Source organism: Streptomyces sp. NPDC090445, from assembly GCF_044769385.1.
GTDB lineage: Bacteria > Actinomycetota > Actinomycetes > Streptomycetales > Streptomycetaceae > Streptomyces.
Map to the genome: position 1 here is coordinate 1 of NZ_JBIVXV010000008.1, position 57,073 is coordinate 57,073.

At 72.9% G+C, this 57,073-nt stretch carries 45 protein-coding genes and 2 pseudogenes (1 of these 47 cut by a window edge); 24 read left to right on the plus strand and 23 right to left on the minus strand.

Translation table 11 applies throughout. The features are described from left to right. Nucleotides 1–94: 94 nt before the first annotated feature. Nucleotides 95–997, plus strand: a pseudogene (locus tag ACIQUT_RS18540) (IS110 family transposase); the annotation flags it as partial. An 8-nt stretch (nucleotides 998–1,005) separates the two neighbouring features. On the opposite strand, the gene ACIQUT_RS18545 reads toward ACIQUT_RS18540, so the two are convergent. Further along, complete coding sequence (locus ACIQUT_RS18545; protein ID WP_403563985.1) at nucleotides 1,006–1,485, minus strand: phospholipase; 480 nt, start codon at nucleotides 1,483–1,485, stop codon at nucleotides 1,006–1,008. A gap of 262 nt (nucleotides 1,486–1,747) precedes the next feature. Between ACIQUT_RS18545 and ACIQUT_RS18550 the strand changes: the two genes are divergently transcribed. After that, nucleotides 1,748–2,317 (plus strand): hypothetical protein, encoded by a 570-nt coding sequence (locus ACIQUT_RS18550; protein WP_403563986.1) that lies wholly within the window; start codon nucleotides 1,748–1,750, stop codon nucleotides 2,315–2,317. Nucleotides 2,318–2,321: 4 nt separating this feature from the next. Here the strand turns inward: ACIQUT_RS18550 and ACIQUT_RS18555 are convergent, their stop codons facing one another. Continuing rightward, nucleotides 2,322–3,089, minus strand: a complete 768-nt coding sequence (locus tag ACIQUT_RS18555; protein WP_403563987.1) for an alpha/beta fold hydrolase — start codon at nucleotides 3,087–3,089, stop codon at nucleotides 2,322–2,324. Nucleotides 3,090–3,159: 70 nt separating this feature from the next. On the opposite strand from ACIQUT_RS18555, the gene ACIQUT_RS18560 reads away from it, so the two are divergent. The 5 genes from ACIQUT_RS18560 (at nucleotide 3,160) to ACIQUT_RS18580 (ending at nucleotide 8,680) form a co-directional block, all read left to right on the plus strand. Next, nucleotides 3,160–3,876: a 4'-phosphopantetheinyl transferase family protein gene (locus tag ACIQUT_RS18560; protein WP_403563988.1), complete on the plus strand. Its 717-nt coding sequence runs from the start codon at nucleotides 3,160–3,162 to the stop codon at nucleotides 3,874–3,876. Nucleotides 3,877–4,230: 354 nt separating this feature from the next. After that, nucleotides 4,231–4,644: a GNAT family N-acetyltransferase gene (locus ACIQUT_RS18565; protein ID WP_403563989.1), complete on the plus strand. Its 414-nt coding sequence runs from the start codon at nucleotides 4,231–4,233 to the stop codon at nucleotides 4,642–4,644. Nucleotides 4,645–4,721: 77 nt separating this feature from the next. Then, on the plus strand, nucleotides 4,722–5,912 hold the full coding sequence (locus ACIQUT_RS18570; RefSeq protein WP_403563990.1) for a S8 family peptidase: 1,191 nt from the start codon (nucleotides 4,722–4,724) through the stop codon (nucleotides 5,910–5,912). 228 nt (nucleotides 5,913–6,140) lie between these two features. Continuing rightward, nucleotides 6,141–7,433 (plus strand): hypothetical protein, encoded by a 1,293-nt coding sequence (locus tag ACIQUT_RS18575; RefSeq protein ID WP_403563991.1) that lies wholly within the window; start codon nucleotides 6,141–6,143, stop codon nucleotides 7,431–7,433. Nucleotides 7,434–7,537: 104 nt separating this feature from the next. After that, a complete protein-coding gene (locus ACIQUT_RS18580; RefSeq protein ID WP_403563992.1) occupies nucleotides 7,538–8,680 on the plus strand; it encodes a WxL protein peptidoglycan domain-containing protein in 1,143 nt (380 codons plus the stop codon). A 94-nt stretch (nucleotides 8,681–8,774) separates the two neighbouring features. Here ACIQUT_RS18580 and ACIQUT_RS18585 read toward each other — a convergent pair whose 3' ends face one another. Genes ACIQUT_RS18585 through iolC form a run of 4 tightly spaced genes read right to left on the minus strand, consistent with a single transcriptional unit; the run spans nucleotide 8,775 to nucleotide 14,089 of the window. Next, on the minus strand, nucleotides 8,775–10,274 hold the full coding sequence (locus ACIQUT_RS18585) for a CoA-acylating methylmalonate-semialdehyde dehydrogenase (RefSeq protein WP_403563993.1): 1,500 nt from the start codon (nucleotides 10,272–10,274) through the stop codon (nucleotides 8,775–8,777). Between the two features lie 13 nt (nucleotides 10,275–10,287). Then, the gene (iolD, locus tag ACIQUT_RS18590) at nucleotides 10,288–12,156 is read right to left on the minus strand and encodes a 3D-(3,5/4)-trihydroxycyclohexane-1,2-dione acylhydrolase (decyclizing) (RefSeq protein ID WP_403563994.1); all 1,869 of its coding nucleotides are present in this window, start codon (nucleotides 12,154–12,156) and stop codon (nucleotides 10,288–10,290) included. Beyond that, nucleotides 12,153–13,145 (minus strand): 5-deoxy-glucuronate isomerase, encoded by a 993-nt coding sequence (gene iolB / locus ACIQUT_RS18595; protein ID WP_403563995.1) that lies wholly within the window; start codon nucleotides 13,143–13,145, stop codon nucleotides 12,153–12,155. Before iolB ends, iolD begins: the two co-directional genes overlap by 4 nt. Beyond that, nucleotides 13,142–14,089, minus strand: coding sequence for a 5-dehydro-2-deoxygluconokinase (gene iolC, locus ACIQUT_RS18600; protein WP_403563996.1), 948 nt, complete (start codon nucleotides 14,087–14,089; stop codon nucleotides 13,142–13,144). Before iolC ends, iolB begins: the two co-directional genes overlap by 4 nt. 42 nt (nucleotides 14,090–14,131) lie before the next feature. Here iolC and ACIQUT_RS18605 point away from each other — a divergent pair, with 42 nt between their 5' ends. From ACIQUT_RS18605 to ACIQUT_RS18625, 5 genes are all read left to right on the plus strand, one after another. Next, nucleotides 14,132–15,046 (plus strand): sugar phosphate isomerase/epimerase family protein, encoded by a 915-nt coding sequence (locus ACIQUT_RS18605; RefSeq protein WP_403563997.1) that lies wholly within the window; start codon nucleotides 14,132–14,134, stop codon nucleotides 15,044–15,046. Nucleotides 15,047–15,108: 62 nt separating this feature from the next. Beyond that, the gene (locus tag ACIQUT_RS18610) at nucleotides 15,109–16,119 is read left to right on the plus strand and encodes a Gfo/Idh/MocA family protein (protein WP_403563998.1); all 1,011 of its coding nucleotides are present in this window, start codon (nucleotides 15,109–15,111) and stop codon (nucleotides 16,117–16,119) included. Nucleotides 16,120–16,507: 388 nt separating this feature from the next. Continuing rightward, nucleotides 16,508–16,705, plus strand: coding sequence for a helix-turn-helix transcriptional regulator (locus ACIQUT_RS18615; protein WP_403563999.1), 198 nt, complete (start codon nucleotides 16,508–16,510; stop codon nucleotides 16,703–16,705). A gap of 236 nt (nucleotides 16,706–16,941) precedes the next feature. Then, nucleotides 16,942–17,175 (plus strand): heavy-metal-associated domain-containing protein, encoded by a 234-nt coding sequence (locus ACIQUT_RS18620; protein ID WP_403564000.1) that lies wholly within the window; start codon nucleotides 16,942–16,944, stop codon nucleotides 17,173–17,175. A 125-nt stretch (nucleotides 17,176–17,300) separates the two neighbouring features. Beyond that, the gene (locus tag ACIQUT_RS18625; RefSeq protein WP_403564001.1) at nucleotides 17,301–19,619 is read left to right on the plus strand and encodes a heavy metal translocating P-type ATPase; all 2,319 of its coding nucleotides are present in this window, start codon (nucleotides 17,301–17,303) and stop codon (nucleotides 19,617–19,619) included. 448 nt (nucleotides 19,620–20,067) lie between these two features. Here the strand turns inward: ACIQUT_RS18625 and ACIQUT_RS18630 are convergent, their stop codons facing one another. Both ACIQUT_RS18630 and ACIQUT_RS18635 read right to left on the minus strand, forming a co-directional pair. Next, complete coding sequence (locus tag ACIQUT_RS18630) at nucleotides 20,068–21,357, minus strand: citrate synthase (RefSeq protein ID WP_403564002.1); 1,290 nt, start codon at nucleotides 21,355–21,357, stop codon at nucleotides 20,068–20,070. 166 nt (nucleotides 21,358–21,523) lie between these two features. Then, complete coding sequence (locus ACIQUT_RS18635; protein ID WP_403564003.1) at nucleotides 21,524–23,767, minus strand: ATP-dependent RecD-like DNA helicase; 2,244 nt, start codon at nucleotides 23,765–23,767, stop codon at nucleotides 21,524–21,526. Nucleotides 23,768–24,122: 355 nt separating this feature from the next. Between ACIQUT_RS18635 and ACIQUT_RS18640 the strand changes: the two are divergent. Beyond that, a pseudogene (locus ACIQUT_RS18640) lies at nucleotides 24,123–24,626 on the plus strand (GNAT family N-acetyltransferase); the annotation flags it as partial. On the opposite strand, the gene ACIQUT_RS18645 reads toward ACIQUT_RS18640, so the two are convergent. Continuing rightward, nucleotides 24,577–25,494 (minus strand): EamA family transporter, encoded by a 918-nt coding sequence (locus tag ACIQUT_RS18645; protein WP_403564004.1) that lies wholly within the window; start codon nucleotides 25,492–25,494, stop codon nucleotides 24,577–24,579. The pseudogene ACIQUT_RS18640 and the gene ACIQUT_RS18645 overlap by 50 nt on opposite strands. Nucleotides 25,495–25,576: 82 nt before the next feature. On the opposite strand from ACIQUT_RS18645, the gene ACIQUT_RS18650 reads away from it, so the two are divergent. After that, entirely contained in the window at nucleotides 25,577–26,536 is a 960-nt protein-coding gene (locus ACIQUT_RS18650; protein WP_403564005.1) for a LysR substrate-binding domain-containing protein, read from the plus strand. A 10-nt stretch (nucleotides 26,537–26,546) separates the two neighbouring features. After that, nucleotides 26,547–28,424, plus strand: a complete 1,878-nt coding sequence (locus ACIQUT_RS18655) for a glycoside hydrolase family 3 protein (RefSeq protein ID WP_403564006.1) — start codon at nucleotides 26,547–26,549, stop codon at nucleotides 28,422–28,424. Nucleotides 28,425–28,526: 102 nt separating this feature from the next. Here ACIQUT_RS18655 and ACIQUT_RS18660 read toward each other — a convergent pair whose 3' ends face one another. The 3 genes from ACIQUT_RS18660 to ACIQUT_RS18670 form a co-directional block, all read right to left on the minus strand. After that, the gene (locus ACIQUT_RS18660; protein ID WP_403564007.1) at nucleotides 28,527–30,014 is read right to left on the minus strand and encodes an aminopeptidase; all 1,488 of its coding nucleotides are present in this window, start codon (nucleotides 30,012–30,014) and stop codon (nucleotides 28,527–28,529) included. An 85-nt stretch (nucleotides 30,015–30,099) separates the two neighbouring features. Then, nucleotides 30,100–30,441, minus strand: coding sequence for a hypothetical protein (locus tag ACIQUT_RS18665; RefSeq protein ID WP_403564008.1), 342 nt, complete (start codon nucleotides 30,439–30,441; stop codon nucleotides 30,100–30,102). A gap of 191 nt (nucleotides 30,442–30,632) precedes the next feature. Further along, on the minus strand, nucleotides 30,633–34,580 hold the full coding sequence (locus ACIQUT_RS18670) for an ABC transporter ATP-binding protein (RefSeq protein ID WP_403564009.1): 3,948 nt from the start codon (nucleotides 34,578–34,580) through the stop codon (nucleotides 30,633–30,635). A gap of 232 nt (nucleotides 34,581–34,812) precedes the next feature. On the opposite strand from ACIQUT_RS18670, the gene ACIQUT_RS18675 reads away from it, so the two are divergent. Beyond that, a complete protein-coding gene (locus tag ACIQUT_RS18675; RefSeq protein ID WP_403564010.1) occupies nucleotides 34,813–35,802 on the plus strand; it encodes a hypothetical protein in 990 nt (329 codons plus the stop codon). Here the strand turns inward: ACIQUT_RS18675 and ACIQUT_RS18680 are convergent. Both ACIQUT_RS18680 and ACIQUT_RS18685 read right to left on the minus strand, forming a co-directional pair. Continuing rightward, a complete protein-coding gene (locus ACIQUT_RS18680) occupies nucleotides 35,792–36,454 on the minus strand; it encodes a hypothetical protein (RefSeq protein WP_403564011.1) in 663 nt (220 codons plus the stop codon). The genes ACIQUT_RS18675 and ACIQUT_RS18680 overlap by 11 nt on opposite strands. A gap of 108 nt (nucleotides 36,455–36,562) precedes the next feature. Then, nucleotides 36,563–37,324: a GntR family transcriptional regulator gene (locus ACIQUT_RS18685; RefSeq protein ID WP_403564012.1), complete on the minus strand. Its 762-nt coding sequence runs from the start codon at nucleotides 37,322–37,324 to the stop codon at nucleotides 36,563–36,565. Between the two features lie 154 nt (nucleotides 37,325–37,478). Here ACIQUT_RS18685 and ACIQUT_RS18690 point away from each other — a divergent pair, with 154 nt between their 5' ends. Then, nucleotides 37,479–37,898 (plus strand): ATP-binding protein, encoded by a 420-nt coding sequence (locus ACIQUT_RS18690; protein WP_403564013.1) that lies wholly within the window; start codon nucleotides 37,479–37,481, stop codon nucleotides 37,896–37,898. Here the strand turns inward: ACIQUT_RS18690 and ACIQUT_RS18695 are convergent. From ACIQUT_RS18695 to speB, 5 genes are all read right to left on the minus strand, one after another. Then, nucleotides 37,888–38,565 (minus strand): hypothetical protein, encoded by a 678-nt coding sequence (locus ACIQUT_RS18695; protein WP_403564014.1) that lies wholly within the window; start codon nucleotides 38,563–38,565, stop codon nucleotides 37,888–37,890. The genes ACIQUT_RS18690 and ACIQUT_RS18695 overlap by 11 nt on opposite strands. After that, nucleotides 38,546–40,693 carry a hypothetical protein gene (locus tag ACIQUT_RS18700; protein WP_403564015.1) on the minus strand — a complete coding sequence of 716 codons (2,148 nt, stop codon included), beginning with the start codon at nucleotides 40,691–40,693 and terminating at the stop codon, nucleotides 38,546–38,548. The genes ACIQUT_RS18695 and ACIQUT_RS18700 overlap by 20 nt, the downstream gene beginning before the upstream one ends. A gap of 12 nt (nucleotides 40,694–40,705) precedes the next feature. Then, on the minus strand, nucleotides 40,706–41,149 hold the full coding sequence (locus ACIQUT_RS18705) for a hypothetical protein (protein ID WP_403564016.1): 444 nt from the start codon (nucleotides 41,147–41,149) through the stop codon (nucleotides 40,706–40,708). Between the two features lie 61 nt (nucleotides 41,150–41,210). Beyond that, on the minus strand, nucleotides 41,211–42,905 hold the full coding sequence (locus ACIQUT_RS18710; RefSeq protein WP_403564017.1) for a thiamine pyrophosphate-binding protein: 1,695 nt from the start codon (nucleotides 42,903–42,905) through the stop codon (nucleotides 41,211–41,213). 79 nt (nucleotides 42,906–42,984) lie between these two features. After that, entirely contained in the window at nucleotides 42,985–43,962 is a 978-nt protein-coding gene (gene speB, locus ACIQUT_RS18715) for an agmatinase (RefSeq protein WP_179176777.1), read from the minus strand. 258 nt (nucleotides 43,963–44,220) lie between these two features. On the opposite strand from speB, the gene ACIQUT_RS18720 reads away from it, so the two are divergent. Further along, nucleotides 44,221–45,687: a helix-turn-helix domain-containing protein gene (locus ACIQUT_RS18720; RefSeq protein ID WP_403564018.1), complete on the plus strand. Its 1,467-nt coding sequence runs from the start codon at nucleotides 44,221–44,223 to the stop codon at nucleotides 45,685–45,687. A 250-nt stretch (nucleotides 45,688–45,937) separates the two neighbouring features. On the opposite strand, the gene ACIQUT_RS18725 is transcribed toward ACIQUT_RS18720, so the two are convergent. After that, nucleotides 45,938–46,705, minus strand: a complete 768-nt coding sequence (locus ACIQUT_RS18725; RefSeq protein WP_403564019.1) for an alpha/beta fold hydrolase — start codon at nucleotides 46,703–46,705, stop codon at nucleotides 45,938–45,940. A 123-nt stretch (nucleotides 46,706–46,828) separates the two neighbouring features. Further along, entirely contained in the window at nucleotides 46,829–47,953 is a 1,125-nt protein-coding gene (locus tag ACIQUT_RS18730) for a serine hydrolase domain-containing protein (RefSeq protein ID WP_403564020.1), read from the minus strand. 284 nt (nucleotides 47,954–48,237) lie between these two features. On the opposite strand from ACIQUT_RS18730, the gene ACIQUT_RS18735 reads away from it, so the two are divergent. The 3 genes from ACIQUT_RS18735 (at nucleotide 48,238) to nadE (ending at nucleotide 51,194) form a co-directional block, all read left to right on the plus strand. Beyond that, a complete protein-coding gene (locus ACIQUT_RS18735; protein WP_031145399.1) occupies nucleotides 48,238–49,395 on the plus strand; it encodes an acyl-CoA dehydrogenase family protein in 1,158 nt (385 codons plus the stop codon). Between the two features lie 6 nt (nucleotides 49,396–49,401). Then, a complete protein-coding gene (locus ACIQUT_RS18740; protein ID WP_403564021.1) occupies nucleotides 49,402–50,280 on the plus strand; it encodes an acyl-CoA thioesterase in 879 nt (292 codons plus the stop codon). A gap of 83 nt (nucleotides 50,281–50,363) precedes the next feature. Further along, nucleotides 50,364–51,194, plus strand: coding sequence for an ammonia-dependent NAD(+) synthetase (gene nadE, locus ACIQUT_RS18745; protein ID WP_403564022.1), 831 nt, complete (start codon nucleotides 50,364–50,366; stop codon nucleotides 51,192–51,194). A gap of 110 nt (nucleotides 51,195–51,304) precedes the next feature. Here the strand turns inward: nadE and ACIQUT_RS18750 are convergent, their stop codons facing one another. Both ACIQUT_RS18750 and ACIQUT_RS18755 read right to left on the minus strand, forming a co-directional pair. Then, a complete protein-coding gene (locus ACIQUT_RS18750) occupies nucleotides 51,305–52,117 on the minus strand; it encodes a phosphatase (RefSeq protein ID WP_403564023.1) in 813 nt (270 codons plus the stop codon). Nucleotides 52,118–52,173: 56 nt separating this feature from the next. Continuing rightward, nucleotides 52,174–52,752: a TetR/AcrR family transcriptional regulator gene (locus ACIQUT_RS18755; RefSeq protein WP_403564024.1), complete on the minus strand. Its 579-nt coding sequence runs from the start codon at nucleotides 52,750–52,752 to the stop codon at nucleotides 52,174–52,176. A gap of 100 nt (nucleotides 52,753–52,852) precedes the next feature. Here ACIQUT_RS18755 and ACIQUT_RS18760 point away from each other — a divergent pair, with 100 nt between their 5' ends. The 3 genes in view from ACIQUT_RS18760 to ACIQUT_RS18770 are tightly spaced (at most 27 nt apart) and all read left to right on the plus strand, a layout consistent with a single transcriptional unit that may run on beyond the window. Beyond that, a complete protein-coding gene (locus tag ACIQUT_RS18760; protein WP_403564025.1) occupies nucleotides 52,853–54,484 on the plus strand; it encodes a carboxyl transferase domain-containing protein in 1,632 nt (543 codons plus the stop codon). A 27-nt stretch (nucleotides 54,485–54,511) separates the two neighbouring features. Next, nucleotides 54,512–56,638, plus strand: coding sequence for an acetyl/propionyl/methylcrotonyl-CoA carboxylase subunit alpha (locus ACIQUT_RS18765; RefSeq protein WP_403564026.1), 2,127 nt, complete (start codon nucleotides 54,512–54,514; stop codon nucleotides 56,636–56,638). Further along, nucleotides 56,635–57,073, plus strand: the beginning of a protein-coding gene (locus ACIQUT_RS18770) for a hydroxymethylglutaryl-CoA lyase (protein WP_403564027.1). Its footprint extends 503 nt past the window's final position; 439 of the gene's 942 nt are visible here — the first part of the coding sequence; it begins with the start codon at nucleotides 56,635–56,637; its stop codon lies beyond the right edge, outside the window. The genes ACIQUT_RS18765 and ACIQUT_RS18770 overlap by 4 nt, the downstream gene beginning before the upstream one ends.

Here is a 57,073-nt window from a genome sequence, read left to right on the forward strand (position 1 = left end):
GAACACCCCGATCCCCAACGCGGAGATCACCTTTACCATCACCACAGCCACCGACCGAACACGACGATGGCGAACCTAAACTTCCCGGTATTGGGGCAAGACCGACGCCCGCGACGCCTACGTGATCGCGGATCAGGCCAGGATGCGCCGCGACCTGCGACCCATCCGCCCCGGCGACGAAGCCGCCGTCGAGCTCAAACTGCTGACCGGACGTCGTGCCGACTTGGTCGAGGACCGGACCCGCGTCGTGAACCGCCTGCGGAGCACCCTGCTGGGCATGTTCCCGGCCCTGGAACGGGCCCTGGAGGTCACCAACACCGGCCCGCTCAAGCTGCTGACCGGTTATCAGACCCCGGCCGCAATCCGTCGGACGGGGGTCACGCGGCTGACGACGTGGCTGGCCAACCGCAAGGTCCGCGGCGCCAGAGCCCTGGCCGAAGCGGCGGTCGAGGCCGCCGGACGCCAGCACACCGCCGTCCCCGGGGAGAAGACCATCGCGAAGCTGGTCCACACCTTGGCCGAGGAGGTGATGGCCCTCAACGAGCAGATCTCCGAGATCGACAAGCTCATCGAGGGACGGTTTCGCGAGCACGAGCTCGCCGACATCATCCTGAGCGTCCCCGGCATCGGCGCGACCCTCGGAGCCGAGTTCCTCGCCGCCGTCGGCGGCGGCCTGAACGAGTTCGACTCCGCGGACGCTCTGGCGGCCTTCGCCGGCGTCGCCCCGGCACCGAGGGATTCGGGCAAGGTCAGCGGCAACCTTCACCGGCCGGCCGCCTACCACCGAAGACTCCAGCGCGTCTTCTACACCTCCGCGCTGGTCAGCGTCCGGTGCGATCCGAACTCGCGGAAGTTCTACGACCGCAAACGCGCCGAAGGCAAGAAGCATGTCCAGGCCGTGCTCGCTCTCGCCCGGCGACGCGTCAACGTCATCTGGGCCCTGATCCGTGACCGACGGTGCTACCAAGTCACACCTCCAGTGACTGCGGCCGCTTGACAACAGCATTAGGAAGCGGGGGCGTCCCGGGGAGAGGCGCCGAAGGCCTTGACGGCCTGGTAGTAGGTCCAGGCGGTGCCGTCGCAGGAGGTCTTCTCGGCGCCCGAGTACGCCGCGCACACCCGCTTCAGGTCCGCGTGGAAGGCGTCGTCGATGCGGGACTTGTTGGCCGGGAAGGCGCCGGCCGCCTTGTGGTTGCGGTAGCCGAAGTCGTGGCGGGCGCACGCCGTCCGGAAGGGGAAGCCGAAGGGGTTGTCGGGCGAGGACGAGCAGTGGTCCGTCGACCAGTCGAAGCCGTACGCCGCCCAGCCGCCCTGGTTCGCGCGCGCCGCGACCCAGGCGTTGTGGCTGGTGGCGCTGGTCTGGGTCCAGCTGCTCAGCACCTGCGGCTTGTCGGCCGGCGCGGCGGACGCGGGCACCGCGAAGACGAGGACGCCGGCCGTGGCCGCAGCCGTGGAGGCGAGGACGGGAGCGAGACGGCGGCGCATGGATTCCTCCAGGACGGGAGTCGGGGGGAACCGCCCCGGGCAACTCCCGCAGCGGCGACGGGATCCCGGTTCGGAGCGGAGCGGGCCATATCGCCGATCCCCACGAGGCCTATAACGGGGCGCGCCGCCAGGGGTGTCGGGCGGGCCGGGTGCGGTAGCCGGACCAGTCCTCAGGTACGACCCGGCATCAGACCTCAGACAGAGCGGATGTTCGTCCTGCGGAGGGACGCGCGCCTCGGGCATCCTGCCGACACTGGGTCACATGAAGCGCCGTCCCCTCGCCATCGCCGCCGCCACCGCGGGAGTCCTCGCCACGGCCGCCTTCGCGCTGCCGCACCTCCCGCCCAACCCCGTGACCGATTCGATCAACGACCAGGTGTTCCAGGAGAAGAGCAGGCGGTACGCGACCGCTGCCGACGCCCACACCCGCAATGCGCACGCACCCGCGCCCGCGCCCGCCGGGCAGGCGCATGCCGCCCCGGCGTCCGGGTCGGCTGCGGCGCTGCCGTCGTGGGTGCCCAAGGACGCCACGGACATACGCATACGCGCGCGCCGCACCGGCGAGGCCCGTCTGATCCGCTTCACGCTGGGGGCGACCCCGCTGAACGGGCCGCAGTGCACCACCGGCGTGCCGAAGCGGCTGCACGGGCGGGTGCTGGACGCGCGGTGGTGGCCGCGCGGCACCCGGGCCGAGGAGCGGCCGGAGTGCCGGGACGTGCACCAGTACCAGGTGGCGGTGCGCGGCAAGCGCGTCTACGCCTGGACCGACGGGACCCTCTCGCCCGGGGCGAAGGCGCCCGCCCCGGCCGCCGTCGGCGCGGCGGCCCGCTAGCGGGTCAGGGCGTCAGAGCGGCCGCGGTGGCGCGGGCGAAGCCTTCCGGGTTGTCGAGCATGATGTTGTGCCCGCAGTCCGGGACGGGGACCACGGCGACGCCGGCGGCCTCCAGGGCCTCGGTCCCGGCGAGGGGGCCGTCGGCCTCGGGCAGCAGGAAGGTGCGCGGGACCTTCAGCTCCAGCAGGAGCTCCCGCATGGTCGGGGTCGTGCCCGCCGCGAGGTGGACGGCGGAGCGGTGCAGGGCGGTGCGGCCGGCCAGCCGCATCGTGGACCACCAGTGGGCGCCAGCCCGGTCGCGCACCTCGGCCCAGCCGCCGGCCAGGAACTCCTCCTCGGTGTAGGAGGCGATGCCGCTGCTGCCGCCGGTCCGGGGGACGACCGGGACGGGGTCCAGGTTGGCGTCGACGAGCACCAGCCGGGAGACCAGGCGGGGGTGCCGGTGGGCCAGCACGATGGCCACGGCTCCGCCCATGCTGTGGGCGATCAGCTCGGCGCCGGCGACACCGGCCGCGTCGAGGGCGGCGGCGAGGGTGTCGGCGTGCGCTTCGAGGGTGTAAGGGAAGTGCTCGGGGCGGTCGCTGTGCCCGTGCCCGAGCAGGTCGACCAGGAGGGAGCGCCGCCCGGCCAGCAGCGGGTGGACGGCGCTCGCCGTGAAGTAGGCGGGCGAGGTCGCCCCGAGCCCGTGCACGTACACCCGGGCGGGCTCGGCGCCGGGCAGTTCGACCCAGCGGATCCGGTCATCTTCCGGTGTGACGGCGGCACTTCGCACCCTGCGCTCCTTGATCTTCGGAAGGGGCGACCTTAACCGGGGCGGGGCGTGCCTCGTCTACCCTCGCAGGGTGAGGACGAAAGTGAAACGGCTCGGTGGGGACGTGCCGCCCCTCGGCGAGCGGCCCGCGGGAGCGGCCGTGGCGGTCTGGTCCCTCGACACCGCCCTCGGGGTGGTCGGCGGGCACAGCGTCGAGGAGGCGCTGTCCGTCCTGGACGCGGGGGAACGGGACCGCAGCGCCCGGTTCGTGCGGCCCGACGACCGCCGCCGGTACCTCGCCTCGCACGTGGGGCTGCGGGTGCTGCTCGGCGGCTATCTGGGGCTGGCCCCGGACAAGGTGGCCCTGGTCCGGGAGGAGTGCCCGTGCTGCGGCGCCCCGCACGGGCGGCCGGCGGTGGCCGGCGGCGGCCTGCACTTCTCGCTCTCGCACAGCGACGACCTGGCCTACCTGGCCTTCGCCGCGGTGCCCGTCGGCGTCGACGTCGAGCGGTACCCGAGCGCCGGGGCGGTGGCCGACATCCTGGGCGCCCTGCACCCGGCGGAGACCGCGGAGCTGGCCGCCGCGCCCGAGGCGGACCGGCGGGGGCTGCTGGCCCGGCTGTGGGCCCGCAAGGAGGCCTGCCTCAAGGGCACGGGCGCCGGGCTGGCCCGCGGGGTGGCCGAGCCGTACGTGGGCAGCGGCCCCGACCCGGCGGAGGTCGCGGGCTGGCACCTGGCGGACCTCCCCGCCCCGGCCGCGTACGCGGCAGCCGTCGCCGTCGCCATCGCCGTCCACAAGCCCACCTGACACCCCCTGCCCCGGCAGCCCACCCGGCCGTACGGGCGGGGGCCACGCCCGGCCGCACGGGCGGGGGCCACGCCCGGCCGCACGGGCGGGGGCCACGCCCGGCCGCACGGGCGGGGGCCACGCCCGGCCGCACGGGCGGGGCCGCGCACAGCCGCACGGGCGGGGCCGCGCACAGCCGCACGATCCGGAGTGCCGCGCACGGCCTGTACCGGCGGGGCCGCGCATGGCCTGTGCGGGCCGAAGGGTCGGCGTCACTGCCGTGGGCGGGCGGCGTGTTCGCGTCCGGCAGGTGGTCGCCACGCCGCGGCGGCGTCAACGGCGCCGTTCCCCACGGCGGCCGTTATCGTGACCGCCATGGACATCCGCCCCGCGCGTACCGTCGCCGAACTCCAGGCCGCGGAGGGCCTCTTCGACGGCCCCGTCCGCCTGGACTGGTCCGAGCGCTTCCTCTCCTCGCCGGAACACCTGATGCTGATCGCGTACGTCGACGACGTGCCCGCCGGCATGGTCACCGGGGTCGAGATGAGCCATCCCGACAAGGGCACCGAGATGTGCCTGTACGAGCTGTCCGTCGACGAAGGCTACCGTCGGCGCGGCATCGGCCGGGCCCTGACCGAGGCGCTCGCCGACGAGGCCAAGGCGCGCGGCTGCTACGGCATGTGGGTGGGCGTCGACACCGGCAACGAGGCCGCCCTGGCCACCTACTCGGCCGCCGGGGGCCGCGACGAGGGCGTCTTCGCCATGCGCGGCTGGCCGCTGTCGGGCTGACTCCCCCGGCGGCGTGTCGTGCCGCCAGTCGGCGCACCCTCCGCGCGCCCGCACCCCGCCTGGCCGAGCATCGGCGCATGACCGCATTCACCGCCCTGCTCCCGGCCGCCGCCCTGCTGGCGGCGGCCACCGTCCTGCCCCCGCACCCCCCGGCCGCGGCCGCCTCCGCCCGCCCGGAAGCCGCCACCGCCGCCTACGTCGTGGCCCTCAAGGACAGCACCCCCCGCGCCCCGGCCGCCCGCGCCCTGGCCGCCGAGGCCGCGGACGCCGGCGACGAGGTCGGGGCCGTGTACGACACCGCGCTCAGCGGTTTCTCGGTGCGCACCACCGCCGCGCGGGCCGCCGCCCTGGCGGCCGATCCCCGGGTGGCCTCGGTGGAGCCGGATGCCGAGTTCCGGATCACCGGGACGCAGAGCCCGGCGCCCTGGACGCTGGACCGGATCGACCAGCCGGACCTGCCGCTGAACGGCTCGTACACGTACCGCGGCACGGGCCGGGGCGTCACGGCGTACGTCGTGGACAGCGGGATCAACACGCTCCACGAGGAGTTCGGCGGCCGGGCCCGCACCGGCTACAACGGGGTCTTCCTGGAGGGCTCGGCCGACTGCAACGGCCACGGCACGCATGTCGCGGGAACGCTGGGCGGGTCGGTGTACGGGGTCGCGAAGGAGGTCTCCCTGGTCGCGGTGAAGGTCGCCGACTGCCGCGGATCGGCGACCCTGTCGTCCATCCTCGGCGGTCTGGAGTGGCTGGTGAAGGACGCCGCGAAGGCCCCGTCGACCCCTGCCGTCGCCAACATGAGCATGGGCGGAACCCGCAGCTACGCCCTCGATGCGGCCGTCGCCCGGGCGGTGTCCGCCGGGATCACCTTCACCGCGGCCGCCGGGAACTCCGCCGCGAACGCCTGCGCCGGCTCCCCCTCGGGTGCCCGCGCCGCCCTGACCGTGGGGGCGACCGACTCCGCCGACCGCTGGGCCTCGTTCTCCGACTACGGCTCGTGCGTGGACCTCTCCGCGCCCGGCGTGTCCGTGGTCTCCGCCTGGAAGGGCTCCACCACCGCGCTCGCCAGCGCCTCCGGCACTTCCATGGCCGCCCCGCTCGTGGCCGGCGCCGCCGCGCTGCTCCTGGCGGAGGGGCTCGCGGGCGGCACGGTGAAGACCCCGGCCGCGGTGTCCGACGCGCTGCTGCGGGACGCCGTGCGCGGCCGGATCACGGGGGCTCCGGCCGCCACTTCCGACCGGCTGCTCCGCGTCCCGGCGGCCGGGTGAGCCGACGCGGACAACACGGCAGCACCGCAGCACCACAACACGGCAGCACGGCAGCACGGCAGCACGGCACCGAATCTGATGAGACATCAATTTCTGTGTGTTTCGGGCGAAAGCAAGTCATTGACTTCTCATGACCGCGACGCGTCAATGTCGGCCACCGCACCGGCTCGGCCTCCTCCCCACAGCGGGTGGGGGGAGGGGTTCGTCTGACGAAGGAGTCGCGACCCAGTGAGTACAACGTTCCGACGAAGAGTGCTGGCCGGGGTGGGCGCGCTGTCCCTGGCGCTGACGGGCGGCGTGGTGGGCCTGACCGGCACGGCGCAGGCGGCGACCACGACCACCCCCGTCTTCGAGAACTGCGACGCCCCGGCGCCGCAGCCGGACGGCTCGGGCACCCAGAACTACACGGTCACCCTGCCCGACACCGCCAAGGCGGGCGATGTCGTACCGATCACCATCGACCCGGGTGCGAGCCCGCTGATCCCGGGCTTCTCCGTGACGACGGTGAACACCACCAAGATCACTCTGAAGGTCGGGGCGACCACGCAGGTGGTCACCAGTCCGCCCGAGACCGTCAGCGTCGTGGCCGGCACCCCGCTCGACCCGAAGCCGTTCTCCGGCACCATCCGGATTCCCGACGGCACCGAGGGCACCTCGGTCGACGTCAGGCTCGACCTGGCCGTCACGGACGCGGACCTGAGCGGCTCGGTCTTCACCACGACCTGCACCCCGGCTCCCCGGCCGAGCGCCGCCCTCGGCTCGGTCGCCGTCGAGGCCCTGCCCAAGGACCCGGTCACCACCAGGCTGACGCCGAACAGCGGCAAGGCCGGCACCGCGGTCGTCGTGAACGGCGCCAACCTCCCGGCGGGCCCGGTCACCTGCTCCGCGCTGCTGGCGGGCGCGGCGACCGGTGACACCGGCACCGGTACGGCGGACGCGTCCGGCGCGGCGGCCTGCACCGTCACCGTCACCAAGAAGGCCGACGCCATCCGGATCGACGGCTCGGTCGCGCCGTACAAGGCCTTCGTGTTCCTGGAGGAGCAGGCGGGCGTGAAGAACCCGATCGACATCGAGGTCCTGCCCGGTGGGCTCGCGCTCGGCCCCAAGGACGGGCAGCCGGCCGTCTCCTTCCCCTCCGTCACCATCAACGGCACGTCCCAGTCGGTCGTCGGCGTCTTCAATGCCGCCACCGTCCAGGACTTCCGCGGCGGCACGCTCGGCTGGGACGTGACGGCGACCCGTACGCCGTTCCTGAACCAGGCGACCGGCCACGCGATGGCGAAGGCGCAGCTCGGCATCCAGCCGTCCTGCACCGTGACGAACCCGGACAGTCCGAGCGCGTGCACCGCGGGCACACCGGGCGCGATCACCGACACGCCGATGAAGGTGGCCTCGCAGGCGGCCGGCGGGGACGAGCTGACCGGCGGTGAGTTCGCCGTCGGCGGCGCCGGGATGATCCAGCTCCCGCCGTTCATGTTCGCCGACACCTACCAGACGGTCGTCACCTTCTCGATCGCCTGACCGGATCCTGCCGGCCGGGCCCCGGGGTGGTGCGGTGCGCGAAGCGCCGCACCACCCCTCGCATCTCGTATCCGACGCCGACGCCGCCGCCGACGGGAGAGCCCATGCGCCGCCGCACCCGCACGACCCCACCCGGCCCACCCGTGCCGTCCCGCCCGTCCTTCCCGTCCTTCCCGTCCCTCCCGTCCCTCCCGTCCCTCCCGTCCCGCCCGTTCCTCGGCCTGCTGGTCCTGCTCGCGGCACTGCTCCTGCCCGGCGCCCGCCCCCACCCGGCCGCGGCCGCGGACAACGGCACCTGGGGGGTGTTCCCCACCCCTCCGGCCGGCGCCGCGGTGACCGACCGGGCCTACTTCTTCCACCAGGGGGCGGCGGGCACCACCGTCAGCGACAGCGTGACGGTCGTGAACTCCTCCGACCGGGAGCGGACGTTCCGGGTCTTCGCCACCGACGCCGTGAACACCCCGGCCGGCGGGGCCTTCGCCCTGCTGCCGGTGGACCGCACCCCGCAGGACGTCGGTGCGTGGGTCGCGCTGGCGCCGCAGGCCGCGGGCACCGTGACCCTGCCGGCCAAGGGCCGCCTGGACATCCCGTTCACGGTGCGGGTGCCGCAGGACGCGGCCCCGGGCGACCACGTCGGCGGGATCGCCGCCCTCGGCACCGAGGTGGAGGGCGTCCGGCAGGACGGCAAGGTGCAGGTCGGGGTCAAGCGGCAGGTCGGCGCCCGGCTGTACTTCCGCGTCCCGGGTCCGCTGGCGCCCGGGCTGAGCGTGGAGGACGTACGGGTGCGGCGGTCCGCGCCGCTGCTGCCGTGGGTGCGCGAGGCCCGCGCCACGGTCTCGTACGCCCTGGTCAACCGCGGCAACGTGGTGGTCGAGCCGCGGGTGGCGGTCAGGGCCGAGGGGCTGTTCGGCCGCACCGTGCTGGACCGGCCGGCCCGCGAGCAGCGGCTGATGCTGCTGCCGGGGCAGAGGATCGAGCTGGCGGAGCCCTGGCCGGACGCGCCGCAGTCGGACCGGGTCACCGTACGGGTCTCCGCGGGGGCGGCGGCCTACCCGGACCTGGCCGCGGAGTCCGCCGTACGGTTCACCGCCGTACCGTGGCCGGCGCTCGCCGCCCTCCTGCTCCTCGCGGCCGCGGCCGCCACCGCCCGCGTCCTGCACCGCCGCCGCCGTACGCCCGCCCCGGACAAGGACCCCGCCCCCGACCCCGACCCCGCCCCCGCCCCGGGCCTGGCCCCGGCCCCCTGAACCGCGGAAACCCCCGGCCGTGAGGGCGGCCGGGGGTTTCGCGGGCGGCGGGTTCCGTCGGCGGGCGGGTGTCAGGGAACCGCCCGCCGGCGGGTCAGTGGTTGCGGGGGAAGCCGAGGTCCACGCCCGCCGGGGCCTCGGACGGGTCGGGCCAGCGGGTCGTGACGACCTTGCCCCGGGTGTAGAAGTGGATGCCGTCGTTGCCGTAGATGTGGTGGTCGCCGAAGAGGGAGTCCTTCCAGCCGCCGAAGGAGTGGTAGCCCACCGGCACCGGGATCGGCACGTTGACGCCGACCATGCCCGCCTGGATCTCCAGCTGGAAGCGGCGGGCGGCGCCGCCGTCCCGGGTGAAGATCGCGGTGCCGTTGCCGAACGGCGAGGCGTTGATGAGGGCCACGCCCTCCTCGTAGGTCTCGGCGCGCAGGACGCACAGCACCGGGCCGAAGATCTCGTCGCGGTAGGCGTCGGAGTCGGTGCGGACGTGGTCGAGCAGGGACAGGCCGATCCAGTGGCCGTTCTCGTAGCCGTCGACCGTGTACCCGGTGCCGTCGAGGACGACCTCGGCGCCCTGGTCGGCGGCGCCCTTGACGTACGAGGCGACCTTGTCGCGGTGGGCGGCCGTGATCAGCGGGCCCATCTCGGACGTGGGGTCGTTGCCCGGGCCGATCTTGATCTTCTCGGCGCGTTCGCGGATCTTCTCGACGAGGGCGTCGCCGATGGAGCCGACGGCCACGACCGCGGAGATCGCCATGCAGCGCTCGCCGGCCGAGCCGTAGGCCGCCGAGACCGCGGCGTCGGCGGCGGCGTCCAGGTCGGCGTCGGGCAGCACCAGCATGTGGTTCTTGGCGCCGCCCAGGGCCTGGACGCGCTTGCCGTTGGCGGCGGCGGTGGTGTGGATGTAGCGGGCGATGGGGGTGGATCCGACGAAGGAGACGGCCACCACGTCCGGGTGCCCGAGCAGGGCGTCGACGGCGACCTTGTCGCCGTGCACCACGTTCAGCACGCCGTCCGGCAGGCCGGCCTCCTTGGCCAGCTCGGCCAGCCTGTTCGCGGCCGACGGGTCCTTCTCGCTGGGCTTGAGGACGAAGGTGTTGCCGCAGGCGACGGCCAGCGGGAACATCCACATCGGCACCATCGCCGGGAAGTTGAACGGGGTGATGCCCGCGACGACGCCGAGCGGCTGGCGGATCGCGGCGACGTCGACGCGGTTCGACACGGACGTCGACAGCTCGCCCTTGAGCTGCGTGGTGATCCCGCAGGCCAGCTCGACGATCTCCAGGCCGCGCGCGACCTCGCCGAGGGCGTCCGAGTGGACCTTGCCGTGCTCGGCGGTGATCAGTTCGGCGATCTCGTCGCGGTGCGCGTCGAGCAGGGCGCGGTAGGCGAAGAGCACCTTGGTGCGGGCGGCCAGCGAGGACTGGCCCCACGTCTGGAAGGCCTCCTTGGCGGTCCGTACGGCCGCGTCGACCTCCGCGGTGGAGGCGAGGGCGACCTGGGTGGTGACCTCGCCGGTGGCCGGGTCGGTGACCGGGCCGTAGTTGCCCGACGCGCCCTCGACGGTCTTGCCACCGATCCAGTGGTTGACGGTCTTCATTGCCTTTGCTCCTTCACAGATGGCGACGTCGCTGAGCGGCTTGCCGGTCGTACTCCTCGCGGGCCCTGACCGCTGCCGTACGGGTCGCGGTCTCGGCCACAGGAACATCCCACCACGCCTGTGCCGGGGGCGGGCCCGACACAGTGTCGGGTGTTCGGGTCTGTGCGTAGACACATGTGGGACGGTCGGCCTCTCGCGCCTCGGCGAGGGCTTTGCGCAGGTCACCGATGGTGTGGGTGCGGATCACGGCCATGCCGAGGGAGGCGGCGTTGGCCGCCAGGTCCACCGGCAGGGGCGGTCCGGTGTACGAGCCGTCGCCCGCCCGGAAGCGGTACGCGGTGCCGAACCCCTCGCCGCCGACGGCGTCGGAGAGGCCGCCGATGGAGGCGTAGCCGTGGTTGTCGAGGATCACCACCTTGATCGGAACGCCCTCCTGCACCGCGGTGACGATCTCGGTGGGGTTCATCAGGTACGAGCCGTCGCCGACGAGCGCCCACACCGGCCGGCCGGGGTCGGCGAGGGCGACGCCGAGGGCGGCCGGGATCTCGTATCCCATGCAGGAGTAGCCGTACTCGACGTGGTACTGGTCCGGGGAGCGGGCCCGCCAGAGCCTGTGCAGGTCGCCGGGGAGCGACCCGGCCGCGCTGATGATCACGTCGGTGTCGTCGACCAGGGCGTCGAGGGCTCCGAGGACCTGGGCCTGGGTGGGGCGGGCGGTGTCGTCGGGGGCGTGGAAGGCCTGGTCGACGAGGGCCTCCCAGTAGGTCTTGGCCTTGCGGTACGTCTGCTCGTACGCGGGGTCCACCCGGTGGCCGGCCAGCTCGGCGCGCAGGGCGTCGAGGCTTTCGCGGGCGTCGCCGACCAGGGGCAGGGCGGCCTGTTTGTGTGCGTCGTACGGGTCGAGGTTGAGGCCGAGGAAGCGGACCCCGGGGTCCCGGAAGAGGGTGGAGGAGGCGGTGGTGAAGTCGGTCAGCCGGGTGCCGGCGGCGATGACCAGGTCGGCGGCGCGGGCCAGGTCGTCGGCGGTGGCGGTGCCGGTGTGGCCGACGGCCCCCACCTCGGCGGGGTGGTCGTGGCGCAGCGCGCCCTTGCCGGCCTGGGTGGCGGCGACGGGGATGCCGGTGGCCTCGGCGAAGTCGCGCAGGGCGTCCTCGGCGGCGCTGTGGTGGATGCCGCCGCCGGCGATCAGCAGGGGCCGGCGGGCGGCGCGGACGGCCTCGGCGGCGGCCCGCAGCTCGGCGGTCCCGGGCCGGGGCCGGCGTACGGTCCACACCCGTTCGGCGAAGAACTCCTCGGGCCAGTCGTGGGCCTCGGTCTGGACGTCCTGCGGCAGGGCGAGGGTGACGGCGCCGGTCTGCACGGGGTCGGCGAGGACCCGCATGGCCTGGAGGGCGGCCGGGACGAGGGCCTCGGGGCGGGTGATCCGGTCGAAGTGGCGGGAGACCGGCCGCAGGGTGTCGTTGACGGACACGTCGCCCGCGTAGGGCACTTCGAGCTGCTGGAGGACGGGGTCGGCGGGACGGGTGGCGAAGGTGTCGCCGGGCAGCAGGAGGACGGGGATCCGGTTGATGGTGGCGAGGGCGGCGCCGGTGACCAGGTTGGTGGCGCCCGGACCGATGGAGGTGGTGACGGCGTGCGCGGAGAGCCGGCCGCTCTGGCGGGCGTAGCCGACGGCGGCGTGCACCATGGCCTGCTCGTTGCGGCCCTGGAGGAAGGGCATGTCCGGTCGGCCGGTCTCCAGGAGGGCCTGTCCGATGCCGGCGACGTTCCCGTGTCCGAAGATCCCCCAGGTCGCCGCGACCAGTCGGCGGCGGCGGCCGTCCCGCTCGGTGTACTGGCGGGTGAGGAAGCGGACGAGGGCCTGGGCGACGGTGAGCCTCATCGGGTCTCGTCCTCCGCTCGGTGGAAGGGCAGCCGGGGGTCCACGTCCTGGCCGGGCCAGGTGTCCCGGATCCAGGCGTGATCGGGGTGGTCGCGGATCAGCCACTCCCGTGCCCGGTCCGGTCCCGCCATCACGTTGAGGTAGTACATGTCGTGTCCGGGGGCGGCGATGGACGGCCCGTGCCAGCCGTCCGGGATGAGGACGGCGTCGCCGGTCCGCACCTCGGCGAGGATGTCGGTCTTCCCGGCCGGGGAGGGGCTGACACGCTGGTATCCGAGTCCGGGCGTGTCGCCGTGCGGGGCGATCTCGTAGTAGTAGACCTCCTCCAGGCGGGACTCCCGGCCGGGGTCGTGCTCGTCGTGCTTGTGCGGCGGGTACGAGGACCAGTTCCCGCCGGGGGTGATCACCTCGACCGCGATGAGCCGGTCGCAGTCGAAGGCGTCGGCGGCGGCGAAGTTGTTGACCTGGCGGGAGCAGGCGCCCGCGCCGCGCAGCTCGACGGGGACGTCGGCGGCCGGACCGTACCGGGGTGGCAGCGCCCGCTCGCAGACGGCGCCGGCGAGCGCAAACCGGCCTCCCTCCGGAGCGGTGATGCTGCTGTGGCTGCCGCGCGGCAGGTAGGCGAAGTCGCTGACCGCGTCGAAGACGGATGCGCGGCCGCGCAGTGCGAAGGTCACCGCGCCGTCCGCCGCCGCCTCCCCTGCAGCGCCGTCCACCGCCCCGCCCCCGGCTGCCGCCAGGGGCACCCCCGGGTCCTCGAACGCCGGACGGGCTGCATCGGATCCAGCCCCGCCGGCGTGTGAGGCGCGGAGGTTCGGGGGCGGAGCCCCCGGGGTGTGTCCCGGTGTGCAGGTGACCACCGCCGGGCCCTGGAGCGGAAGCACGATCCACTCGCACTCCCCCGCCTCGTGCGCGTACGTCTCGCCGGGGTCGAGGGTCAGGACGCGCAGCCGGGCGTGCGGCAGCGCGTGGTCGGCCACGGCCGTCACGCCAGCACCTCCTCGATCTCGGCGGGGAACGGCATCGCCGACGAGCAGGCCAGCCGGGAGGCGACGATCGCCCCGGCCGCGTTCGCGTACCGCAGCACGCGCGGCAGGTCCCAGCCCGCCAGCAGGCCGTGGCACAGGGCGCCGCCGAAGGCGTCGCCCGCGCCCAGCCCGTTGACCACCTCCACCTCCAGGGGGGCGGCCTCGGCGACGGTCCCGTCGCGGTGCACGGCCAGGACGCCTTCGGGGCCCCGCTTGACCACGGCCAGCTCGACCCCGGCCGCCAGCAGCGCCCGCGCCGCCGCGTGCGGGTCGGACTCGCCGGTCGCGACCTCGCACTCCTGCGTGTTGCCGACGGCCACCGTGGCCAGGCCCAGGGCCTGCGCGTAGGGCTTCGCCGGGTCCTCCTCCCACAGCATCGGCCGCCAGTCCAGGTCGAAGACGGTGATCCCGGCCTTGCCCCGGGCTTCGAGCGCGGCCAGCGTGGCGGCCCGGCTCGGCTGGGCGCTCAGGCCCGTTCCCGTCATCCAGAACACCCGCGCCGCCCGCAGTGCGGCCGGGTCGAGCTCGTCGGGCCCGATCTCCAGGTCCGGCGCCTTCGGCAGGCGGTAGAAGTACAGGGGGAAGCGGTCCGGCGGGAACATCTCGCAGAACGTCAGGGGGGTGGGGTACGCGGCCACTTCGGCGACCCAGCGGTCGTCGACCCCGAACCGCCGCAGTTCGGCCCGCAGGTATTCCCCGAACGGGTCCGCGCCGGTCCTGCTGATCAGCGCGGTGCGCCGGCCCAGCCGGGCCGCGGCGACGGCCACGTTGGCGGGCGAGCCGCCGAGGAACTTTCCGAAGGTGTCCGCCTCCGCGAGCGGTACGCCCGTTCTGAGCGGGTAGAGATCCACCCCGATCCGCCCCATGGTGATGAGGTCGAACACGACATCCTCCGCTGTGGTCACAGGCAAGTCCTCCCGCTCGTCTCGCACCCTAAGGTGGCCGTCATGACGTCCTCCCCGTCCGCGTTGACCCGTATCCGCGTCGGTTCGGCTCCGGATTCGTGGGGTGTCTGGTTTCCCGACGATCCGCAGCAGACTCCGTGGGACCGCTTCCTCGACGAGGTCGCCGGGGCCGGGTACGAGTGGATCGAGCTCGGCCCGTACGGCTACCTCCCCACCGATCCCGCCCGCCTCGCCGACGAGACGGAAAGGCGGGGCCTGCGCGTCAGCGCGGGCACCGTGTTCACCGGACTCCATCACGGGCCCGCCGTGTGGGAGGAGACCTGGGAGCACGTGTCGCGGATCGCGGCGCTGACCCGGGCCATGGGCGCGGAGCACCTGGTCGTCATCCCCTCCTTCTGGCGGGACGACAAGACCGGCAAGGTGCTGGAGGACCGGGAGCTCAGTGCCGCGCAATGGCGTGAACTGGCCGCGCAGACCGAGCGGCTGGGCCGGGAGGTGCGGGACCGCCACGGGCTGCGGATCGTGGTCCACCCGCATGCCGACACGCACATCGACACCCCGGACAACGTGGCCCGCTTCCTGGACGCCACCGACCCGGACCTGGTCTCCCTCTGCCTGGACACCGGGCACTACGCGTACTGCGGCGGCGACAGCGTCCGGGCGATCGAGACGTTCGGCGAGCGGATCGGCTACCTGCACCTGAAGCAGGTCGACCCGCGGATCCTCGCCGAAGTCGTCGCGGAGCAACTGCCGTTCGGCCCGGCCGTGGCCCGGGGGGTGATGTGCGAGCCGCCGGCGGGGGTGCCCGCGCTGGAGCCGGTGCTCGCCGCCGCCCAGCGGCTCGGGGTGGACCTCTTCGCCATCGTGGAGCAGGACATGTACCCCTGCCCGCCCGACCGGCCGCTGCCGATCGCCCGCCGCACCCGCGCCTACCTGCGCTCCTGCGGCACCCGCTGACCACCTGACCACCTGACCACTGGCCTTCTGACTGCCGGCCGTCCGCCTGGAGGAGAAACCGCATGAGCACGCTCGGCATCGCCGTCATCGGGGTCGGGAAGATGGGCGCCGACCATGTCCGCCGGATCGGGCGGACGGTCGGCGGGGCCCGGGTCGCGGCCGTGGCCGACCCGGACGGGGACCGGGTCAAGGAGGTCACGGCCGGCCTGGACGGGGCGAGCGCCCACACGGACGCGGCGGCCGCGATCGCCGCGCCGGGGGTGCAGGCCGTCCTGATCGCCTCCCCCGGCGCCGCGCACGAGGAGGCCATCGGGCTCGCCCTGGAGCGGAGACTGCCGGTGCTGTGCGAGAAGCCGATGACCCCGGATACGGCGGGCGCGCTGCGGGTGATGGAGGCCGAGCAGCGGCTGGGCCGGCGCCTGGTCCAGGTGGGGTTCATGCGGCGGCACGACGCGGAGTACGAGGAGCTCAAGGAGCTGCTGGACACGGGCGGGATCGGCCGGCCGCTGTTCCTGCACTGCCGGCACCGCAATGCCGTCTCCCTGCCCTTCTTCACCGGCGACAGCCTGATCAACGACTCGCTGGTGCACGAGGTCGACGCGACCCGCTGGCTGCTGGGGCAGGAGATCACCGCGGTGTCGGTGTTCTCCCCACCCCCGACCTCGGCGGCCCCGGCGGAGCTGCAGGATCCCCGGTTCGTCCTGATGGAGACCTCCGGCGGGACCCTCGTCGACGTGGAGGTCTTCGTCAACTGCGGCTACGGCTACGAGGTCCGGTGCGAGGCGGTCGGCGAGGCGGGCAGCGCCTCCATCGGCGAGGTCCGGGCGATGACGCTCCGGCGGGCGGGGGCCCGGTACGACGCGATCCCGCAGGACTTCACCGTGCGCTTCGCCGACGCGTACGACCGCCAGCTGCGGCGGTGGGTGGCCGCGGCCGCGCGGGGCGGGCTGGCCGGACCCGACGCGTGGGACGGCTACGCCGCGGCAGCCGTCTGCGAGGCCGGGATCGCGGCCGGGCGCAGCGGTGTCCGGACCCCGGTGGAGCTGGTCGACCGGCCACCCCTCTACCGCTGACCGACGCCCCTGCCGCGCGCCGCCACGCACCGGCCTGGCGGCGGCCCCGGCGGATCCCCCGGGACGGGCCTGGCGGGGCGGCACGGGCCTCGTGGGGCGCGCCCCTGCCGGCCTACGGGTCTCATGGCGCAGCGGCCTGGTAGCGGCCCCTGGCGGAGCCCAGGGGCATTTCTGGATGCCCCACCTGCCACAGGGATCCCTCGCGGATCACACATGTCCGCATAGTGCGGTTTTTCCGTCACAGACATTCGACAGCCCCTCCCCTGCCCTCACGCTCCGTCGTTGTCCCGGCACAACCCGAGAGATCGTCTGTGTCCACGCGCCGGCTCCCCCCGACGGCCTCCCCGCCGACCCGCCGACCCGCCGTGTGGACGAGGAGGTGTCGTCGATGAGCGACGGACAGCTGTGGTCGTACAAGGAGATCGCCGCCCACATCCGGGTCCAGCCGGACTCGGTCCGCTCGTACCGCAAGAACGGGCTGCTCCCCGGGCCCGACCACATGGAGGGCGGCAAGCCCTACTGGCACGCCGACACGATCCGGGCCTGGGCGGCCCGCCGCCCCGGCAACCGGCGCCGCGACGCCTGACCCGGCAGCCGCCCCGGGCGGGATCGCCCGCCGGGCAGGACCACCTCCCGGCCGGGATCGCCTCCCGGCCGGGATCACCCACGGCGGGGTCCGCCGTGCCGGAAAACGCCGACACCCCTCGCATTCATACCCCCTGGGGGTATAGTCTCCGGGTGTCGGGAGGACCGTGGAGTGACAGCCCCCGCGCTGCCACCCCTTCCGGCAGCACCGGACGCACCTTCGAAGAGGAGAACGACATGACCGCCGAGACGGACACCCAGACCACCACCGTCTACCGGGTGACGGGCATGACCTGCGGCCACTGCGAGGGCGCGGTGACCACCGAGCTCTCCGCCCTGCCGGGCGTCGCCTCGGTCAAGGCCGTCGCCGCGACCGGCGAGGTCACCGTGGCCTCCGCGGCGCCGCTCGCCGACGAGGACGTCCGCGCCGCCGTGGACGAGGCCGGTTACGAGTTCACCGGCCGCGCCTGAGGCCTCCCGCCCTCCGCGGCAGCGCCTCCAGTACCTCCAGCACCTCCGCAGCACCCGACCGGGCCGTACCTCCAGCTGATACTGGACCGTACGGCCCGGATCCCCCTTGGAGCCGGATGATGAGCATGAGCACGAGTACGAGCAGCAGCACCGGCAGCAGCACGGTGCACGACGGACCCGTGGCGGCGGCCCCCGCCGACACCGCCCAGGTCGAGCTGACGATCGGCGGGATGACCTGCGCCTCCTGCGCGGCCCGCATCGAGAAGAAGCTCAACCGGATGGACGGCGTCAGCGCCACGGTGAACTACGCCACCGAGAAGGCCCGGGTCTCCTACGGCGCCGACACCACGGTGGCCGACCTGATCGCGACCGTCGTCAAGACCGGGTACACCGCCGAGGAGCCCCCGCCGCCGGCCCCGCTGCCCGAGGCCGGAGCGGAAGCGGAAGCCGAGGCGCCGAAGCGGCCGGCAGCGGACCCCGAGACGGCCGCGCTGCGCGAACGCCTGCTGGTCTCCGCCGCGCTCTCGCTGCCCGTCGTCCTGCTCGCCATGGTCCCGGCCCTCCAGTTCGACAACTGGCAGTGGCTCTCGCTGACGCTCGCCGCACCCGTGGTCGTCTGGGGCGCGCTGCCCTTCCACCGGGCCGCCTGGACCAACGCCCGGCACGGCGCCGCCACCATGGACACCCTGGTCTCCGTCGGCACCCTCGCCGCCTTCGCCTGGTCCCTGTGGGCCCTGCTCTTCGGCCACGCCGGCATGCCGGGCATGCGCCACGGCTTCGACTTCGGCATCTCCCGCACCGACGGCTCCTCCACCATCTACCTGGAGGTCGCCGCCGGCGTCGTCAGCTTCATCCTGCTCGGCCGCTACCTGGAGGCCCGTTCGAAGCGGAAGGCGGGCGCCGCGCTCAAGGCCCTGATGGAGCTCGGCGCGAAGGACGTCGCCGTGCTGCGCGACGGCCGCGAGGTGCGGATCCCGGTGAGCGCCCTCGCGGTCGGCGACCGGTTCGTCGTCCGCCCCGGCGAGAAGATCGCCACCGACGGCACCGTCGTCGAGGGCAGCTCCGCCGTGGACGCCTCCATGCTGACCGGCGAGTCGGTCCCGGTGGAGACCGGGGTCGGCGACTCCGTCACCGGCGCCACCGTCAACGCCTCCGGCCGCCTCGTCGTCGAGGCCACCCGGATCGGCGCCGACACCCAGCTGGCCCGCATGGCCAAGCTCGTCGAGGAGGCACAGAACGGCAAGGCCGAGGTGCAGCGGCTCGCCGACCGGATCTCCGGGATCTTCGTCCCCGTCGTCCTGCTCCTCGCCCTCGGCACCTGGGTCACCTGGCTGCTGATCACGAGCGACGCCACCGCCGCGTTCACCGCCGCGGTGGCCGTACTGATCATCGCCTGCCCCTGCGCCCTGGGCCTCGCCACCCCGACCGCGCTGATGGTCGGCACCGGGCGCGGCGCCCAGCTGGGCATCCTGATCAAGGGGCCCGAGGTGCTGGAGTCGACCCGCCGCGTCGACACCGTCGTCCTCGACAAGACCGGAACGGTCACCACGGGCCGGATGGCGCTGGCCGGCGTCCACCCCGCGGAGGGCACGGACGAGGCGGAGCTGCTGCGCCTCGCCGGCGCCCTGGAGCACGCCTCCGAGCACCCGATCGCGCGGGCCATCGCCGCCGGGGCGGCCGACCGCGTCGGCGTCCTGCCGGTCCCGGAGTCCTTCGAGAACCTCGCCGGCCTCGGCGTCCAGGGCGTCGTGGAGGGCCACGCGGTCCTGGTGGGCCGCCCCCGGCTGCTCGAAGACTGGTCGATCGCCCTGCCGGCCGCCCTCGCCGAGGCCAAGGCGGCCGCCGAGGCCGCGGGCAGCACCGCCGTCCTGGTGGCCTGGGACGGCGCGGCGCGCGGGGTCCTGACGGTGGCCGACGCGGTCAAGGAGACCAGCACGGAGGCTGTGTCCCGGCTGCGGGCACTCGGCCTCACGCCGGTCCTGCTGACCGGCGACAACAAGGCCGTGGCCGAGACGGTGGCCCGCGAGGTGGGCATCGACGAGGTGATCGCCGAGGTGCTCCCCCAGGACAAGGCCGACGTCGTACGCCGCCTGCAGGCCGAGGGGCGTACGGTCGCCATGGTCGGCGACGGCGTGAACGACGCGGCCGCGCTCGCCCAGGCCGACCTGGGCCTGGCCATGGGCACCGGTACGGACGCCGCCATCGAGGCGAGCGACCTCACCCTCGTCCGCGGGGACCTGCGGGTCGCGGCCGACGCGATCCGGCTCTCGCGCCGGACCCTCGGCACCATCAAGGGCAACCTGTTCTGGGCCTTCGGCTACAACGTGGCGGCGCTGCCGCTCGCCGCGGCCGGCCTGCTCAACCCGATGATCGCGGGGGCCGCGATGGCTTTCTCCTCGGTTTTCGTGGTGACGAACAGCCTGCGTCTGCGATCCTTTCGCTGAGGCGCCTCTCCTCACTCTGCGCACACTTCCTTCACAGGAGACGCAGATCACAGTGATGCCAACGTAACCATTGGGCCCCGCAGTGGGTCTAATGGGGCGATGCCGGAACGTCTTGGGGGACGTTCGACGGGGGTCTTGGGGGACATCCGTGGCATCGGCCGGCCGGGACGCGTGCTCAACGGGGTGCTTTGAGCGGCCCTCCCGACCCGTACGGGTCCCGGCAGACACCCGACCGGAGCGCACCCGGCCTGCGCTCCTCGCCGACACCCGGCTCGGATCCCGTGGGGGGAATCCGGCGCCGGGGAAAGGGAAAGCGCCCCGTCCGTCGACCCGTGGGGGGATCGACGGCGGGGCGCTTTCCGCTGTTCCGGGACCGGAAGCCGACCGGGTCGGCCGCCGTAGCGGGCCGGCCTCGCAGGGCCGGCCCGTCGGATCGGGGCCGCTGGGGTCAGCGGGCCTCGACCGGCACGAAGTCGCGCTCGACGACACCGGTGTAGATCTGGCGCGGGCGGCCGATGCGGGAACCCGGCTCCTTGATCATCTCGTGCCACTGGGCGATCCAGCCGGGCAGCCGGCCGAGCGCGAAGAGCACGGTGAACATCTCGGTCGGGAAGCCCATGGCGCGGTAGATCAGACCCGTGTAGAAGTCCACGTTCGGGTACAGGTTGCGCTGGACGAAGTAGTCGTCGGAGAGCGCGTGCTCTTCGAGCTTCAGGGCGATGTCGAGCAGCTCGTCGGACTTGCCGAGGGCCGAGAGGACATCGTGCGCCGCAGCCTTGATGATCTTCGCGCGGGGGTCGAAGCTCTTGTAGACGCGGTGGCCGAAGCCCATCAGGCGGACGCCGTCCTCCTTGTTCTTCACCTTGCGGATGAAGGAGTCCACGTCGCCGCCGTTGCGCTGGATGCCCTCCAGCATCTCCAGCACGGACTGGTTGGCGCCACCGTGCAGCGGGCCCCACAGGGCCGAGATGCCGGCGGAGATCGAGGCGAACATGTTCGCCTGCGAGGAGCCGACCAGGCGGACCGTGGAGGTGGAGCAGTTCTGCTCGTGGTCCGCGTGCAGGATCAGCAGCTTGTCGAGCGCGGAGACCACGACCGGGTCGAGCTCGTACTCCTGGGCCGGCACGGAGAAGGTCATGCGCAGGAAGTTCTCGACGTAGCCGAGGTCGTTGCGCGGGTAGACGACCGGGTGGCCGACCGACTTCTTGTACGCGTAGGCCGCGATCGTCGGCAGCTTGGCCAGCAGGCGGATCGTCGAGAGGTGGCGCTGCTTCTCGTCGAACGGGTTGTGGCTGTCCTGGTAGAACGTCGACAGCGCGCTGACCACGGAGGACAGCATGGCCATCGGGTGCGCGTCGCGCGGGAAGCCGTCGTAGAACCGCTTGACGTCCTCGTGCAGCAGGGTGTGCTGGGTGATCTCGTTGCGGAACGACGCGAGCTGGTCGACGGTCGGCAGCTCACCGTTGATCAGCAGGTAGGCGACCTCGATGAAGGTCGAGCGCTCCGCCAGCTGCTCGATCGGGTAGCCGCGGTAGCGCAGGATGCCCTGCTCACCGTCGAGGTAGGTGATCGCGGACTTGTAGGCGGCCGTGTTGCCGTAGCCGCTGTCCAAGGTGACGAGCCCCGTCTGGGCCCTCAGCTTCGCGATGTCGAAGCCCTGGTCACCGACGGTGCTCTCGACCACCGGGTAGGTGTATTCACCGTCCGCGTACCGGAGTACTACAGAGTTGTCGCTCACGTCATCCCTCACCGACGTAGTGCCTCTTCTTCGAGGTGCCCTGACTTCCTCTACCTTCCCCCATCTGGCGCAGGAGAGTGCACTCGGGGTCGGCCTAAGGCATTTTGGCGGCACTGAGTGCCGTCAACCTGCTTATCCTGCCCCCTCCGCGCCAAATGCGGAAACCCTAGGCCGTGTTTACCGCCGGTATGCGGCCGGACAGCCTAGGAGCGACCGCCGTGAACCTCCTGCCTGCGGAAACCGTACGCACCGCCTGGGCCAGGGCTTTGCGGGACCCGACCAGGACGACCAGCTTCTTCGCCCTCGTCACCGCCGTGTAGAGCAGGTTGCGCTGGAGCATCATCCAGGCCCCGGTGGTGACGGGGATCACGACCGCCGGGTATTCGCTCCCCTGGGACCGGTGGATGGTCACCGCGTACGCGTGTGCCAGCTCGTCCAGCTCGGAGAACTCGTACCCGACTTCCTCATCTTCCTCCGTCCGCACCGTCAGGCGCTGCTCGACCAGGTCAAGGGCGGTGACCACGCCGACCGTGCCGTTGAAGACGCCGTTCGCGCCCTTCTCGTAGTTGTTCCGGATCTGGGTGACCTTGTCGCCGACCCGGAAGACCCGGCCGCCGAACCGCTTCTCGGGCAGGTCCGGCCGGGCGGGGGTGATGGCCTGCTGGAGCAGGCCGTTGAGGTTCCCCGCGCCGGCCGGGCCGCGGTGCATGGGCGCGAGCACCTGCACGTCGCGGCGCGGGTCGAGGCCGAATCTGGCGGGGACGCGCCGCGCGGCCACGTCCACGGCCAGCCGTCCGGCCTCCTCGCCGTCCTCCTCGGGGAAGAGGAAGAAGTCCGGCAGGCCGTCGGTCAGGGGCGGCAGGCCGGTGTTGATCCGGTGGGCGTTGGTGACCACGCCCGACTGCTGGGCCTGGCGGAAGATCCGGGTCAGGCGGACCGCGGGCACGGGGCTGCCGTCCGCCAGTAGGTCGCGCAGCACCTCCCCGGCGCCGACCGAGGGCAGCTGGTCCACATCCCCGACCAGCAGCAGGTGGGCGCCCGGCGCCACCGCCTTGACCAGCTTGTTCGCCAGCAGCAGGTCCAGCATCGAGGCCTCGTCGACCACGACCAGGTCGGCGTCGAGCGGCCGGTCCCGGTCGTACGCGGCGTCCCCGCCCGGTTTGAGCTCCAGCAGCCGGTGCACGGTGGAGGCCTCGGCACCGGTGAGCTCCGAAAGCCGCTTGGCGGCGCGGCCGGTGGGCGCGGCGAGCACGACCTTGGCCTTCTTGGCCCGGGCCAGCTCGACGATCGAGCGCACGGTGAAGGACTTGCCGCAGCCGGGTCCGCCGGTGAGGACGGCGACCCTGCGGGTCAGCGCCAGCTTGACGGCCTCGCGCTGCTCGGGCGCCAGGTCGGCCCCGGTGCGCCCGGCCAGCCAGCCCAGGGCCTTCTCCCAGTCCACCTGCCGGAACGAGCCCATCCGGTCGTCCTCGGCGTTCAGCAGCCGGCGCAGCTGGCCCACCAGGGACAGCTCGGCCCGGTGGAAGGGCACCAGGTAGACGGCGGTGAGGTCCGGCCCGCCCTCCGGGTCGGGCACGGGTTCCCGTACGACGCCCTCCGGGTCGGCGGCGAGTTCGGCGAGGCATTCGATGACCAGCCCGGTGTCGACCTGGAGCATCTTGACCCCGTCGGCGATGAGCCGCTCCTCGGGGAGGAAGCAGTGGCCCTGGTCGGTGGACTGGGACAGGGCGTACTGGAGCCCGGCCTTGACCCGGTCGGGGCTGTCGTGCGGTATGCCGACGGCCTGCGCGATGCGGTCCGCGGTGAGGAAGCCGATGCCCCACACGTCGGCGGCGAGCCGGTAGGGCTGGTTCTTCACCACCGAGATGGAGGCGTCGGCGTACTTCTTGTAGATGCGCACCGCGATGGAGGTGGAGACGCCGACGCCCTGGAGGAAGACCATGACCTCCTTGATGGCCTTCTGCTCCTCCCAGGCGGCGCCGATCATCTTCGTCCGCTTGGGGCCGAGGCCGGGCACCTCGATGAGCCGCTTCGGCTCGTCCTCGATGACGTCGAGGGTGTCGGTGCCGAAGTGCTCCACGATCCGGTCGGCGATCCTCGGGCCGATGCCCTTGATCAGGCCGGATCCGAGGTAGCGGCGTATGCCCTGGATGGTGGCGGGGAGGATCGTGCTGTAGTTCTCCACGCTGAACTGCCGGCCGTACTGGGGGTGGGAGCCCCAGCGGCCCTCCATGCGCAGTGACTCGCCGGGCTGGGCGCCGAGCAGCGAGCCCACGACCGTGAGCAGGTCGCCGCTGCCGCGGCCGGTGTCGACCCGGGCGACCGTGTAGCCGTTCTCCTCGTTGGCGTAGGTGATGCGTTCGAGCACTCCCTCGACCACTGCCAGTTGCACCGCCCCGTTGGTTGTCATGGCACGAAGTTACCGTCAGCCTCGGACAGCCCGGCAGGCCTGTGGAAAACCACGCCGCATCGCGGAGGACGGGATCCGGAACACCAGAAAGGGGCCCGGCCTCCCCGGCCGGACCCCCTCCACGGTTACCCCTCCCTTGCCGGACTTCCCGATCCCCCCGGATCCCTCCCCGGAAGTCCCGACGCACCGTACGACCCGCCTGCGCGCCCCGGGGTTGCACCCCGAATCGGAACTTTACGTTTCCATTACCTGGGGCGGGCTGCGGACGCCTCCGCAATGCCCGTGATCCGCCGCGGACCAGGCGTTCCGTCCGGACCTCCGCGCGCTATCCTCGGGCGCCATGGACACCCCCGGCGGACAGGTGCGGTTGCGGGACCCGGAGCCCGGCGAACTGGGCTGGATCGTGCAGCGGCACGGCGCGCTCTACGCCGCCGAGTACGGCTGGAACACGGACTTCGAGGCCCTGGTGGCCCGTATCGTCGCGGACTTCGCCGAGGACCACGACCCGTACCTGGAGCACGTCTGGATCGCCGAGCTGGACGGCCGCCCGGCCGGCTCGGTGATGTGCGTCCGCGAGGACGGATCGCCCGGCACGGCCCGGCTGCGCCTGCTGCTGGTGGAGCCGGAGGGCCGCGGGCACGGCATCGGCTCCCTGCTGGTCGACACGGTCGTGGAGTTCGCCCGCTCGGCCGGCTACCGCGAGCTCGTCCTGTGGACCAACGACGTCCTGGCCTCGGCCCGCGCCCTCTACCTGCGCGCCGGGTTCACGCTGGTCGCCGAGCGGCCGCACCGCTCGTACGGCGCCACCCTCATGGGGCAGGACTGGCGGCTGCCCCTGCAGGACGACTCCCCGCACTGACGGCCGTCCGCTGCCGCGCCGGCGCCAGCGAGGTCAGCGCGACCCCGCCCACCAGCAGCACCGCCGCGACCCACCGCAGCCCCGACACGCTCTCGCCCAGCACCAGCGCCGCCGAGGACATCCCGAACACGGGCACGAGCAGCGAGAACGGGGCGACGGCCGAGGCCGGGTAGCGCCGCAGCAGGTACCCCCAGGCGCCGAAGCCGAACACGGTGGAGACCCAGGCGACGTAGGCGATGACGCCGACCCCGGACCAGTCCAGGGCCCGCAGCGCGGCCAGGTCCCGCTCGGGCCCCTCCAGCAGCAGCGACAGCGCGAGCAGCGGCAGCACGGGCACGGTGCACACCCAGACCATGAAGTTCAGGGCGTCGGGCGGGGCCGCCTTGCGGGTGAGCACGTTGGACACGCCCCAGCAGGCGGCGGCCGCGACGACCAGGGTGAAGCCGAGCACCGGCCCGGAGGTGCCCCCGTCGGCGGCGGCCACGGCGATCCCCACGAGGGCGACGGCCATGCCGGCCAGCCGGACCGGTCCGGGCCGCTCCCGCAGCACGGCGGCGGCGAGGACGGCGGTGAAGACGGCCTGGACCTGGAGGACGAGGGAGGACAGCCCGGCCGGCATGCCGGCGGCCATCCCCGTGAAGAGCAGGCCGAACTTGGCGATGCCGAGGGCGGCTCCGACGCCGAGGACCCACTTCCACGCGACCTTCGGCCGCCCGACGAAGAACACCGCGGGCAGGGCTGCGGCGAGGAAGCGCAGGGCGGACAGCAGCAGCGGCGGGAAGTGGCCGAGCCCGATCTGGATGACGACGAAGTTGACGCCCCAGACGGCGGCGACGAGTACGGCGAGAGCCGTGTGAACTGGACGCATGCTCCGAGCATCGGCGCCGCCACCGTGTAGCACCAGCGCGTATCTCTTCCGGGATGGATGAAGCATTGCTTACGGTTGGGGCATGCTCGACCTGTCCCGGCTGCGCGCCCTGCACGCCGTCTCCGTCCACGGCTCGGTCGCGGGCGCGGCGGCCGCCCTCGGCTACACCCCCTCGGCCGTCTCCCAGCAGATCGCCAAACTGGAACGGGAGACCCGCACCACGCTGCTGGAGCGGCGCGGGCGCGGGGTCGCGCTGACCGAGGAGGCCTGGCACCTGGCCCGTACCGCCCGCGAGTTGCTGGCGATCGTGGAGCGGGCCGAGACCACCCTGGAGGAGCGCCGCGGGCAGCCGAGCGGACTGCTGACGGTGGCGGCGTTCGCCTCGGCGGCGCGCGGACTGCTGCCCGGAGTGCTGGCGGACCTGGCACGCCGTCATCCCGCCCTGGACGTACGCCTCACGGAGGTGGACCCCCACCTGTCGGTGGACCTCGTGGCCCGCGGGGTGAGCGACCTGGCGGTGGCCCACGACTGGGACATCGCCCCGCTGCCCGCCCCCGAGGGCGTCGAGCAGGCCGTGATCGGGGACGACCTGTGCGACCTGGTGGTACCCGAGGGGCACCCCTTCACCGCACGGGCCGTCATCCGCCGGTCGGACCTCGGCGGCCAGCGGTGGGTGTGCCAGCCGCCCGGCCGGGTCTGCCACGACTGGCTGGTGCGGACGCTGCGCACGGCCGGCTTCGAGCCCGACATCGCCCATGTGGCCGAGGAGAACCACACGATCACCGCCCTGGTCGCGGCCGGGCTCGGCGTGGCCGTCGTCCCCCGGCTGGGCACCGGCGCGCTGCCGCCCGGCGCGGTGGCCGTGCGGCTCGAACCGGGCCCCGTACGCAGGCTGTACGCCCTGTGGCGGACGGGGGCGGCCCGCCGGCCGGCGATCACCGAGGCCGTACGCACCCTGCAGGAGCACTGGGCGGCAGCGGACTCCGCCCGTCCGGGGGATCCCCGCCGTGTCCTCGACGGCGGGAGCGCGACGGCGCAGTAGGGTCCGGCGCGTGCCGAACCACGCCTCCCGCCGGTCCCTGCTCACCGCGGCCGCCGTGGCCGCCGCCGCAGCCGCCGGAGCGGTCTCCTACGCCCTGGGCAGCTCCTCCGACGCCGCCGCCCCCTCCGGTCCCTCGGGCTCCCCCGGCGGCTCCAGGGGCGCCCGCCGCGGGGACGCGCGCCCCGGCGACCGGGCCCCCGGCCCGGCCCCCGACCTGGCCGAACTGCGCCGCGTGGTGGCCGGGATGAGCCTGACCGAGCAGGTCGGGCAGCTCTTCGTGTCCCGGGCCTTCGGGCATTCCGCGACCGGGCCCGACCCGGCCGACGCAGAGAAGAACCTGTCGCAGTTCGGGGTGCGCACCGCCGCCGAGCTGATCTCCCGCTACCACCTCGGCGGGGTCGTCCTGTTCTCCTGGGCCGGCAACACCCGCAACCCGCAGCAGATCGCCGACCTGTCGGCCGGGCTCCAGCAGGCGGCCTCGGCCACGGGAGCCGGGATCCCGCTGCTGCTCTCCATCGACCAGGAGCACGGCGCGGTGGCCCGCATCGGCAAGCCCGCGACCCTGCTGCCGGGGGCGATGGCCCTGGGCGCGCGCGGCGGCAAGGCGTCGGCCGCCGCCGAGGCCCGGCGGGCGGCGCGGATCGCGGGCGCCGAGCTGGCCGCGATGGGCATCCGGCAGGACTACGCGCCGGTGGCCGACGTGAACGTGAACCCGGCCAACCCGGTGATCGGCGTCCGGTCCTTCGGCTCCGACCCGAAGGCGGTGGCCGCCCTGGTCGCCGCCCAGGTACGCGGCTACCAGGGCTCGGGGGTGGCCGCGACGGCCAAGCACTTCCCCGGCCACGGCGACACCGAGACCGACAGCCACATCGGGCTGCCGGTGATGACGCACAGCCGGGCCCGGTGGGAGGAGCTGGACGAGCCGCCGTTCCGGGCGGCGGTGGAGGCGGGCGTGGACGCCGTGATGACGGCGCACATCGTCTTCCCCGCGCTCGATCCCTCGGGGGACCCGGCGACCCTCTCGCGGCCGATCGTCACGGGCATCCTGCGCGAACGCCTCGGCTTCCGCGGGGTGGTGGTCACCGACGCCCTCGACATGGCCGGCGTCCGCCAGAAGTACGGGGACGACCGAGTGCCGGTGCTCGCCCTGAAGGCGGGCTGCGACCAGCTGCTGAACGCGCCCGACCTGGGGCTCGCGTTCCGCAGCGTGGTCGCCGCGGTGGAGTCGGGCGAGCTGACGCAGACCCGGATCGCCGAGTCGGTGCTGCGGATCCTGGAACTCAAGGCGCGCCGGGGCCTGTTCGACCGGCCGCAGACCACGGCGGGGCGGGTGGACGGGGCCGTGGGCACCACGGCCCACCTGACCGCCGCGGACGAGATCGCGGCGGGTACGACGACCCTGCTGGCCAATCCCGGGAAGCTGCTGCCGCTGGACCCGTCGGCGGCGCCCGCGCTGCTGGTCACCGGGACCGACCCGGCCTCCCCCAGCGGTACGACGGGTCCCCCGACGGTGGTACTGGCCAAGGAGCTGACCGCCCTCGGCTGCCGGGCGACGGCGGTGCCGTCGGGGCGGGCGGTGGCGGCGGCCCCGGGCAACGCGGCGGTGCTGGTGTGCACGCACAACGTGCCGGAGGGGGACAGCCCGCAGCGCACGCTGGTGGCGGACCTGGTGGCGACCGGGGTGCCGGTGGTCCTGGTGGCGCTGCGGAACCCCTACGACCCGGCGCGGCTGCCGGAGTGCGCGGCCGAACTGGCCACGTACACCTGGTCGGACGTGGAGATGCGGGCGGCGGCCCGGGTGATCACCGGTGCGGCCCGGCCGACGGGCCGGCTGCCGGTCCCGGTGCCGGGCCGCTACCCGCTGGGCCACGGGCTGGCGTACGGCTGATCCTGTACGCCGGCCCTACGGCCTGGTGGTCCCTGCGCCGGTCCGCGGACCCGCGCGGTCCCTCCCGCGCCGGTCCTCGGCCCGGCGCGGGAGGGAACCGGGTTACGGCCGCAGCTGCGGCTCGCGCTCCAGGTCCTGCTGGTCGAGCCGGGCGTCCGGCTTCGCCAGCGGCGTCGCCCGGCCCGCGTCGAGGGCGGCGGCGGTCGGGGCGACCCCGGCCCACTGCAGGATCCGCTGGGTGGCCAGCGCCTTCTCGCCCTCCAGGAGCTTGGAGACGTTGGCCCCGTGGTTGGCGCCGGGCGCGGTCATCACGTAGCTGTCGTGGGTCCCGTAGCCGAGGCGGAACGGTTCTGCACCCCACGGGTCGTTCTGCCCGTAGACGAAGAGCATCTGGTGGGCGTTGTTCTTCACCCAGTTGTCGACGTCCGCCATGACCCCCGGCTGGAAGGTCATCGGGATGTCGCCCGGCACGAAGTTGCGCGGCGGCTGGTAGCCGTACCGGCTCAGCCCCTTGAGGTGCGGCTGCTTGATGTCCGGCGATCCGAGCTGCGTGCCGGCCTGGTAGTAGTACGGCGTGTACGTCTCCAGGCCCTGGTCGGCGTAGGCCGAGAAGCCGGAGATCGCGTCGACCGAGTCCCAGATCTCCTGGTCGCTCGCGGCCTTGGCGTCCGCGGGGACGGTGCCGCAGTCGGAGAGCATGCTGTACTGCCAGAACGCCCACACGTAGTCGAGGACGACGGCCTCGTACGCCTTGTCGAGGGTGCCGACGGTGTTGAAGGTCCAGCCGTTCTGGGCGGCGGCGGCCGCGTACTTGGCCTCCAGCGGCTCGCGGCGCACGAGCGCCTCGCGCTGGACGCCGTTCAGCCTGTCGCGGCACTCCTTGGTGCCGACCTTGGCGAAGAACCGGTCGTAGGCCGAGTCCTCCTTGTTGACGACGTCGTTGGGCGCGACGTACGCGACGATGCCGTCCATGTCGCGCGGGTAGAAGCGCTCGTAGTACGTCGCCGTCATGCCGCCCTTGCTGGCGCCGGTGGCGAGCCAGTTCTTCGGGTAGAGCTTCTTCAGCGCCGTGAAGATGCGGTGCTGGTCGCTGGCCGCCTGCCAGATGTCCAGCTTCGACCAGTCCGCCGGGGCGGGGCGGGACGGGTTGAAGAAGCGATACTCCATCGACACCTGGTTGCCGTCGACGATCGTCGTCGGCTCGGCGCGGCGCGGGTTGGTGTTGACGTTGTAGCCCGAGGTGTAGAACACCGTGGGCCGGGAGACGTCCTTGTGCAGCAGGGTGATGCGCTGCTTGAAGGTGCCCTTCCCCGGCTGCCGGTGGTCGATCGGCTGCTCGTAGTTCAGGACGAAGAAGCGGTAGCCGGGGTACGGCTTCTCCTCGATCAGGCTCATGCCCGGAATCGCCAGGATCTGGTCCTTGATGTCCGTGGCGGCTGCCTGTCCGGCGGTGGCCGGCGCTGCGGCGGCGGCCGGGTCTGCGGCGGTGGCCGGCTCTGCGGCGGTGGCCGTCCGAGCCGTGAAGCCGGCCGTGCCCATGGTGCCGATCAGCACGGCGAGCGGCAGCAGTCGGCCAAGCGTCTTACGCATTCACCCTCCCCTTGAGCTCACTGCGGTCCCACGTGAACCTAGCGGGGTCAACGCACAGCTGACCAGACCCAGTTGGGACGCTCGCTCAGCACAGAATCCAGCCGGATTCGGCGGACCCGACCCCGATGCTCCCCTTTACATACACACAGCGGTTGATCGCACCGACGGTGACAGGGCCGGCATATCGGGTGAATTGCCCGAGATCGCGGACCGGGACCCCGCCCCGCGGCTGGATGCTCACCGCCATCGGCCGGCGCGTGCCGGGATCCCGGGCGAGGGCGACGGCGCACGCCTGGGTACGGCTCTTGAAGATGCGCACCTCCCCCGCGGGGAACGGCAGCGTCTTGACGAGCTGTCCGCCGCAGCCGCCCTCGGCGGCCCGGGCCGGCGGCGCCACCAGCAGTCCCCCCAGGCAGAACGCGAGCACCGCCGCCGACACCCCCGCCCGGACGGCCCCCCGGCCGCCCCCGTTCCTGTAGCGCCCCACACTGTCCCCCGGTCCCTTGCGCGTACTTATGTGCGTCATACGTACGTCCGTACGACGCACGTGGCCCCCGGAAGGTTGCGCGCGGCAAGATCCGGGGGCCGGACGTGGAAAAGCCGCCGGGCGGCGGGGGCTCAGGCCGCGGCGCGCTCGTCCTCGCCGAGGAACGTCCGCCACAGGACCGCGTACCGGCCGCCGCGGGCGAGGAGTTCGGCGTGCGTACCGTCCTCCACCACCCGGCCGCGGTCCATGACCACGACCCGGTCGGCGCGCGCGGCCGTGGTCAGCCGGTGCGCCACCACGAGGGTGGTGCGCTTCCCGGCGAGCCGGTCCGTGGCCCGGTTGACCTGGGCCTCGGTGGCCAGGTCGAGGGCGGCCGTGGCCTCGTCGAGCAGCAGCACGTCCGGGTCGACGAGCTCCGCACGGGCCAAGGCGATCAGCTGGCGCTGGCCGGCCGAGAGGTTCCGGCCGCGTTCGGCGACGGTGTGCAGGTAGCCGCCGTCGAGCGTGGCGATCATGTCGTGGGCGCCGACCGCGCGGGCGGCCGCCTCGACCTCCGCGTCGCTCGCGCCGGGCCGCCCGTACGCGATCGCGTCGCGCACCGTCCCCGCGAACAGGTACGGCTCCTGCGGGACCACCCCGAGCCGGCGGCGGAACGCCGTCAGGTCGAGCTCCCGCAGGTCCCGGCCGTCGGCGGTCACCCGGCCGCCGGTCGGGTCGTAGAACCGGGCCACCAGCTTCACCAGCGTGGACTTGCCGGCCCCGGTCTCGCCGACGAACGCGACGGTCTGCCCCGCCGGTATCCGCAGGCTGATTCCGGCCAGGGCCTCACTGCCCTTCTCGCCGCGCTCCTCGGCCGTGCCGTACGCGAAGTGCACGTCCTCGAAGGCGATCTCGCCGATCGGCTCCCGCACCCCGCGCGGGTCGGCGGGCAGCGGCGTGGTGGTCGGCTCGCGCAGCAGCTGCTGGATCCGGCCGAGGGAGACGGTCGCCTGCTGGTACCCGTCGAAGACCTGCGACAGCTGCTGGACGGGGGCGAAGAACAGGTCGATGTACAGCAGGTAGGCGACCAGCGCGCCGGTGGTCAGCGTGCCCGCCTCGACCCGGCCCGCACCGACGATCAGCACCGCCGCCGCCGCACCCGAGGACAGCAGCTGCACGAACGGGAAGTAGACCGAAATCAGCCACTGGCCGCGCACCCGGGCCTCGCGGTACGCATCGCTGCGCTCCGCGAAGCGGGCGGCGCCCGAGCCCTGGCGGCGGAAGGCCTGGACGATGCGGAGCCCGGAGACGGACTCCTGGAGGTCGGCGTTGACCAGGCTGACCCGGTCGCGGGCGAGCTCGTACGCGGCGACCGACTTGCGGCGGAACACGATCGTGCCGACGACCAGCACCGGCAGGGTGGCGAAGACGATCAGCGCGAGCTCGACGTCGAGGACGAGCAGCGCGACGAGGATCCCGAAGAAGGTGAAGACGGAGACGACTGCGGTGACCAGGCCGGTCTGCAGGAACGACGACAAGGAGTCGACGTCGGTGGTCATCCGCGTCATGATCTTGCCGGTCAGCTCGCGCTCGTAGTAGTCGAGGCCGAGGCGCTGGAGCTGGGCGAAGATCTTCACGCGGAGCGCGTACAGCACGCGCTCACCGGTCCGGCCCGTCATCCGGGTCTCGGCGAACTGGGCGGCCCACTGGCCGACGACCACCGCGAGGGCGAGCAGCGACGCCGCCCAGACGGCCCCGAGCGCGGCCTGCTCCACGCCCTGGTCGATGCCGTGCCGGATCAGGACCGGCAGCAGCAGGCCGGCGCCCGCGTCCACCGCGACCAGGCCGAGGCTGACGGCGAGCGGCGCCCAGAAGCCGCGCAGCAGGCGGCGCAGGTTGTAGCTGTCCTCGGCGGCCGCGGCCCGGCCCTCGTCGACGTCCGGCTCGTCGTCGGCGGGCGGCAGCGCCGCCACCTTGGCGAGCAGCTCGGGGGTGGCCGGCATCCCGGCCACGGCCCCGGCCATGGAGTGCGGGGGCCCGCCGGCACCGGGGGCCGCGGCGGGGGCCGCACCCGGGGCAGCGGCGGGGGCGGCACCCGGGGCAGCGGCGGGGGCGGAGGCAGCGGCGGAGGCGGAAGTGGCCCTGGCGGAGTCCTCCCGGCGGCGCCACAGCTCGGGGGTGATGCCGTCGACGACGCGCCGCTTGGCGTTGACCGGCTCCGCGTCGATCTCGGCCTCGACCTCGATGTCCTGCTCGAAGTCCCGCTCGAACGCGTCCATGGCCGCCGGGGCGGCCTCGGGGGTGCGCGGAGAGGCCGCGCCGAGCGCGTCCGCGTCGGTCAGCAGCCGCCGGTACAGCGCGGAGCGCTGCTCCAGCTCCTCGTGCGTACCGATGTCGGCGAGCCGGCCGCGGTCCAGTACGGCGATCCGGTCGGCCAGCGCGAGCGTGGAGCGGCGGTGGGCGATGAGGAGCGTCGTGCGGCCCGCCATGACGGCGCGCAGCGCCTCGTGGATCTCGTGCTCCACGCGGGCGTCGACGGCAGAGGTGGCGTCGTCGAGGAGCAGCAGCCGGGGGTCGGTGAGGATGGCGCGGGCGAGCGCGATGCGCTGGCGCTGGCCGCCGGAGAGGGTCAGGCCCTGCTCGCCGACCTTGGTGTCGTACCCGGCGGGCAGGCGCTCGACGAAGTCCTCGGCCTGGGCGGCGCGGGCGGCGGCCCGGACCTGCTCCTCCGTGGCGTCCGGATGGCCGAAGGCGATGTTGGCGCCGATGGTGTCGGAGAAGAGGAACGAATCCTCGGGCACGAGGCCGATCGCGGCGCGCAGCGAGTCGTACGTGAGCTCGCGGACGTCGTGGCCGCCGACACGGACGGTGCCGCGGTCGGCGTCGTAGAAGCGGGGCAGGAGCAGGGAGACGGTCGACTTGCCGGAACCGGAGGCGCCGACGACGGCGACGGTCTCGCCGGCGGCGACGGTGAGGGAGAAGCCGTCGAGGACGGGCCGCTCGGGGTCGTAGCCGAAGACGACGTCGTCGAACTCGACGGTGGCGGGGGCGTCGGCGGGCAACTCCCGCACCCCCTCCTGGATGGCGGGCTCGGTGTCGATCAGCTCGAACACCCGCTCCACGCCGGCCCGGGCCTGCTGGCCGACGGTGAGGACCATGGCGAGCATGCGGACGGGCCCGACGAGCTGGGCGAGGTAGGTGGAGAAGGCGACGAAGGTGCCGAGGGTGACCTGGCCGTTGGTGGCCAGCCAGCCGCCGAGGGCCAGCATGGCGACCTGGGCGAGCGCGGGGACCGCCTGCAGGGCGGGGGTGTAGCGCGAGTTCAGGCGTATGCTCCGCAGCCGCCCCGCGAAGAGCCCGCGGCCGGCATCGCGCAGCTTGCCGGTCTCCTGGTCCTCCTGGCCGAAGCCCTTGACGACGCGGACGCCCGTCACGGCCCCGTCGACGACGGAGGCGACGGCGGCGGCCTGGCCCTGCGCCCACCAGGTGGCGGGGAACAGCTTCTTGCGGCTGCGGTCCGCTATGAACCACAGCGCGGGCGCCATCAGCAGCGCGACGAGCGTCAGCAGCGGCGACAGCCACAGCATGACGGCCAGGGATATCCCGAAGAGGAGGAAGTTGCCGATGGTCATCGGCAGCATGAAGAGCAGGCCCTGGATCAGCTGGAGGTCGCTGGTGGCCCGGCCGACGACCTGGCCGGTGGACAGCTCGTCCTGGCGCCGGCCGTCGAGGCGGGCGATGGTGCCGTACATGTCCGTGCGCAGGTCGTGCTGCACGTCGAGGGCGAGGCGGCCGCCGTAGTAGCGGCGTACGTAGGTGAACGCGTACACGAGCACCGCCGCGCCGATGAGCAGCCCGGCCCACGGCGCCATCGGCCTGCTCTGGTCCCCGATGACGTCGTCGATGATGACCTTCGTCACGAGCGGGACGAAGGCCATGACGGCCATGCCTCCGAGGGAGGAACCGAGCGCGAGCAGCACATTGGCCTTGTACCGCCAGGTGTAGGCGGCCAGCCGCCTGGCCCACCCCTGCTGCCGCTCCTCCTGCTGCCTCTCTCCGGCTGTCTGCGCCGTTCCCGCCGCTGTTTGCGCCGCCGCCACGTTCTGCCTCCCCGTCCGTCCGTCGCTGCCGCCTGCCCCAACGCCCCCACCGGCGGATTTCATCCCGCCGCACCATCTCGAAGGTGCAGATGTGTCACCTCGGCCGCACGCGGGACGCGGCCGTTGGGGGTAGCGGGGCGGGCAGCGGGGCGGGCAGCGGGGTGGGGGTGGGGGTTCAGCCGGGTGGCGCGGCCCGCGTGCGGGCCCGGTCGCCCGCGCACAGACTGGGCGCATGCCCGAGCCGAAGGAGCAGTCGCCGGGACCGGAGTCGGGGCGTGTGCCGTCGGCTCCGCCATCGGAGACGGGCTCGGGACCGGAGCCCGGGTCGGGGCCCGGGTCAGGGCTCGGATCGGGGTCGTTCCTGGAGAAGGCGGCGTACATCACGGCCCCGGCGACCGTGGCCCTCGGTCTCCTCTACTACTTCGGCAGCACGTACACCGACGCGTACTACGCCTACTTCGGCATCCCCACGAGTGATCTGCAGTTCTCCGTCCAGAAGTACGTGGTCGAGAGCCCGGCCGCGGTCTTCTTCCCCCTCTGGCTGCTGATGATCTGCGGACTGGTCGTGCTGCTGGTGCTGGGCTCAGTGGGCCGGGCCTTGGCCGTCCCGGGGCGGGAGGCGGTGCGCCGCAGGGTGACGGCCTGCCTGCTCGCCATCGGCAGCTTGCTGCTGGTGCTGGGAGGCTTCCCGGCCTACTTCATGGAGGGCCGACTGCCGCCCCTCCCCAGCGGGTGGCTGCGCGAGTTCCTGCCCTGCCTGGTCGTCGCCCTGGGTGCCACGCTGGCGTTCTTCGCCGTACAGCTGCACCTCAGCCGGGGCTCCGACGAACCCGGCCGACGTGAAAGGACGGGCGACCGGCTGTGGCTGGCAGGTGGCGCCCTGCTCATCGGCCTGTTCGCGATGAGCCTGTTCTTCGCCATGTCGCGGTACGCGGCTCAAGCAGGTACGACTGCGGCCGCCGAACTCAAGGCCGGTGGCTACGTGGCCCACAGCCCCAGGGTGGTGGTCCACTCGAAGGTTTCCCTCCCCCATCACCTCGGCGGCATCAAATTCAAGGACCGCGGCCCCGGCAGCGCGCCGTTCCGATACGAGTACCGCGGTTTCAGGCTCCTCGTGAAGTCGCCGTCCCGCTACTACTTCGTCTCCTACGCCGAGTCCGAGGTGCCACAGCTGGTCGTGCTCCCCGACGACGAGACGGTCCGCGTGGAGATCAGTCCGTGACAACGGCGGACGTGTCCTCGGTGGACACGCCGTCGGTGGGCGTGTCGTCGGTGGGCGTGTCGTCGGCCGTCGGGCTCGAACTCGGGGATTCCTCGGAGCCGTCGGGGGTGGCCGCTGCGTCGACCGCCTCCCCGGTGATCTCGACGGTGATGACCTGGCCGTCGGTGGTCTCGGCAGTGAGCTGCCCGCTGTAGCTGCCCGGCGCGGCCGCAACGTGCTGGAGCGTGATCGTGCACCCTCCTCCGGGCGGCAGCTCGACACCGGAGCAGTTGTCCTCCGTGATCGCGGCCTCCCCGTTGTCGGTGGTCACCGACAGCTCCTGGACGGTCTTGGGTTCGCTTTCGGAGTTGGAAATGGCGAAGTCCCGGGTCGCGGGCTCGCCCACGGACGCGGCGGGCACGCTGATCGGCCTGGTGTGGGCGGCGCTCTCCCCCAGGAACACGGTGTCCTCCGGTTGGGGGACGGTGACCTGCTCCGTGCCCGAAGGCGGTGCCGGGGAAGGCTGCTGCTCGGAGCCGCCGCCGCTCTGGCAGGCGGCGAGGACCACGGCCAAGGCGATCGCGACCACTGCCGCAGCAAGGCTTCGGGGGCGTGCGGGCATCACGGCGTCGGCCTCCGCTTCCGGATCGACACGGACCGGCTCACCGATCAAGCTCCCACGAACACCTGATTCAGGCCCGCGAAGCCGGGCCGGAAACACAGCGTCACCATCCGAAAGGTGCAAGGACGCGGGACGCCGGAACACGAGGGGCACCCGCCGTCACGGTGCGTCGAACTCGTAGTCCAGGATGTAGGCGGCGGAGTCGAGGATCATCTCGTTCACCTCGACGACCTGCCCGTCGGCGGCGAAGGCGGTACGGCAGACCAGGACCACCGGCGTCCCGGGCACAAGCGCCAGGGCTGCGGCCTCTTCGGGCCCCGGCATCCGCGAGCGGATCTCCTCCCGGAACCGGACCGGCCTGCGGCCGAGGTCGGCGAGGCGGGCGTAGATGCCGCCGGGGCCGGTGTCGGGCTCGGCAATGGGGGTGCCGGTGGCGAGTACGGCGTCCAGGTACGAGGTGGACACGAGGACTGGTTTGCCGTCGAGGACGAACCGTCGGCGGCGGACGCAGACGCGATCGTCCTCCCCGAGCCCGAGCAAGGCCCCGATGCCCGGCGGTGCAGCCTCCTCACTCACGGACAGCAGCTCTACGGACGGGTCCCGGTCCTCGGTGTCAGCCTCCCAGATGGACCGGCCCGCACCCCAGATGTCGCCGGCAAGACGCTGAATGCCGCGGCGGCGAATCAGCCTGAAGTCTCGGACGAACACCCCAGCGCCCTTGCGGGCCTCCACAATGCCCTCTGTCTGGAGGACGCCGAGAGCCTGGCGGGCCGTCATGCGGGCAACGCCGTATGTGGCCATCAGGTCGTTCTCGCCGGGAAGGCGGTCACCCGGACCGTACGTGCCGACCTGGATGGCCGCCTTCAGCTCGGCGGCAATCCGCTGGTACTTGGGCTGCCGCCCGGAGCCGTTACTCGGCATGCGTCCTCCCGATCATCTCTCGACATCGTAGGCGCGGAATGCAGCCGTGCTCGCTCAGCCCCACGCGCCATACGTTCATCTCTAGAGATAGCTTGACCGGCGGCCCGCAACGCGCTTCACTCCTAGCATCGGAATCTCTAGAGAGGTGATTCGGGTGGCACTGGCTCCGTCCCTGCCGAGCGAAGCGTTCTGGCTCTTTCCTCGCAGCCCTCGCAGCCCCGGTTGGGCCCGCGCCTTCTTCCGGGATCAGGCCCGGACCTGGGGCGTCGCACGCCCGACTTCGGAGACGGCAGAGTTGGCGCTGTCGGAGCTCGTCACCAACGCCGTACGGCACGCTCGTGCACCCCGCGGCCGGGAGATCGGCGTACGGGCGGTGTGGGACGGTGCGTGCCTGCGGGTCGAGGTCGCCGACGCGGGCGACTGGGTGGACCTGGAGCCCGGTCCGCACAGGCCGGACAGAGACGGCGGGCGCGGGCTCGCCGTCGTGGCGGCCGTGGCGGACCGGTGGGGCCAGGAGCCCCGACCCCACGGCATCGGCAAGACGGTCTGGGCCGAGTTCCCCGTCAGGGTGTAGGGAGCGGCTTCACGACCGGGGGTTTCTCCAGGGGCTTGTTCTCGCAGCCGAGGGCCTCGGTGACCCGGCGGGTCATGAGGGCAGTGAGGGCCGTCTGGCGGTCCCGGGCCGCTTGGTCGAGGTCCGTCCGGCCGATGTTGACCGTGTACGAAGCATCCGCGTAGAACCATGCCGACTTCGACTTCTCGCCGAGTTCGCCGGGCATGTCGCACTGGACGAACAGCTTCGTGATGAAGTCGTTCGTTTCACCGAAGGCGCCGTTCACCTCGTACGGGACGCTCTTGGACAGGGACGGCTTCACATCCTCCGAGGTGCGAGCCACCCAGCCGAATCCGAACGTCGCGCGTTCGACTCCCCCCTGACCACCCGGACGGTACGCACACGTGTATCGGGGAAGTGTCCGCTCCTTGGGATCCATCTCCCGCAGTTCGCGCTCCAGCTTCTCGACCGCACGGCTCGTACTGTTCATGATGAGGGTCTCGAAGCCGTCTGCACGAAGGATCTTCCGCAGAAGCGTCTGCTCTTCCGAGGCGGGCGCGATCTCGCACGGATGGTCGGTCTTCGCTTCGGACTCGCCCGAGTCACACGATGCCAGTGTCAGCACACAAAGAAGAGCAGCCGTCGACCGCCCGAGAGTCTTGAGCACGTCAGGACCGGAGATGCGCACGAGCGGCATCCCTTCCACTGGTGTAGCTGGTGGTCGCCGTGTCCTTGGCGTGCTTGAAAGCAGCGTCGCCTTCGATGTGACGATCCCTGCCCCACGCGTCGAACATATCGTTGGTCGCCTCCATGCCCTTCCCGAAATTGCTGCTGGAATCCTTCTTCCCCTGTTCCTCGGCCTCGTCCTTGACCCCTTCGACCCACTCGTACTTGAGCGAGTCGATCAGCGAGCCTCCGACCGTGCCCGCGATCGGGATCTCGCCGATGAGTCCGTTCGCCAAGGCAGCCGTGTGTTCAGATGTGCCTTCCGCCCACTTGTTCCGGTCGTCTTCCTTGTCCTTGTAGACGTCGGCCCCGATGCCGTTCAGGGCGCCGGCCGCGGCGCCGATGTCATGGGCCCGGTTGTCCCAGTCCGCGCTCACACCGTGCAGGTCGCCCTTGTACGGGGCGGCAGCGGTGAGCTGTTCCGCCGAGTACATCCGCTCCGCCTCGACGATCAGGGCGTAGCTCGGGCCGTCGTCCGCGATGCCGCGCATCACGCGGACCAGGCTGCCCTGGCCGACCGCGATCTGGGCCTTGTCGCCCGAACCGTGGATCGAGTCGCTGCCCTTGATGCCGCCCAGGTCGGACTCCTGGCCGCCGAGGATGAGGTGGGTGTCCTCCACGTAGTCGACCAGTGCCTTCGCCATCGGCTGGCGCAGGCCCTCCAGGTCCTTCGGGAACTTGTCGCCGCTCATCTCGTCGTCGAAGAGGCGGATGGCGTTGTGCATCACGCGCGCTTGGCCCTCGGTGTGCGGTCCGGGCGGGCCGAGCTTCTCGCCGTCCGTGTGGCCGGTAGCCGCCGCCTGGAGGGCCGCGCCCAGGCCCGCCGTCTTGTCGCCGTGGATCTCGATCGGCGGGCCGACCGCGGTCGAGATCCAGGGGTCCGGCATGTCGCGCTCGGTGAGCATGTACTTCAGGTGCTCGTTCTTGTTGCCGGGCGCGTCGGGGTCGAGGAAGTACGTCGCCGAGTCCGGGTCCTTGGCCATGATGCCGAGCAGGCCGTCCAGCGGGTCGGAGACCAGGTTCGGGCGCTGGGAGTCCCAGGCGTGGTCGTACATGTGCGGCTTCGACTTCTCGGCCGCGATCATGCCGTCGCCGACGTCGTTGAGGAACTGCTTGCCGTAGCCGTCGCCGTTCGCCATGAGGGTGACGAGCGCCTGGTAGCCGTACGTCGGCCGCAGGCCCTTGGCGACCAGTTCGGGGCCCTGCTCCTTGAGCCCGTTCACGAAGGGCTTGTACGCGTAGCTGTCCGGGTCCTTGGTGCCCGAGGCGATCGTCCCGGCGAGGCCCGAGTTGATCGATTCGTAGAGCTTCCTGTCGGCCGCCGATGTGCCGCGGTCGTTCGACGCCAGGTTCATCTGGTCGGCGAGCAGCAGGGTGTCCTTCGCCCCCAGCCCGTTCAGGTACGCCTCACTGAAGTGCTTGTCCTTGGAGTTCTGCTTCAGGACCTCGTCGTAGTGCCGCAGTTCCTCCGGGGAGGCCTTGCCGTCACGGATCTTCTGGGTGAGGGCCAGCGCCTCCACGGCCTCGACGTCGTTGACGGGCTTCGAGTTGAAGCCGAACATCGCCGTGCCGTCCGCGCCCGACGCGTTCAGCAGGGCGGTCTTGACGTCCGCGTCGAACTCCGTGATCGCTTTGACGGTGTCTGCGATCCGGCGGGTCCAGGCCCGCTCGACCTCCGGGAGGTCGGGGTCGTGCCGCGCCGCGTTCGCGGTGCCGGCGTCGACCTTGGAGAAGTCGAAGCTCGCGTTGCCGGCGTCCGAGACCTTCATGCCGGCGTCCTTGGCGTCCGACACGGCGGACACCAGGCGGCCCTTGAGGTCCGTGAACCGGGCGTGCGCGTCACGGAGCAGCGACTCCATGGCCAGCGCCTCCTTCTGTGCCGACGCGTACTCCTGGCGCGTGATGGAGGAGTTGGTGGCGGCGGTCGTGGCGCTGGTGCCCAGCCAGCCGTTGCCGGCGGAGACCTTCTGGACCTCGTCCTTGTAGACGTCCTCCATGGTCTTGAACTGCGCCGCCATGGCCTTCCAGCCGTCGGCGGCCGTGGTGAGCGCGGAGAGGTCCGTCTGCATGATCTCGGCGTAGCTCGGCACGTCCGTCTCCCCCTAGAGTCCCGTGACCCTCGACTGCACCGGCTGGAAGCTCCGGCCCGTCAGCTGGTCTTGTCCGGTGAACAGGTTCGACGCGCCGCGCAGGGCCGTCTTCTCCGAGGCCAGCCGTCCCATCAGGCGCTTGACCTGGTCGTCCCAGTGCGTGTGCGCCTTCGTCAGACCGGCCGCCGTGTCCCAGCCGGTGAAGGCCTTGACCGCGTTCTTGGTCGGCTCGTCGGCCGCGTCCGCGGCCTTCGTCGTGCCGGGCTGCAGGACGTTCTCGATGGTGTTGGCCGCCTTCTTCTTCTCGGGAGGGGCCGTGGCCAGCACCCCGAACCCGCTGGGCGCCCCGGAGCCGCCGCCCGGGTCGGCGGCGAGCTGGTTCAGCCGCATCTGCGGCGACGCGCCCTCGGACGCGGCCGCCTGTTTCTGCCGGCCCCACTCCTGCTCGAACGACACTGCTCCCCCTCGCACTCCGCCCGCCTGATCAAAACCACCCTAGCGAGCCCCTGAGCGAGCCCTAAACGTGCGTGGGGGCGAACATGCGGAGCCTGGCCGGAAGGACCACCACCGAGGGGCCCGGGGTGGCGAGGGCCTTCGCCAGGTCCGCGCGGAGGGTGTCGGGAGTCGTCTGCACCGCCGGGACCCCGAAGGATTCCGCCAGGGCCGTGAAGTCGGGGCGGGTCAGTTCGGTGCCGGTCGTACGGCCGTCGAAGGCGTCCGTCATGTACTCGCGCAGGATGCCGTAGCCGCCGTCGTCCACGATCAGCCAGGTGACGTCCAGGTCGTGCTGGCGGGCGGTGGCCAGCTCGGCGAGCGAGTACATCGCGCCGCCGTCGCCGGAGACGGCCAGGACCGGGGTGCCCGGCTCGGCCAGGCAGGCTCCGAGGGCCGCGGGGAAGGCGTAGCCGAGGCCGCCGGCGCCCTGGGCCGAGTGCATGGTGTTCGGGTGCTTCGGGTCGAAGGCCGACCAGGCCCAGTAGGCGAGGATCGTCATGTCCCAGAACGACGGGGAGCGGGGCGGGAGGGCCGACCTGATGGAGTGGAGGAGGTCCTGCTCCAGGGTGAGGTCCTGGGAGGCCAGGCGGGCTGCGACGGCGGAGAGGACCCCGCGGACGCGGTCGGGGGCGGTGGGGGCGGTGGGGTCCTTGCGTTCGGCCACGGTTTCGAGGAGGGCCTGGAGCGCGAGGCGGGCGTCCGCGTGGATGCCGAGCGCGGGGTGGTTGGACTCCAGCTTGCCGAGGTCCGCCTCGATCTGGATCACCCGGCCGCCGGGCCGGAACGTGTGGTAGTTCGAGGACAGCTCGCCCAGGCCGGAGCCGACGACGAGGAGGACGTCGGCGTCTTCCAGGAAGTCGGTTGTGTGGCGGTCCTCCAGCCAGGACTGGAGGGAGAGCGGGTGGGTCCAGGGGAAGGCGCCCTTGCCGCCGAAGGTGGTGACCACGGGGGCGGAGAGGCGTTCCGCCAGCTGCTTGAGCTTGCCTGCTGCGTCCGCGCGGATGACGCCGCCGCCCGCGATGATCACGGGGCGTTCGGCGTTCTCCAGCCAGTGCGCGGCGAGGGCCGTCAGCTCGGGGCGCGGGGCCAGGTCGTGCGGGGTGGCGTCCATGCCGGTGACCTGCGGGACGAACGTTTCCGTGCGGAGAACGTCCTCCGGGATCTCCACCCACACCGGCCCGTGCGGGGCGGTCAGCGCCGACTCCCAGGCCTCGGCGATCACGGACGGGATCTGGGAGGGGGTCCGGGCGAGGTGGACGGACTTGACCACGTCCCGGAAGGAGGCGGCCTGGTCGCGCAGCTCGTGCAGGTGGCCGCGCCGGCCGCCGCCGAGGCCGGTGGTCGGCACCTGGGAGGAGATCGCCAGGACGGGGGAGGAGGCCGCCGCCGCTTCGGCGAGTGCGGGGAGCGCGGTCAGGGCTCCCGGGCCGGTGGAGAGGAGGAGGGGCACCGCCTCGCCGGTCATCCGGCCGTACGCGTCGGCGGCGAAACCGGCGTTGTTCTCGACGCGGAGGGTGACCAGCCGCAGGTCGGAACGGCCCACCGCGTCGAACAGCCCGAGGGCGTGCTGCCCGGGCAGCCCGAACACGGTGGTCGCGCCGAGCCCGCGCAGCGTCTCCACGACCAGGTCCCCGCCCGTCCGGCCCGGCGGCGGCGCGAGGGCCGCCGCCCGCTGGGCGTCGGTGGGGCGGAGTACCAGGTCGTGGTCGTGCGTCACGCTGTGCGTGCCTTCCGTGCTGGCGTGCCGGGCAGCACTGCCGACACGCCGGGGGCTTGGCCGACGCGCCGGGAGGGGCTTACTTGCCCTTCGCCGCGGCGATCTGGCGGCTCATGATCGTGGTCAGCTCGTACGCGGTGTGGGACGCCGCGACCGAGGTGATCTCAGCGTGATCGTACGCCGGGGCGACCTCGACCACGTCGGCGGAGACCAGGTTGCAGGAGGACAGGCCGCGGATGATCTCCAGCAGCTCGCGGGAGGTCATGCCGCCCGCCTCGGGGGTGCCGGTGCCGGGCGCGTGCGCCGGGTCCAGCACGTCGATGTCGATGGAGATGTACAGCGGGCGGTCGCCGATGCGCTGGCGCAGCTGGTCGGCGATCTCGTCCGCGCCGCGGCGGTACACGTCGGCGGAGGTCACGATGCCGAAGCCCATCTTGGCGTCGTCGTCGAGGTCCTGCTTGCCGTACAGCGGGCCGCGGGTACCGACGTGGGAGAGGGCCTCGGTGTCGAGGATGCCCTCCTCGACGGCGCGGCGGAACGGCGTGCCGTGCGTGTACTCGGCGCCGAAGTACGTGTCCCAGGTGTCCAGGTGGGCGTCGAAGTGCAGCAGGGCGACCGGGCCGTGCTTCTTCGCGACCGAGCGGAGGAGGGGGAGGGCGATGGTGTGGTCGCCGCCGAGGGTCATCAGGCGGGAACCGGCGGACAGCAGCTCGTCGGCGGCCGCCTCGACCGTCTCGACGGCCTCGTTGATGTTGAAGGGGTTCACGGCGATGTCACCGGCGTCGGCGACCTGCGCGAGCGCGAACGGGGAGGCGTCCTGCGCCGGGTTGTACGGGCGCAGGAGGCGGGAGGCCTCACGGATGGCGTTGCCGCCGAAGCGGGCGCCGGGGCGGTAGGACACGCCGGAGTCGAAGGGCACGCCGACGACGGCGACGTCCGCCGAGCCGACCTCGTCCAGGCGGGGCAGCCGGGCGAAGGTCGCGGGGCCCGCGTAACGCGGGATGCGGGAGGAGTCGACCGGTCCGCGGGGCGTCTGCTCGTTGCGCTCGGTGCTCATGGGGGTGCCCTTCTGGAGGTCCTACAGGCCTTGCGGGTCGTGCAGGTCTTGCAGGTGCTGCTGGCGTGGTGCTGGTGCGGTGCTTCGAGCGTAAGTCGCCGGGGTCGGGGCGCGCAGTGTACGTTCCATCCATACTGTCCGACTGGCGTGTGCGGAGCATCCATGAGTGGTCCTGGATCAGGGGTGGGTGAAGCGTCCGATTCGGGTTCGGGTCCAGTGAGTGACGGAGCCGCCGCCGGGTCGTCGGCTGTGCCGCCCGTGCCGCCTGTCGCGTTGGGGGCGCTGCTCGGGGACCGGGAGCTCGGGCTGCGGCACCTGGCCGGGCCTGCCGAGGCCTGGGTGCACGGGGTGCACGCCTCCGAGATGGCCGATCCGTCGCCGTACCTGCTGGGTGGGGAGCTGCTGCTCACTGCGGGTGCGGGGCCTGGGGACGGGCCCGGTGGGGACGGGCCGGGTGGGGACGGGCCGGGTGGTCCTGGTCCTGCCTCCGGTGGGCCTGGTCCTGCCCTTGCTGCCGCTTTCTACGACCAGTACGTCGCCCGGCTCGTCGCCGCCGGGGCTGCCGCCCTCGGGTTCGGTGTGGCGCCCGTGCACGAGGAGGTGCCGGCCGCGCTCGTCGACGCCTGTGCGCGGCACGGGCTGCCGCTGCTGGAGGTTCCGCCGCGCACCCCGTTCACCGCCGTCGCCCGCGCGGTGTGGCGGCTGATGGCCGAGGCGCGGACCCGTGAGCTGCGCCGCGTGACCGAGGCCCAGCAGGCGCTGGCTGCGGCCGCGGCCCGGCCGGATCCGGTGCCGGCGGTGTTGTCCCGGCTCGCGGCGAGCCTCGGGGGGTACGTGGTGCTGTGGCCGGACGGGCGGGCCGCGGGCACACCCCCTCCCCTGGATGGCGGGGATGCGGCTCTGGGTTCGCTCATGGCCCGGGTCGGCCGGGCCGGGGGGCCCGCCACCGCCACCGATCAGGCCGGGGGGCGGCACCTCGCCGCGTACGCCCTCGGCCGGCATGCGGTGCTGGGTACGGCCACCCCGGCCCGTGCCCCCGGCGACCACACCGTCGCCTCCGTCGCCGCCGTCCTGCTGACCCTGCTCACCGCCGAACGGCCCGCCGGGGACGACACCGCCGCCCTGGCACGGCTGCTGCTCGGCGGCTCCCCGGCGGAGGTGCTGGGCGCCGGCCCCTGGTACGCGGTCCATGCCCGCGGCGGCGGCACCGATCCCGACCCGCGGGCGCTCGCCGCGGCGCTGGGGACCGTACTGCTGGATCCGCGGCCCGGTCCCCGCGTACGGCTCCTCACCGACCGGGATCCCGGCCCGCAGCCCGGATGGCGGCTGGGGGTCAGCGCCCCGGCCGCGCCCGAAGCCCTGGCCACCGCCGACGCGCAGGCCCGGCGCGCCCTGGACCGTGCCGAGGCGGCCCGTGCCCCGCTGGCCCGCCACACCGAACCCGGCTTCGCGGGCCTGGTCGGCGAAGCGGAGGCCCGGGCGCATGCGGAGGCGTTGCTCGCCCCGCTGGCTCCCGTGCTGCGCGAGACGCTGCGGGGGTGGCTGGCCCACCACGGCAGCTGGGACCGCAGTGCCGCGGCTCTGGGGGTGCACCGGAACACGGTCCGGCAGCGCGTTGCCCGCTGCTCGGTACTGCTCGGGCGGGACCTGGACGACCCGGATGCGCGGGCGGAGCTGTGGTTCGCGTTGCGGTGGGAGGGTGGGGCGGCGGGGCCTGATCTGTGATGCGGGCCCGGGGCCCGGTCCCGCGGGATACCCCCGACCCGCATCGGCGAAGCAGCTTGGGGCCATCCGCCGGTCGAGGGTGTTTCCGGGGCGGGGCAAGGAGCAGCCGGCGGAGGGCCCCAAGGAAAGACGCCCAGGGGAAGCAAGCCGCGCCCGGCGGTGTGGGTTGGGCGGGCGGGGGTGCGGTGCGCGACGGATCGCTACGTGCTTCCGGTGGGTGGCGGCTGCGGGCCGTGCGTGGCGGGGCGCGTCAGTGGGCTGCGCGGCGGATGGCGGCCACCGTGGGGACCGGGTCGTTCGTGAGGAAGTCCGCGATGATCGCGTTGACCAGGGCCGGCTTCTCCTGGGTGAGGAAGTGGGAGGTGCCGGGGACGATGGCGAGTTCGGCGTGGGGGAGGGCGTTGTACGTGTCGATCATGTGCTGGGGGGTGACGAGGTCGTCGTCGGAGAACATGACGAGGGTGCGGGCCGTGATCGCCGAGAGGTCGGAGGCCTGGAGGTCGGGCTCCTTGGCGGCCATCTCGCCGATCTTCGTGGCGACGGTCCTGAAGTGGTCGATGCCGTCCGGGGAGACCTCGCCGTAGGCGGGGGCGAGGAAGTCGAAGAGCTGGTCGACGTCCCACTCCGTGTCGGGCACGGCCTCGCCCGCCTTGTTGAAGCCGCCGCTGATCAGGACGAGGCGCTTGACGAGGTCCGGGCGCTGCATCGCAACCAGCATGGCGACGAACGCGCCGTCGCTGTGGCCGACCAGGTCGGCCGGCTCGCCGACCACCGTGTCGAGGAAGGCGATCGTGTCGTCCGCCATCAGTCGGTAGGTGATGGGGCCGGGTACGTCCGGGGTGTGGCCGTGGCCCCGGCGCTCCGGGGTGTAGACGTGGAAGTGGGCTGCGAGGGGCTCCAGGTTCGGCTCGAAGAAGCGGGCGTCGACCAGGCCGCCGTGCAGGAGGACGAGGGGCTCGCCCGCGCCGTGTTCCGCGTACCAGGTGTTCACGGCTCCGAGCTGGATGTATGTGCCCATGGGGTGACTCCTTGCGTTTGTGTGTCGGGGAGGTAGACCGCGGGCGGGAGCGGAATTCATCGGCGCGCCGCACCTCCGGGCAGGGGACGCGGGTTCGTCGCGGCCCCTGCCGGAGGGGCGGTCTCAGCGGTTGAAGGCCGGGAAGGCGAAGCGCTGGACGGTTTTGAGGCCGTCGCCCTTGGCGTCGGTGCTGTTGACCGAGTAGACCAGGGTGCGGGAGAGGTCGCGGGTGGCGGCGATCACCGTGTGGTAGCCGGGGCGGGCGCCGGTCTTGCCCCAGACCTCCTTCCCGTTGATCACGTGGCGTTCGAGGCTGGCGCTGCGGGTGGCGCCGGGGATGTCCGGGACGGTGAACATCTCCTCCAGTTGCGGGGCCGGGACGACCTGGCCGCGGAAGAGGGCGACGAGGAAGCGCTCCAGGTCGCGGGTGGTGGAGATCATGTCACCCGCGGCCCAGCGGTCGGACATGTTCCATTCGGTGACGTCGACCGGCTTGCCGTCCATGAGGTCGTAGCCGCGGTTGTGGGGGCCGTGGATGCGGGGGTCGGTGCCCTTGGGGAAGGAGGTGCCGGTCATGCCGAGCGGGCGGAAGATCCGGACCTCGGCCTGGTGGGCGTAGGTGTCGCCGGTGGTCTTCTCGATCAGCATGCCGAGGATCGTGTAGTTGATGTTGTTGTACCGCTGCTGCGTGCCCGGGGTGAAGGCCAGGCCCTTCGCGACGGCGGAGGCCACCACCTGTTGGGGGGTGATCGTCTCGTAGCGGTGCGGGTAGCCCTCCTCCACGGTGTCGCCGAAGCCGATGCCGGGCTGGATGCCGCTGGTGAAGTTGAGCAGGTTGCGGACGGTGACCTGCTCGAAGGCGGGCGGGAGGACGTCCGGGAGGTAGCGGCGGGCCGGGGCGTTCAGGTCGACCTTGCCCTCGGCGGCGAACTGGAGGACGAGGGCCGCGGTGACGACCTTGGTGGTGGAACCGGCCCGGAAGCGGGCGTCGGCGAGGGCGGGGGCCCCGGTCTTCAGGTCGCGTACGCCGGCGGTGCCGGTCCAGCGGCCGTTCCCGCCGACCCGGATCGTGGCGGCTGTGGCGTCCTGGTCCGGGAGGCCCGCGAGGGCCTTGCGCAGGGCCGCGGTGTCGGGGCCCTGGGTGGTGACGGCCGCGGGGGCGGCGGCGTGGGCGGTGGCGCCCAGGGGGCCTGCGGTGAGGCCGAGGAGGAGGGCGGCGGCGAGGACGGTGCGCGTGCGGCGGTTCATGCGGGCTCCTGACTTGATCGCTGTGGACGGCTTCCATCCTGGTGATCGGGGGCGGTTGTTCGGATCCTGCGTGGAGAGGAGCCGCCCCCTGCGGGTAACCGGCCTGCGGGTCAGGGGAGTTGGCAGGGATCACCCTGAAGGCGCCGCCGGACCCCCCGCCTGGGGAGGTGGCGCTCGTCATACCGTCTGCAGAGCTCTGGACAGAGTCGACAACTCGCCGGTAACTTTGTATGAGCAAGCGCTTAGACATAAGCGGCGGACCGCCGCGACGAAGGGAGCCGGCCGTGCGCCGTACGGTGTTCAACGAGGACCACGAGGCCTTCCGGGAGACCATCCGCGCCTTCATCGAGGCCGAGGTCGTGCCCGTCTACGACGAGTGGTTCGCCGCCGGCCAGGCGCCCCGCGACTTCTACTACAAGCTCGGTGAGCTGGGCGTCTTCGGCATCAACGTCCCCGAGGAGTTCGGCGGCGCCGGCCTGGACACCCACAAGTTCGAGGCCGTCCTGTACGAGGAGACCTCCCGCGCGGGCGTCAACTTCGGCGGCTCCGGCGTGCACGTCCTGCTCGCCCTGCCCTACATCAAGATGCTCGCCGACGACGAGCAGAAGAAGCGCTTCCTGCCGAAGTTCGTCTCCGGTGAGGAGATGTGGGCGCTCGCGATGACCGAGCCGGGCACCGGCTCCGACGTCGCCGGCATGAAGACCACCGCCAAGCTCTCCGAGGACGGCACCCACTACGTCCTCAACGGCTCCAAGACCTTCATCACCGGTGGCGTGCACGCCGACCGCGTGATCGTCTGCGCCCGCACCTCCGCCCCGAGCGAGGACGACCGCCGCTTCGGCATCTCGCTGTTCGCCGTGGACACCAAGTCCGAGGGCTACTCCATCGGCCGCAAGCTCGACAAGCTCGGCCTGAAGACCTCCGACACCGCCGAGCTGGCGTTCGTCGACGTCAAGGTCCCGGTCGAGGACCTGCTCGGCGAGGAGGGCAAGGGCTTCTACTACCTCGGCCACAACCTGGCCTCCGAGCGCTGGGGCATCGCCTTCGGTGCGTACGCCCAGGCCGCCGCGGCCGTCCGGTTCGCCCAGCAGTACGTGACCGAGCGCACCGTCTTCGGCAAGCCGGTCGCCCACTTCCAGAACACCAAGTTCGAGCTGGCCGCCTGCCAGGCCGAGGTGGACGCCGCCCAGGCCGTCGCCGACCGCGCCCTGGAGGCCCTGGACGCCGGCGAGCTGACCCCGGCCGAGGCCGCCTCCGCCAAGCTGTTCTGCACCGAGGTCGCCCACCGCGTCATCGACCGCTGCCTCCAGCTGCACGGCGGCTACGGCTACATGAACGAGTACCCGATCGCCCGCCTGTACGCCGACAACCGCGTCAACCGCATCTACGGCGGCACCAGCGAGATCATGAAGTCGATCATCGCCAAGTCGATGGGGCTGTAACTCCCCTTGAGCGAGGCACTCACCGATCTCCTCGATCTGCTCGACCTGGAGCAGATCGAGGAGAACATCTTCCGCGGCACGAGCCGCACCTCCCTGGTGCCGCGCGTGTTCGGCGGACAGGTCGCGGCCCAGGCGCTGGTCGCGGCCGGCCGGACCGTCCCCGGTGACCGCACCGCGCACTCGCTCCACTCGTACTTCCTGCGCACGGGCGACGCGGGCGCGCCCATCGTCTACTCCGTGGACCGGATCCGCGACGGGCGCTCCTTCACCACCCGGCGGGTCGTCGCCGTCCAGCACGGCCAGCCGATCTTCCACCTCTCGGCCTCCTTCCAGGTGTACGAGGAGGGCCTCGACCACCAGGTCGCGATGCCGGACGCCCCGGACCCGGAGAGCCTGCCGACCGCGGCCGAGGCCCTGCCCGCCTACCGGGACCTGTTCCGGGACCCGGGCACGGTGGAGCGGCTGCTGGAGGCGCGCGGCGCGGTCGACCTGCGGTACGCGACGACCCCGCCGTGGGGCACCATCGGCGAGCCGGTGGAGCCGCGCTCGCAGGTGTGGTTCCGGACGGCCGGCAAGCTGGAGGGCGACGACCCGCTGCTGCACACCTGCCTGGCCACGTACGTCTCGGACATGACCCTGCTCGACTCGGTGCTGCTCGCGCACGGCCGGGGCGGCTGGGCCGTCGGCGACGTGGTCGGGGCCTCGCTGGACCACGCGATGTGGTTCCACCGGCCGTTCCGGGCCGACGAGTGGCTGCTGTACGACCAGGACTCCCCCACCTCGCACGGCGGCCGGGGCCTGGGCCAGGCGCGGATCTGGACGCAGGACGGCCGGCTGGCCGTGACGGTGATCCAGGAGGGCGTCGTCCGCGTCCCGCGCACCTGACGCCGCTCCGGGCCCGCGGAGACCCCCTCGGTAGGGTGGGGCGAAAGCAACCGCGGCCGGAACGGCCGGAACAAGGAGCAGACGTGAGCGAGCCGGCGTCCATAGCCCTGCAGCAGGAGATCGCCCGGGAACTGGAGGTCGCCGAGACCTTCGACGCCGAGCGGGAGATCGAGCGCCGGGTGGCCTTCCTCACCGAGCGGCTGACCTCCACCGGTCTGCGCTCCCTCGTCCTCGGCATCAGCGGCGGCGTGGACTCCACCACCACCGGCCGGCTGTGCCAGCTCGCCGTCGAGCGCGCCCGGGCCGCCGGGCACGAAGCCGTGTTCCACGCGATGCGGCTGCCGTACGGGGTCCAGGCCGACGAGCACGACGCGCAGCTCGCGCTGTCGTTCATCCGGGCCGACCGGGTGCTGACCGTGGACATCAAGCCCGCGAGCGACGCCGCCCTCGACGCCTCGGCGGCCGCCGGCGTGGCCTTCCGCGACGCCCACCACCAGGACTTCGTGCACGGCAACATCAAGGCCCGCCAGCGCATGATCGCCCAGTACGCGGTGGCCGGCGCGCACGACGGCCTGGTCGTCGGCACCGACCACGCCGCCGAGGCGGTCTCCGGCTTCTTCACCAAGTTCGGTGACGGCGCCGCGGACGTGGTCCCGCTGACCGGTCTGACCAAGCGGCGGGTGCGCGCCGTCGCGGACGCGCTGGGCGCGCCCGCCGAACTGGTGTGGAAGACGCCGACGGCCGACCTGGAGACCCTCGACCCGGGCAAGGCCGACGAGGACGCGCTCGGGGTCACGTACGACCAGATCGACGACTTCCTGGAGGGCAAGCCGGTGGACGAGCGGGCCTTCGGGACGATCGTCCGCCGCTACCGCCTGACCGGCCACAAGCGCAGCCTGCCCATCGCCCCCTGAGGTCCGGCCCCGGCGGGCGTGCGCGGGCACGTCCGCCGGGAAGCCCCGGATTCCGGATTCCGGGATCCGGGATCCGGGATCCGGGATCCGGGATCCGGGATCCGGGATTCCTACGCGTCCAGGAGGCCCGCCGCGTTCAGCAGGTAGGCCACCATCGGGTCGTAGAAGCGCGGGTCGCGGACGTGGTCGTCCAGCGGGACCACCACCTGGAGGGTGCCCTCCGCCTCGCCGAGGAACAGGGCGGGGTCGTTGCAGTCCGCGTACGCGACCGCGTCCAGGCCGCGCTGCGCGGCGCAGCCCGCCCAGCCGTGGTCGGCGACGACCAGGTCCGGCAGCGGGCGGCCGGCCGCGGTGAGGCCGTCGAGGATGGCCGCCATCGGTGCCGGGGAGTGGGTGTGCCACAGGGTGGCGCCCCGCTCCAGTACGGCGATGTCGGCGAACTGCCACACCGAGGCCTCGTCGGCCGTCAGCCCGGACGGGATGACGACGATCTCGCAGCCCGCCGTCCGCAGGGCGTCGGCGGTGGCCCGGTGGACGTCGAGCAGGCCGCCCGGGTGGCCGGTGGCGAGCAGGACGCGCTGGCGGTCCAGGGCCGCCTTGCGCAGCCGGGCCGCCATCCGGTCGAGGGCGTCCACGGTCAGTTCCGGGTCGATGGTGTCCTGGCCCTGCCGGTGCTCGGGGTCGTCGACGACGCCGCAGCGCTCGGCCATCACCGCGAGCACGTCCTGCTCGTCAGTCCAGCGTTCACCCAGTTCCAGGCCGAGCCAGTAGTGCCGGTCGCCGTTGGCGAGCTTGCGGTAGTGGGACAGGTTGTTCTCGCGCGGGGTGGCGACCTGTCCGGCGATCCGCGTGCGCACCAGGTGTTCGGTGAGCTCGGCGCGGCTGGGGACGGACGTCTCTATCGGCTTCGGCATGCGGCCCATTCTGCCGCCGCGACCCCCGATACGGCGGTTCCATCCCAGTCGTCGGACGCGTCGTGTCACGCGGTCAGCGCCCCGAAGGCCCCGTGCGCGAGCCGCCGCAGCAGCGATTCGGTCGCCTCCCGCCCGAGCGCCGCCAGGTGCGGGGTCGAGTTCAGCAGGCCGAAGACGGCGTGCACGGCCACCCGCACCTCGGCCTCGCCGACCTGCGGGTGCAGGGCCCGTACGACCTCGACCCACAGCTCGACGTACTGGCGCTGGAGCTGGCGTACGAGCTTGCGGTCGGCCTCGCGGAGCCGGTCGAGCTCCCGGTCGTGCAGGGTGATCAGCGCGCGGTCGTCGAGCGCGAAGTCGATGTGGCCGTCGATCAGCGAGGCCAGGACCGCGGACGGATCCCCGTCGGTCTCCTCCGCCCGGCGGCGCCCGCCGGTCAGCAGCCGTTCGCTGATCCCGACGAGCAGTTCGGCGAGCATGGCGTCCTTGCCCGCGAAGTGCCGGTACAGCCCGGGGCCGCTGATGCCCACTGCCGCGCCTATCTCGTCCACGCCGACGCCGTGGAATCCGCGTTCGGCGAAGAGGCGGGCGGCCTCACTGAGGATCTGCTCGCGACGGGTCGGGGCGGCCGCTGAAGTGCTCATGGGAATCCATTCTAGACAGGGGCCGTTAGCGGTCGTTAACCTTGGCTCCACAGAGGTTAACGCTCATTAACCGCGTGGACCGAGCAAGGGAGCTCGACCGATGCAGCAGGCACCCGTCCTCACGACCGCCGCCGACCCGGCGTCCGAGGCCTGGCGCACCAACGAGGCCGCCCACCGCGAACTCTCCGAGGGCCTGCGCGCCCGCCTGGACGCGGCCCGGCTCGGCGGCGGCGAGAAGGCCCGCGCCCGGCACACCGCGCGCGGGAAGCTGCTGCCCCGCGACCGGGTGGACACCCTCCTCGACCCCGGTTCCCCCTTCCTGGAGCTGGCCCCGCTGGCCGCCGAGGGCATGTACGGGGGCGCGGCCCCGGCCGCCGGGGTGATCGCCGGCATCGGCCGGGTCAGCGGCCGCGAATGCGTCATCGTCGCGAACGACGCCACCGTCAAGGGCGGCACCTACTACCCGATGACGGTCAAGAAGCACCTGCGGGCCCAGGAGGTTGCGCTGGAGAATCGTCTCCCCTGCCTCTACCTGGTCGATTCCGGCGGCGCCTTCCTCCCCATGCAGGACGAGGTCTTCCCCGACCGCGAGCACTTCGGCCGCATCTTCTACAACCAGGCCCGCATGTCCGGCGCCGGCATCCCGCAGATCGCGGCCGTCCTCGGCTCCTGCACGGCGGGCGGCGCGTACGTGCCGGCGATGAGCGACGAGGCCGTGATCGTCCGCAACCAGGGCACGATCTTCCTCGGCGGCCCGCCGCTGGTGAAGGCCGCCACCGGCGAGGTGGTCACGGCCGAGGAGCTCGGCGGCGGCGAGGTCCACAGCCGCGTCTCCGGCGTGACCGACCACCTCGCGGAGGACGACGCGCACGCACTGCGGATCGTGCGGAACATCGTGGCGACCCTGCCCGGGCGCGGGGCCCTCCCCTGGTCGGTCGAGCCGGCCGAGGAGCCGAAGGTGGACCCGTACGGCCTGTACGGCGCGGTCCCCGTCGACTCCCGCACCCCGTACGACGCCCGCGAGATCATCGCCCGGATCGCCGACGGCTCCCGCTTCCAGGAGTTCAAGGCCGAGTTCGGCACCACGCTGGTCACCGGCTTCGCCCGGATCCACGGCCACCCGGTCGGCATCATCGCCAACAACGGCATCCTCTTCGCCGAATCCGCCCAGAAGGGCGCCCACTTCATCGAGCTGTGCGACCAGCGCGGGATCCCGCTGCTGTTCCTCCAGAACATCTCCGGCTTCATGGTCGGCCGCGACTACGAGGCCGGCGGCATCGCCAAGCACGGCGCGAAGATGGTCACCGCGGTCGCCTGCACGCGCGTCCCGAAGCTGACGGTGGTCGTCGGCGGCTCGTACGGCGCGGGCAACTACTCGATGTGCGGCCGGGCGTACAGCCCCCGCTTCCTGTGGATGTGGCCCAACGCCAAGATCTCGGTGATGGGCGGCGAGCAGGCCGCCTCCGTCCTCGCCACGGTCAAGCGCGACCAGCTGGAGGCCGCCGGCCAGGAATGGCCCCTGGGCGAAGAGGAGGCCTTCAAGGCCCCCGTCCGCGCCCAGTACGAGGAGCAGGGCAACGCCTACTACGCCACCGCCCGGCTGTGGGACGACGGGGTCATCGACCCGCTGGAGACCCGGCAGGTGCTGGGCCTGGCCCTGACGGCCTGCGCGAACGCCCCGCTGCCGCAGAGGGACCCGGCGCAGCCGGCCTTCGGCATCTTCCGTATGTGACCTGAGACGTGTGACGTGAGGACCCCAATGTTCAGCACTGTCCTTGTGGCCAACCGGGGCGAGATCGCGGTCCGGGTCATCCGCACCCTGCGGGAGCTCGGGATCCGGTCCGTGGCCGTGTTCAGCGACGCCGACGCGGACGCCCGCCACGTGCGGGAGGCCGACACGGCCGTCCGCATCGGCCCGGCCGCGGCCGCCGAGAGCTACCTGTCCGTGGAGCGGCTGCTCGACGCGGCCCGGCGCACCGGCGCCGAGGCCGTCCACCCCGGCTACGGCTTCCTCGCCGAGAACGCGGCGTTCGCCGAGGCCTGCGCCGGGGCGGGCCTGGCCTTCATCGGCCCGCCCGCGTCCGCGATCTCCCTGATGGGCGACAAGATCCGGGCGAAGGAGACCGTACGGGCCGCGGGCGTGCCCGTGGTCCCCGGCTCCTCCGGCAGCGGCCTGACCGACGCCGAACTCGTCTCCGCCGCCGAGAAGATCGGCATGCCGGTGCTGCTCAAGCCCTCCGCGGGCGGCGGCGGCAAGGGCATGCGCCTGGTCCGCGACGGGGCACTGCTCGCGGACGAGATCGCGGCCGCCCGCCGCGAGGCCCGCTCCTCCTTCGGCGACGACACCCTGCTCGTGGAGCGCTGGGTGGACCGGCCGCGCCACATCGAGATCCAGGTGATGGCCGACGCCCACGGCAACGTCGTGCACCTGGGCGAGCGCGAGTGCTCGCTGCAGCGCCGCCACCAGAAGGTCATCGAGGAGGCCCCCTCGGTCCTGCTGACCCCCGAGATCCGCGCCGCCATGGGCGCGGCGGCGGTGGAGGCGGCACGGGCCTGCGGGTACGTCGGCGCGGGCACGGTGGAGTTCATCGTCCCCGGCGGCGACCCGTCCTCCTACTACTTCATGGAGATGAACACCCGCCTCCAGGTGGAGCACCCGGTGACGGAGCTGATCACCGGCCTGGACCTGGTGGAGCTCCAGTTGCGGGTGGCGGCGGGCGGCGAGCTCGGCCTCACGCAGGACGACGTGACGCTGACCGGGCACGCGATCGAGGCCCGCATCTGCGCCGAGGACCCGGCCCGCGGCTTCCTGCCGTCCGGCGGCACGGTGCTGGCGCTGTCGGAGCCGTCGGGGCGGGCGGTGCGGACCGACTCCGGGCTGACGGCCGGGGTGGACGTGGGCTCCACGTACGACCCGATGCTGTCGAAGGTGATCGCGTACGGGCCGGACCGGGACGCCGCGCTGCGGGTGCTGCGGGGGGCGCTGGCCGACACCGTGATCCTGGGTGTCCAGACGAACGCCGGTTTCCTGCGGAGGCTGCTGGCCCACCCGGACGTGGTGTCCGGGAACATGGACACCGGGCTGGTGGAGCGGGACCTGTCCTCGATGCTGCCCGAGGGCGTCCCGCCGGAGGTGTACGCGGCGGCCGCGCTGCTGGCCCAGGGCTCTGTCCCCCACCCCGTCCCTTCCCGAAACGCCTCAAACGCCGGCGGGGCTGGAACGAACAGCCCGGCGGGGCCGGACTGGGCCGATCCGTTCTCGGCGGGCAACGGCTGGCGCATGGGCGGAACCCCGGCATGGACGGTGCACCACTTCCGCCTCCCGGGCCAGGACCCGATCACGATCCGCACCCGCCGACGGGGTGACGAGCTGGAGATCCGGCCGGCAGCCGACCACGACGGCGGGACGAACCAGGCCCCGCCGGCGATCGATGCGCGGGATCTGGGGCAGGGCCCCGGTGCACCGGCCCGCGGCCGGATCGTGGCCCGCACCGCCGACCGCCTCACCATCGAACTCGACGGCGTCACGCACACCTTCAGCCACGCCCCCTCCCCGGAGGGGACCTGGCTGGGCCGGGACGGCGACAGCTGGCACCTCCAGGACCACGACCCGGTCGCGGCAGCCCTCGGCGGCCGCGGCCACGCGGGGGCCGACACCCTCGCGGCGCCGATGCCGGGCACGGTCACCGTCGTCAAGGTGGCGGTCGGTGAGCGGGTCGCCGCCGGTCAGAGCCTGCTGGTCGTGGAGGCAATGAAGATGGAGCACGTCATCTCCGCCCCGCACGCCGGCACCGTCACCGAACTGGACGTCTCCCCGGGCACCACGGTCGCCATGGACCAGGTCCTGGCCGTGGTCACCCCCGACGCAGAGGAGGAGGGCGCATGAACGGGCTGCCCATGGCCGTCCCCGCCGCCGGTCTGCCGGCGCGCGTGCGGATCCACGAGGTCGGCGCCCGCGACGGGCTGCAGAACGAGAAGTCGGCCGTACCGACCGCGGTCAAGGCGGAGTTCATCCGCCGGCTGGCCGCCTCCGGGCTGACCACGGTCGAGGCCACCAGCTTCGTCCACCCCAAGTGGGTGCCCCAACTGGCCGATGCCGAAGAGCTGTTCCCGCAGCTCGACGACCTCGCCCGGGCCGGGGTGCACCTGCCGGTGCTGGTCCCGAACGAGCGCGGCCTCGACCGGGCGCTGGCCCTCGGCGCGGACCGGATCGCCGTGTTCGGCTCGGCGACCGAGACCTTCGCCTCCCGCAACCTCAACCGGACGATCGCCGAGTCCCTGGCCATGTTCGAGCCCGTCGTGGCCCGGGCCAAGCAGGGGA

Bases quoted from the DNA above. Each gene is read 5' to 3' on its own strand.
- ACIQUT_RS18625 (WP_403564001.1), top strand. From the start codon at position 17,301: ATGAGCACGAGTACGAGCAGCAGCACCGGCAGCAGCACGGTGCACGAC.
- speB (WP_179176777.1), bottom strand. From the start codon at position 43,962: ATGAGCACCGAGCGCAACGAGCAGACGCCCCGCGGACCGGTCGACTCC.
- ACIQUT_RS18635 (WP_403564003.1), bottom strand. From the start codon at position 23,767: ATGACAACCAACGGGGCGGTGCAACTGGCAGTGGTCGAGGGAGTGCTC.
- ACIQUT_RS18580 (WP_403563992.1), top strand. From the start codon at position 7,538: ATGCGCCGCCGCACCCGCACGACCCCACCCGGCCCACCCGTGCCGTCC.
- ACIQUT_RS18615 (WP_403563999.1), top strand. From the start codon at position 16,508: ATGAGCGACGGACAGCTGTGGTCGTACAAGGAGATCGCCGCCCACATC.
- ACIQUT_RS18730 (WP_403564020.1), bottom strand. From the start codon at position 47,953: ATGAACCGCCGCACGCGCACCGTCCTCGCCGCCGCCCTCCTCCTCGGC.
- ACIQUT_RS18755 (WP_403564024.1), bottom strand. From the start codon at position 52,752: ATGAGCACTTCAGCGGCCGCCCCGACCCGTCGCGAGCAGATCCTCAGT.
- ACIQUT_RS18750 (WP_403564023.1), bottom strand. From the start codon at position 52,117: ATGGGCCGCATGCCGAAGCCGATAGAGACGTCCGTCCCCAGCCGCGCC.
- ACIQUT_RS18620 (WP_403564000.1), top strand. From the start codon at position 16,942: ATGACCGCCGAGACGGACACCCAGACCACCACCGTCTACCGGGTGACG.
- ACIQUT_RS18585 (WP_403563993.1), bottom strand. From the start codon at position 10,274: ATGAAGACCGTCAACCACTGGATCGGTGGCAAGACCGTCGAGGGCGCG.
- ACIQUT_RS18725 (WP_403564019.1), bottom strand. From the start codon at position 46,705: ATGGGCACATACATCCAGCTCGGAGCCGTGAACACCTGGTACGCGGAA.
- ACIQUT_RS18675 (WP_403564010.1), top strand. From the start codon at position 34,813: ATGCCCGAGCCGAAGGAGCAGTCGCCGGGACCGGAGTCGGGGCGTGTG.
- ACIQUT_RS18610 (WP_403563998.1), top strand. From the start codon at position 15,109: ATGAGCACGCTCGGCATCGCCGTCATCGGGGTCGGGAAGATGGGCGCC.
- ACIQUT_RS18685 (WP_403564012.1), bottom strand. From the start codon at position 37,324: ATGCCGAGTAACGGCTCCGGGCGGCAGCCCAAGTACCAGCGGATTGCC.
- ACIQUT_RS18565 (WP_403563989.1), top strand. From the start codon at position 4,231: ATGGACATCCGCCCCGCGCGTACCGTCGCCGAACTCCAGGCCGCGGAG.
- ACIQUT_RS18605 (WP_403563997.1), top strand. From the start codon at position 14,132: ATGACGTCCTCCCCGTCCGCGTTGACCCGTATCCGCGTCGGTTCGGCT.
- iolD (WP_403563994.1), bottom strand. From the start codon at position 12,156: ATGAGGCTCACCGTCGCCCAGGCCCTCGTCCGCTTCCTCACCCGCCAG.
- ACIQUT_RS18645 (WP_403564004.1), bottom strand. From the start codon at position 25,494: ATGCGTCCAGTTCACACGGCTCTCGCCGTACTCGTCGCCGCCGTCTGG.
- ACIQUT_RS18545 (WP_403563985.1), bottom strand. From the start codon at position 1,485: ATGCGCCGCCGTCTCGCTCCCGTCCTCGCCTCCACGGCTGCGGCCACG.
- ACIQUT_RS18650 (WP_403564005.1), top strand. From the start codon at position 25,577: ATGCTCGACCTGTCCCGGCTGCGCGCCCTGCACGCCGTCTCCGTCCAC.
- ACIQUT_RS18765 (WP_403564026.1), top strand. From the start codon at position 54,512: ATGTTCAGCACTGTCCTTGTGGCCAACCGGGGCGAGATCGCGGTCCGG.
- ACIQUT_RS18760 (WP_403564025.1), top strand. From the start codon at position 52,853: ATGCAGCAGGCACCCGTCCTCACGACCGCCGCCGACCCGGCGTCCGAG.
- ACIQUT_RS18570 (WP_403563990.1), top strand. From the start codon at position 4,722: ATGACCGCATTCACCGCCCTGCTCCCGGCCGCCGCCCTGCTGGCGGCG.
- ACIQUT_RS18660 (WP_403564007.1), bottom strand. From the start codon at position 30,014: ATGCGTAAGACGCTTGGCCGACTGCTGCCGCTCGCCGTGCTGATCGGC.
- ACIQUT_RS18550 (WP_403563986.1), top strand. From the start codon at position 1,748: ATGAAGCGCCGTCCCCTCGCCATCGCCGCCGCCACCGCGGGAGTCCTC.